The organism is Psychrobacillus sp. 05T411, assembly GCF_056396485.1.
The window spans coordinates 1-57,671 of record NZ_JBFTLO010000014.1 but is presented as its reverse complement, the minus strand read 5'-3'; the positions used below and the strand labels follow the sequence as shown (position 1 = coordinate 57,671).

General features: G+C 37.5%; 51 protein-coding genes, 1 pseudogene, 1 riboswitch and 2 other annotated features (1 of these 55 running past the window's edge). Of the genes and pseudogenes, 36 read left to right on the top strand and 16 right to left on the bottom strand.

Annotation, left to right across the window (positions count from 1 at the left end; all coding sequences use genetic code 11):
• Positions 1-489 carry the 5' portion of a phosphoenolpyruvate carboxykinase (ATP) gene (gene pckA / locus AC1DFT_RS12815; protein WP_478159146.1) on the bottom strand. The gene continues 1,098 nt to the left of window position 1, outside the view, so only the first 489 of its 1,587 coding nucleotides appear in the window; its start codon is at positions 487-489; the stop codon falls past the left edge of the window.
• A gap of 194 nt (positions 490-683) precedes the next feature.
• Positions 684-798, top strand: a riboswitch (SAM riboswitch).
• Positions 799-999: 201 nt separating this feature from the next.
• On the opposite strand from pckA, the gene metK reads away from it, so the two are divergent.
• Positions 1,000-2,196, top strand: a complete 1,197-nt coding sequence (gene metK / locus AC1DFT_RS12810; RefSeq protein WP_478159145.1) for a methionine adenosyltransferase — start codon at positions 1,000-1,002, stop codon at positions 2,194-2,196.
• A 672-nt stretch (positions 2,197-2,868) separates the two neighbouring features.
• Here metK and AC1DFT_RS12805 read toward each other — a convergent pair.
• Positions 2,869-3,381 (bottom strand): gamma carbonic anhydrase, encoded by a 513-nt coding sequence (locus AC1DFT_RS12805; RefSeq protein ID WP_478159144.1) that lies wholly within the window; start codon positions 3,379-3,381, stop codon positions 2,869-2,871.
• Between the two features lie 88 nt (positions 3,382-3,469).
• Between AC1DFT_RS12805 and AC1DFT_RS12800 the strand changes: the two genes are divergently transcribed.
• The 3 genes from AC1DFT_RS12800 (at position 3,470) to AC1DFT_RS12790 (ending at position 6,404) form a co-directional block, all read left to right on the top strand.
• Positions 3,470-4,261 carry an alpha/beta hydrolase gene (locus AC1DFT_RS12800; protein ID WP_478159143.1) on the top strand — a complete coding sequence of 264 codons (792 nt, stop codon included), beginning with the start codon at positions 3,470-3,472 and terminating at the stop codon, positions 4,259-4,261.
• Between the two features lie 54 nt (positions 4,262-4,315).
• On the top strand, positions 4,316-4,999 hold the full coding sequence (locus tag AC1DFT_RS12795; RefSeq protein ID WP_478159142.1) for a phosphoribosylaminoimidazolesuccinocarboxamide synthase: 684 nt from the start codon (positions 4,316-4,318) through the stop codon (positions 4,997-4,999).
• Between the two features lie 91 nt (positions 5,000-5,090).
• A complete protein-coding gene (locus AC1DFT_RS12790) occupies positions 5,091-6,404 on the top strand; it encodes an NAD-dependent malic enzyme (RefSeq protein WP_478159141.1) in 1,314 nt (437 codons plus the stop codon).
• 25 nt (positions 6,405-6,429) lie between these two features.
• Here the strand turns inward: AC1DFT_RS12790 and AC1DFT_RS12785 are convergent, their stop codons facing one another.
• The 4 genes from AC1DFT_RS12785 to mnmL all read right to left on the bottom strand — a co-directional run bounded on the left by AC1DFT_RS12785 (position 6,430) and on the right by mnmL (position 9,650).
• The gene (locus AC1DFT_RS12785) at positions 6,430-6,972 is read right to left on the bottom strand and encodes an isoprenylcysteine carboxyl methyltransferase family protein (RefSeq protein WP_478159140.1); all 543 of its coding nucleotides are present in this window, start codon (positions 6,970-6,972) and stop codon (positions 6,430-6,432) included.
• Between the two features lies 1 nt (position 6,973).
• Positions 6,974-8,056 carry a type III polyketide synthase gene (locus AC1DFT_RS12780; protein WP_478159139.1) on the bottom strand — a complete coding sequence of 361 codons (1,083 nt, stop codon included), beginning with the start codon at positions 8,054-8,056 and terminating at the stop codon, positions 6,974-6,976.
• A gap of 68 nt (positions 8,057-8,124) precedes the next feature.
• A complete protein-coding gene (gene mnmM, locus AC1DFT_RS12775; protein WP_478159138.1) occupies positions 8,125-8,694 on the bottom strand; it encodes a tRNA 5-(aminomethyl)-2-thiouridylate-methyltransferase MnmM in 570 nt (189 codons plus the stop codon).
• On the bottom strand, positions 8,691-9,650 hold the full coding sequence (gene mnmL / locus AC1DFT_RS12770; protein WP_478159137.1) for a tRNA modification radical SAM protein MnmL/YtqA: 960 nt from the start codon (positions 9,648-9,650) through the stop codon (positions 8,691-8,693). Before mnmL ends, mnmM begins: the two co-directional genes overlap by 4 nt.
• Before the next feature lie 122 nt (positions 9,651-9,772).
• Here mnmL and AC1DFT_RS12765 point away from each other — a divergent pair, with 122 nt between their 5' ends.
• From AC1DFT_RS12765 to leuS, 7 genes are all read left to right on the top strand, one after another.
• A complete protein-coding gene (locus AC1DFT_RS12765) occupies positions 9,773-10,942 on the top strand; it encodes an MDR family MFS transporter (protein ID WP_478159136.1) in 1,170 nt (389 codons plus the stop codon).
• A 96-nt stretch (positions 10,943-11,038) separates the two neighbouring features.
• Positions 11,039-12,382, top strand: a complete 1,344-nt coding sequence (locus AC1DFT_RS12760) for a sigma-54 interaction domain-containing protein (protein WP_478159135.1) — start codon at positions 11,039-11,041, stop codon at positions 12,380-12,382.
• Positions 12,383-12,821: 439 nt separating this feature from the next.
• Positions 12,822-14,150, top strand: coding sequence for a GntP family permease (locus tag AC1DFT_RS12755; protein WP_478159134.1), 1,329 nt, complete (start codon positions 12,822-12,824; stop codon positions 14,148-14,150).
• A 39-nt stretch (positions 14,151-14,189) separates the two neighbouring features.
• Positions 14,190-14,957 (top strand): 3-hydroxybutyrate dehydrogenase, encoded by a 768-nt coding sequence (locus tag AC1DFT_RS12750; protein ID WP_478159133.1) that lies wholly within the window; start codon positions 14,190-14,192, stop codon positions 14,955-14,957.
• A 163-nt stretch (positions 14,958-15,120) separates the two neighbouring features.
• The gene (locus tag AC1DFT_RS12745; protein ID WP_478159132.1) at positions 15,121-15,810 is read left to right on the top strand and encodes a CoA transferase subunit A; all 690 of its coding nucleotides are present in this window, start codon (positions 15,121-15,123) and stop codon (positions 15,808-15,810) included.
• Positions 15,811-15,823: 13 nt separating this feature from the next.
• Entirely contained in the window at positions 15,824-16,477 is a 654-nt protein-coding gene (locus tag AC1DFT_RS12740) for a 3-oxoacid CoA-transferase subunit B (RefSeq protein WP_478159131.1), read from the top strand.
• Between the two features lie 47 nt (positions 16,478-16,524).
• Positions 16,525-16,737, top strand: a binding site (T-box leader).
• 41 nt (positions 16,738-16,778) lie between these two features.
• Positions 16,779-19,190, top strand: a complete 2,412-nt coding sequence (leuS, locus tag AC1DFT_RS12735; RefSeq protein ID WP_478159130.1) for a leucine--tRNA ligase — start codon at positions 16,779-16,781, stop codon at positions 19,188-19,190.
• A gap of 142 nt (positions 19,191-19,332) precedes the next feature.
• Here leuS and AC1DFT_RS12730 read toward each other — a convergent pair whose 3' ends face one another.
• Both AC1DFT_RS12730 and trpE read right to left on the bottom strand, forming a co-directional pair.
• Complete coding sequence (locus AC1DFT_RS12730; protein WP_478159129.1) at positions 19,333-19,905, bottom strand: anthranilate synthase component II; 573 nt, start codon at positions 19,903-19,905, stop codon at positions 19,333-19,335.
• A complete protein-coding gene (gene trpE, locus AC1DFT_RS12725) occupies positions 19,902-21,290 on the bottom strand; it encodes an anthranilate synthase component I (protein ID WP_478159128.1) in 1,389 nt (462 codons plus the stop codon). Before trpE ends, AC1DFT_RS12730 begins: the two co-directional genes overlap by 4 nt.
• A 52-nt stretch (positions 21,291-21,342) precedes the next feature.
• Positions 21,343-21,570 (bottom strand) — a binding site (T-box leader).
• A 167-nt stretch (positions 21,571-21,737) separates the two neighbouring features.
• Here trpE and AC1DFT_RS12720 point away from each other — a divergent pair.
• The 3 genes from AC1DFT_RS12720 to AC1DFT_RS12710 are packed head-to-tail and all read left to right on the top strand — an operon-like array spanning position 21,738 to position 23,132.
• Positions 21,738-22,214 carry a DUF2975 domain-containing protein gene (locus AC1DFT_RS12720; RefSeq protein WP_478159127.1) on the top strand — a complete coding sequence of 159 codons (477 nt, stop codon included), beginning with the start codon at positions 21,738-21,740 and terminating at the stop codon, positions 22,212-22,214.
• Positions 22,215-22,224: 10 nt separating this feature from the next.
• Positions 22,225-22,440, top strand: coding sequence for a helix-turn-helix domain-containing protein (locus AC1DFT_RS12715; RefSeq protein ID WP_478159126.1), 216 nt, complete (start codon positions 22,225-22,227; stop codon positions 22,438-22,440).
• A gap of 59 nt (positions 22,441-22,499) precedes the next feature.
• On the top strand, positions 22,500-23,132 hold the full coding sequence (locus tag AC1DFT_RS12710) for a hypothetical protein (protein ID WP_478159125.1): 633 nt from the start codon (positions 22,500-22,502) through the stop codon (positions 23,130-23,132).
• 122 nt (positions 23,133-23,254) lie between these two features.
• On the opposite strand, the gene AC1DFT_RS12705 is transcribed toward AC1DFT_RS12710, so the two are convergent.
• Complete coding sequence (locus AC1DFT_RS12705; RefSeq protein WP_478159124.1) at positions 23,255-24,514, bottom strand: BaiN/RdsA family NAD(P)/FAD-dependent oxidoreductase; 1,260 nt, start codon at positions 24,512-24,514, stop codon at positions 23,255-23,257.
• Positions 24,515-24,749: 235 nt separating this feature from the next.
• Here AC1DFT_RS12705 and AC1DFT_RS12700 point away from each other — a divergent pair, with 235 nt between their 5' ends.
• Both AC1DFT_RS12700 and AC1DFT_RS12695 read left to right on the top strand, forming a co-directional pair.
• Positions 24,750-26,366 carry a putative polysaccharide biosynthesis protein gene (locus AC1DFT_RS12700; protein WP_478159123.1) on the top strand — a complete coding sequence of 539 codons (1,617 nt, stop codon included), beginning with the start codon at positions 24,750-24,752 and terminating at the stop codon, positions 26,364-26,366.
• A gap of 9 nt (positions 26,367-26,375) precedes the next feature.
• Positions 26,376-27,077 carry a pseudouridine synthase gene (locus AC1DFT_RS12695; protein WP_478159122.1) on the top strand — a complete coding sequence of 234 codons (702 nt, stop codon included), beginning with the start codon at positions 26,376-26,378 and terminating at the stop codon, positions 27,075-27,077.
• A gap of 58 nt (positions 27,078-27,135) precedes the next feature.
• Here the strand turns inward: AC1DFT_RS12695 and AC1DFT_RS12690 are convergent, their stop codons facing one another.
• Positions 27,136-27,357, bottom strand: a complete 222-nt coding sequence (locus AC1DFT_RS12690) for a DeoR family transcriptional regulator (protein ID WP_313891525.1) — start codon at positions 27,355-27,357, stop codon at positions 27,136-27,138.
• Between the two features lie 300 nt (positions 27,358-27,657).
• Between AC1DFT_RS12690 and pepV the strand changes: the two genes are divergently transcribed.
• From pepV to AC1DFT_RS12655, 7 genes are read left to right on the top strand one after another with little or no spacing between them, the layout of a single operon-like run.
• The gene (gene pepV, locus AC1DFT_RS12685; RefSeq protein ID WP_478159121.1) at positions 27,658-29,067 is read left to right on the top strand and encodes a dipeptidase PepV; all 1,410 of its coding nucleotides are present in this window, start codon (positions 27,658-27,660) and stop codon (positions 29,065-29,067) included.
• A complete protein-coding gene (gene dat / locus AC1DFT_RS12680; RefSeq protein ID WP_478159120.1) occupies positions 29,067-29,918 on the top strand; it encodes a D-amino-acid transaminase in 852 nt (283 codons plus the stop codon). Before pepV ends, dat begins: the two co-directional genes overlap by 1 nt.
• Positions 29,915-30,457: an RNA 2',3'-cyclic phosphodiesterase gene (gene thpR / locus AC1DFT_RS12675; protein ID WP_478159119.1), complete on the top strand. Its 543-nt coding sequence runs from the start codon at positions 29,915-29,917 to the stop codon at positions 30,455-30,457. The genes dat and thpR overlap by 4 nt, the downstream gene beginning before the upstream one ends.
• 1 nt (position 30,458) lies before the next feature.
• A complete protein-coding gene (locus AC1DFT_RS12670; protein ID WP_478159118.1) occupies positions 30,459-31,442 on the top strand; it encodes a nuclease-related domain-containing protein in 984 nt (327 codons plus the stop codon).
• Positions 31,435-32,373 (top strand): diacylglycerol/lipid kinase family protein, encoded by a 939-nt coding sequence (locus AC1DFT_RS12665; protein ID WP_478159117.1) that lies wholly within the window; start codon positions 31,435-31,437, stop codon positions 32,371-32,373. Before AC1DFT_RS12670 ends, AC1DFT_RS12665 begins: the two co-directional genes overlap by 8 nt.
• A gap of 4 nt (positions 32,374-32,377) precedes the next feature.
• Positions 32,378-33,019, top strand: coding sequence for a tRNA (guanosine(46)-N7)-methyltransferase TrmB (trmB, locus tag AC1DFT_RS12660; protein WP_478159116.1), 642 nt, complete (start codon positions 32,378-32,380; stop codon positions 33,017-33,019).
• 15 nt (positions 33,020-33,034) lie between these two features.
• On the top strand, positions 33,035-33,901 hold the full coding sequence (locus tag AC1DFT_RS12655; protein WP_478159115.1) for a YtnP family quorum-quenching lactonase: 867 nt from the start codon (positions 33,035-33,037) through the stop codon (positions 33,899-33,901).
• 281 nt (positions 33,902-34,182) lie between these two features.
• Here the strand turns inward: AC1DFT_RS12655 and AC1DFT_RS12650 are convergent, their stop codons facing one another.
• Complete coding sequence (locus tag AC1DFT_RS12650) at positions 34,183-34,497, bottom strand: hypothetical protein (protein WP_478159114.1); 315 nt, start codon at positions 34,495-34,497, stop codon at positions 34,183-34,185.
• 164 nt (positions 34,498-34,661) lie between these two features.
• Between AC1DFT_RS12650 and AC1DFT_RS12645 the strand changes: the two genes are divergently transcribed.
• The 10 genes from AC1DFT_RS12645 to AC1DFT_RS12600 all read left to right on the top strand — a co-directional run bounded on the left by AC1DFT_RS12645 (position 34,662) and on the right by AC1DFT_RS12600 (position 44,278).
• On the top strand, positions 34,662-35,735 hold the full coding sequence (locus tag AC1DFT_RS12645) for a M42 family metallopeptidase (RefSeq protein ID WP_478159113.1): 1,074 nt from the start codon (positions 34,662-34,664) through the stop codon (positions 35,733-35,735).
• Positions 35,736-35,783: 48 nt separating this feature from the next.
• Positions 35,784-36,305: a DUF84 family protein gene (locus tag AC1DFT_RS12640; RefSeq protein ID WP_478159112.1), complete on the top strand. Its 522-nt coding sequence runs from the start codon at positions 35,784-35,786 to the stop codon at positions 36,303-36,305.
• Between the two features lie 63 nt (positions 36,306-36,368).
• Positions 36,369-36,881 (top strand): hypothetical protein, encoded by a 513-nt coding sequence (locus AC1DFT_RS12635; RefSeq protein WP_478159111.1) that lies wholly within the window; start codon positions 36,369-36,371, stop codon positions 36,879-36,881.
• A 12-nt stretch (positions 36,882-36,893) separates the two neighbouring features.
• Complete coding sequence (locus AC1DFT_RS12630; protein WP_478159110.1) at positions 36,894-37,205, top strand: thioredoxin family protein; 312 nt, start codon at positions 36,894-36,896, stop codon at positions 37,203-37,205.
• Positions 37,206-37,287: 82 nt separating this feature from the next.
• Complete coding sequence (locus AC1DFT_RS12625) at positions 37,288-38,103, top strand: DUF1444 family protein (RefSeq protein ID WP_478159109.1); 816 nt, start codon at positions 37,288-37,290, stop codon at positions 38,101-38,103.
• A complete protein-coding gene (ytpR, locus tag AC1DFT_RS12620; protein ID WP_478159108.1) occupies positions 38,100-38,705 on the top strand; it encodes a YtpR family tRNA-binding protein in 606 nt (201 codons plus the stop codon). Before AC1DFT_RS12625 ends, ytpR begins: the two co-directional genes overlap by 4 nt.
• A gap of 146 nt (positions 38,706-38,851) precedes the next feature.
• Positions 38,852-41,647, top strand: coding sequence for a DNA translocase FtsK (locus tag AC1DFT_RS12615; protein ID WP_478159107.1), 2,796 nt, complete (start codon positions 38,852-38,854; stop codon positions 41,645-41,647).
• Between the two features lie 122 nt (positions 41,648-41,769).
• Positions 41,770-43,071, top strand: a complete 1,302-nt coding sequence (murC, locus tag AC1DFT_RS12610; RefSeq protein WP_478159106.1) for a UDP-N-acetylmuramate--L-alanine ligase — start codon at positions 41,770-41,772, stop codon at positions 43,069-43,071.
• Positions 43,072-43,217: 146 nt separating this feature from the next.
• Positions 43,218-43,682 (top strand): DUF948 domain-containing protein, encoded by a 465-nt coding sequence (locus AC1DFT_RS12605; RefSeq protein ID WP_478159105.1) that lies wholly within the window; start codon positions 43,218-43,220, stop codon positions 43,680-43,682.
• Between the two features lie 14 nt (positions 43,683-43,696).
• The gene (locus tag AC1DFT_RS12600) at positions 43,697-44,278 is read left to right on the top strand and encodes a YtxH domain-containing protein (RefSeq protein WP_478159104.1); all 582 of its coding nucleotides are present in this window, start codon (positions 43,697-43,699) and stop codon (positions 44,276-44,278) included.
• A 1,280-nt stretch (positions 44,279-45,558) separates the two neighbouring features.
• Here the strand turns inward: AC1DFT_RS12600 and AC1DFT_RS12595 are convergent.
• Positions 45,559-47,694 (bottom strand): cell division protein FtsA, encoded by a 2,136-nt coding sequence (locus AC1DFT_RS12595; RefSeq protein ID WP_478159103.1) that lies wholly within the window; start codon positions 47,692-47,694, stop codon positions 45,559-45,561.
• Positions 47,695-47,859: 165 nt separating this feature from the next.
• Here AC1DFT_RS12595 and AC1DFT_RS12590 point away from each other — a divergent pair.
• Positions 47,860-48,945, top strand: a pseudogene (locus tag AC1DFT_RS12590) (bifunctional 3-deoxy-7-phosphoheptulonate synthase/chorismate mutase).
• Positions 48,946-49,074: 129 nt separating this feature from the next.
• Entirely contained in the window at positions 49,075-50,073 is a 999-nt protein-coding gene (gene ccpA / locus AC1DFT_RS12585) for a catabolite control protein A (RefSeq protein ID WP_478159102.1), read from the top strand.
• A gap of 23 nt (positions 50,074-50,096) precedes the next feature.
• Here ccpA and AC1DFT_RS12580 read toward each other — a convergent pair whose 3' ends face one another.
• Genes AC1DFT_RS12580 through AC1DFT_RS12570 form a run of 3 tightly spaced genes read right to left on the bottom strand, consistent with a single transcriptional unit; the run spans position 50,097 to position 52,586 of the window.
• Complete coding sequence (locus AC1DFT_RS12580) at positions 50,097-51,299, bottom strand: acetoin utilization protein AcuC (RefSeq protein WP_478159101.1); 1,203 nt, start codon at positions 51,297-51,299, stop codon at positions 50,097-50,099.
• Complete coding sequence (locus AC1DFT_RS12575) at positions 51,269-51,916, bottom strand: acetoin utilization AcuB family protein (RefSeq protein WP_478159100.1); 648 nt, start codon at positions 51,914-51,916, stop codon at positions 51,269-51,271. Before AC1DFT_RS12575 ends, AC1DFT_RS12580 begins: the two co-directional genes overlap by 31 nt.
• Before the next feature lie 37 nt (positions 51,917-51,953).
• The gene (locus AC1DFT_RS12570; RefSeq protein WP_478159099.1) at positions 51,954-52,586 is read right to left on the bottom strand and encodes a GNAT family N-acetyltransferase; all 633 of its coding nucleotides are present in this window, start codon (positions 52,584-52,586) and stop codon (positions 51,954-51,956) included.
• Positions 52,587-52,770: 184 nt separating this feature from the next.
• On the opposite strand from AC1DFT_RS12570, the gene acsA reads away from it, so the two are divergent.
• A complete protein-coding gene (acsA, locus tag AC1DFT_RS12565; protein WP_478159098.1) occupies positions 52,771-54,492 on the top strand; it encodes an acetate--CoA ligase in 1,722 nt (573 codons plus the stop codon).
• A gap of 52 nt (positions 54,493-54,544) precedes the next feature.
• Here acsA and AC1DFT_RS12560 read toward each other — a convergent pair whose 3' ends face one another.
• A complete protein-coding gene (locus AC1DFT_RS12560) occupies positions 54,545-57,460 on the bottom strand; it encodes a transglycosylase domain-containing protein (RefSeq protein WP_478159097.1) in 2,916 nt (971 codons plus the stop codon).
• Between the last annotated feature and the right edge of the window lie 211 nt (positions 57,461-57,671).

Genomic DNA, 57,671 nt, shown 5'->3' with positions numbered 1-57,671 from the left:
AGCTTTGAAGTTTGGTGCACTTACAATGGTGAAATCTGCTTGATGTGTTGACAGTTCTTCTTCCGTAGGGCGGATGAATAATTGATGTGCAAATAAATTATGCCATGCAAATTCATTAATCACTTGAATGCCAAGACGGGATTCTTTATCTGCTCCTGCGAATCCTTTAAAGACAAATAATTCTTCTTGTTCTTTTAAATAGTTCGTTACTTTTTTATATAGTGCGTCAAAAATTTCAGAAGAGATAGGTTGGTTTACGGAACCCCAATCGATTTTGTCTTTAGAGATAGGTTCTTCTACGATATATTTATCTTGTGGGGAACGGCCTGTATATTTACCTGTTTCTGCTTTTACAGCACCTGTAGAAGTTAAAATAGCTTCTCCTCTAGATGTTGCTTTTTCCACAAGTTGCGGCACTGATAATTGTACGCTAATATTGTTTCCAGCTAGCAATTCGTTCAGTTCACTCACCGTATCGATTGAATTCATATTGTATTTACCATCCTTTTTTCATTATTTCCTCAAGGGTGGAGGAATTTTTCGTTTATATGTGAATTAGTATAACACATTAAGTTAAATAGTCTACACTAATTAATGTATTATTTTTTTATCTTTTCTAATAGGCACTAAAAAATTATTGACTTTTGTACGGAGTTTCCGTATGATGTTTTATTGAACGGATACTCTTATCCCGAGCTGGTGGAGGGGTCAGGCCCTATGAAACCCGGCAACCTGTAATTTTTTTTATTACAAAGGTGCCCAACCTGAGACAAGGTGTGATTCCTTGATTGATAAGAGTGAAAGGTGCTTATGAAATTAATACCTTTCCTCATGTACATTTACGTGAGTGAAAGGTTTTTTTATATAACATCGCCCTTTATCCTTGTGTGCCAAGTCCGAAACGGCTTCAAGTTTAATCCATTTGAAATGGCTTGACATGGGAATGAGTACCGTATCAATTCTTGAGAGAAATCTCGCAGGATATAGGAGGAATATTCTATGACACAACGCCGATTATTTACGTCGGAATCAGTTACAGAAGGGCATCCAGACAAAATTTGCGATCAAATTTCGGATGCTATATTAGATGCTATTTTAACAGAAGATCCAAATGCACGTGTTGCTTGTGAAACAAGTGTAACAACAGGTCTTGTTTTAGTTGCAGGAGAAATTACAACGTCTACTTATGTAGATATCCCAAAAGTAGTACGTTCTACTATTAAAGAAATTGGTTACACTCGTGCTAAATATGGTTTTGACTCAGAAACATCTGCAGTATTGACTGCAATTGATGAGCAGTCTGTTGATATTGCTATGGGTGTTGACCAAGCGTTAGAAGCTCGTGAAGGATCTATGACGGATTCAGATATCGAAGCAATTGGAGCAGGGGACCAAGGTTTAATGTTTGGTTACGCATGTAATGAAACACCTGAACTTATGCCACTTCCAATTAGTTTAGCGCATAAGCTGTCACGTCGTTTAGCCCAAGTGCGTAAAGATGAAACATTAGACTACTTACGCCCAGATGGTAAAACACAAGTAACAGTGGAGTATGATGAGAATAATAATCCAGTTCGTATTGATACGATTGTTATTTCTACGCAACATCATCCAGAAATTACGCTAGAACAAATTCAAAAAGATTTAAAAGAAGTAGTGATCAAGCCGATTGTTCCTGCTCATTTAATCGATGAAAATACAAAATACTTTATCAACCCAACTGGCCGTTTTGTAATCGGTGGACCTCAAGGGGATGCAGGTTTAACAGGTCGTAAAATTATCGTAGATACTTACGGTGGTTACGCTCGTCATGGAGGCGGTGCTTTCTCTGGTAAAGATCCAACGAAAGTAGACCGTTCCGCTGCATATGCTGCTCGTTATGTAGCAAAAAACATTGTCGCTGCAGGACTTGCAGACCGTTGCGAAGTACAATTAGCTTATGCTATTGGAGTAGCTCAACCTGTATCGATCGCTGTTGATACATTTGGAACTGGAAAAGTAGAAGAGGCACAATTAGTAGCTTACATTCGTGAACTATTTGACCTTCGTCCAGCAGGCATTATTAAAATGCTAGACCTACGTCGTCCAATTTACAAACCAACTGCAGCTTATGGTCACTTCGGTCGTACAGACATCGACGCGCCATGGGAAAAAACAGATAAAGCAGACGCTTTAAAAGAAAAAGCAGGATTATAAGTAATAAGAAAAGCCATCACTTTTTAAAAGTGGTGGCTTTTTTTTTCTATAAAACTATAGTAGATAACTGTTTTCAGGTAACATAAGATAAGACATTTTTTATAATGTATATGAAATAGGTATAATGCTACTTAGTGAGTTCCTGCTAACCTTCGCGTTTGTCGCACCTCCCATGAACCTACTCGTGTTACACGCAAGTGGGTTCATGACTTTGGCTCATGTGGCACGACCAGCTACGGCAAAATGATTCCCACTATTTAGCTAGATAAGAATATAAGATCAAAAATGCGCAAAATCCTAGTCGTTACACGCAACATTGTAGGTCATTTGCGCAACGTTGCCATTCAAACGCGCAACATTTATAAATAATGCGTCACAGTCATGGGCGTCTCAATCCAAGTAAACTTGCTATTTTAAAAATTGGTTGCTTTCACTAGTGTTTTGGTTGCTCTCGTGCTGATTTAGTTGCTTTCAACATAGTACTAGTTGCTTTCAATGATCGGTTGGTTGCCCTAAGCCATTTCCTGGATTCGCATTAGAAAAAACTGTATAAAATTTTGTTTTTAGCGAGTCGATGCTGAGTAAGTAAGCAATTTTCATTGATTTTCGCTGCAGGTAGCGATTCCTGCCGGGGCCAACAGGATGTTGCCACACGAGTGGCGCTCTTAGCCTTTATCTCTGCAACGATTTATAATACTCGCCTTTTTCCACATACTTTCGAATAATGCGCTGCATATCTTCTTTATCAGCATCATTAAGCTCTCGTACTACTTTTGCGGGATTTCCAAATGCTAGTGAACCAGGCGGAATTTTCTTGCCAGGAGGTACAAGACTTCCTGCTCCGATAAATGCACCTTCTCCGATTTCGGCACCATCTAAAATAATGGAACCCATCCCAACTAATGCACCTTTTCGAACGATACAACTATGTAAAGTTGCTTGATGCCCAATCGTTACTTCGTCCTCGATAATGAGTGGCTTATTTGGACTTTGATGAAGGCAACTTAAATCTTGAATACTTACTTTACGACCAATAATCGTAGGAGCAACGTCCCCTCTAATTACCGTATTGAACCAAATTGTAGACTCCGGACCGATTGTCACATCGCCTGTTATTGTGACATAATCAGCTATAAAAGCAGATTCATCAATCGATGGAATTTTGTCTTTATAAGGATAAATCAATAAATACACACCCTTTATTAAAATAGAATATAATTAATCGTAACAAACAAACACAAAAAATGAAACAAAACAGGAAGGTGTGCTGTTCATGTGGAAATGGGAAGCAGAAGAAAAACCAAAGGCAGTAATCATCCTCGTACATAGTGCATATGAACACCATCGTAGATATGCTTGGCTAATTGAAAAATTAAGAAGCTCTAATTGCCATATCGTTATGGGGGATTTACCTGGTCATGGTGAACTAAAAAAAGCAAAAGGGCTACATGATGAGTCTTTTGAATTGTATAAAGAATATATAAAACAGGCACTCCAAGTTGCAGTAACATATGATTTACCAATTTTTTTAATGGGACATGGGCTAGGGGCAACATTATTAATAAGAGTGATGCGCAAACTAGAATTGGAATATGCAGGGGTAATTCTAACATCTCCATGGCTTCACCTAAAAAAAATGCCGTCTAAATGGACAAATGCACTAGCAAAATTATCCGTCCCGCAAAAGATTAACCATGAGATTGAGTTAAATGAATTAACAAGAAACTATGAAGTATTCCGCCAATTTGTCGAGGATCCAGCATATAGTACGCTCGTTACCAATGACTGGTATAAAGAATTGCAAACATTGATGAAAACGGTCGTACAGTCGGAAGAGTCTGTTCCCAATGTTCCGATTTTGTTAATGACGGGAGAACGAGATAAAATTACGGATACGAAGGCAACAATTAGTTGGTTAAAAAAACAAACACTTTCTGAGTATCAGTATAAAGAATGGAAAAATTGTTTTCATGATCTCCATCAAGAACCGGAACGAGAAGAAATTTTTGCCTACTCGCATTCATTTATAAATAATGTACTAAGATCTATCGGGTATATTGTTTGAATATGTCTTTTAGGTGTAAAATAAGGCGTAGTTAATTGAAGGAGGAAGTTGCAAATGAATCTTACCTATCAAGGTAAAACAAAAGACGTTTACAAGCTGGATAATGGGGATGTTTTATTAAAATTTAAAGATGATGTAACTGGTGAAAATGGTGTCTTTGATCCCGGTGCCAATACGGTCGGCTTAACAATAGAAGGCGCTGGAAAAGCAGGACTACGCATGACTACTTATTTCTTTCAAAAGTTAATGGAAAAAGAAATACCAACCCATTTTATCGATTCTAATATCGAAGAATCTACAATGACTGTAAAAGAAGCGAAAGTTTTTGGTAAAGGACTTGAAGTTATTTGCCGCTTTAAAGCTGTCGGAAGCTTTTTACGTAGATATGGAGCATATTGTGAAGAGGGACAACCTTTAGATGCATTTGTGGAAGTAACGATTAAAGACGACGAGCGTCAAGATCCGCCAATCTCGAAACAAGCCCTTTCCATGCTTTCTATTCTTTCAGAAGAGGAATATGAAATATTACAAACTTTAACCAAACAAATTTCTCAATTAGTGAAAGAGGATTTAGCAATAAAAGGGTTAGATTTATACGATATTAAACTGGAGTTCGGCCGTGATGCCAAAACAAATGAAATAATTCTAATCGATGAAATTTCAGGTGGGAATATGCGTGTATATAAAGATGGTCAATATATAGAACCTTTAGCATTAGAAAGACTTTTATTCTCTTAATATAAGAAAGATTCCTTCATTCCTTATGAATGAGGGGTTTTTTTATGTTATAATCGAGTGGTCGAAAAAGTGAGTTTAAAGGAGATATAACATGCAAAACCAACATATTATTCGAAATATTATTGTAGAAACTCCTTCGAAGCCAGGTAATTTTGCGAAAGTTGCAACGGCGATTGGACTAGGTGATGGAGATATTGGTGATATTACAACATTAAAAAGTGGTGCATTAATAACAGTTCGTGATATTACAATTACATGTAAATCTATTGAGCAATTAGATAAAGTAATCGCAAATATTGAAGCGATTGGTAATGGAGTAAAAATTCATGCGGTAACGGATGATGTTTTAAACGCGCATGAGGGTGGAAAAATTGCGATGAAGAGTAGGTTAGATGTACGCTCCCTTGGAGATTTACAACGAATCTACACGCCTGGAGTTGCAAGTGTATGTATGGAAATACTTCATCATCCAGAAAAAGCTAACTACTTTACTTCGATTGGAAACTCCGTTGCCATTGTAACTGATGGTACAGCAATATTAGGTCTAGGAAATATTGGTCCAGTTGCTGGAATGCCGGTTATGGAAGGAAAAGCTGTATTATTAGATCAATTTGTCGGCCTGAGCGGAATTCCAATTTTATTGAACACAAGTGATCCAGATGAAATAGTAGAAACGATTAAACATATACATAAAGGTTTCGGAGCTATCTTGTTAGAAGATATTGGCTCACCACATTGCTTTGAAATTGAAGAAAGACTGAAGGAAGAGCTACCTATCCCGGTTATGCATGATGATCAGCATGGAACGGCAGTAGTTGCATTGGCGGCTATATTATCTGCATGTAAGTCTACAAATGTTGATGTGAAAAAAGCAAAAATCGGTCAAATTGGCCTTGGTGCTGCGGGTCTTGCGATATGCCGCATGTTAATGGCTTATGGTGTAGAAGACGTTTATGGACTTGATCGCCAAGAAGTAGCGCAAAATCGTTTGATTAACTATGGTGGAAAAACAATTGGATCACTGGAAGAAATGATGGAAACATGTGATATTATTGTTGCGACAACTGGAGTATCTGGTCTGATCAAACCGGAAATGGTTCGACATGGTCAAATTATTTTAGCTCTTTCCAATCCAAATCCAGAAATACTTCCTTCCGAAGCAATCGCAGCAGGAGCAGCTTTTGCGGCAGATGGACGTTCTGTAAACAACGTAATCGGTTTCCCAGGTATATTCAAAGGGGCATTAGACGCTGGAGCATCGGCTATTACATACCCAATGCTAATAGCGGCAGCCCAAGCGATTGTCAGTCATACGAAACCTGGCGAGTTAATACCAAACCCACTAGATCCAACTGTGCATCATTTAGTGGCAAGAGCAGTAGAAGAAGCTGCAAATCAACAATAAAATCCATTATAAAAGAAGATTTCGGTTAAGAAGCCGAAATCTTCTTTTTAAATTCCTCCGTATAATCGGTTGCTTCCATCAACGCTTTTTCTTCCAGTGGAATACGAACCGATAGCATGGCTAGATTTAAAAGCGTAAAGCAAATCGCTGTAAAGTATGCTTGGAACATTAAAGGTAAGAGTGCTATTTCAATACAAACGACCACATAATTCGGATGTTTCATATACAAATAGGGACCGGTTTTTACAACTTGGGCACCAGGTAAAATCATAATCTTCGTGTTCCAAAATGTTCCTAGAGAAGTTAAACACCAAATGCGTAGTGCTTGAACAAATAAAAAAATAACTAAAAATAGTGGAAACAATGGAGAAATACGTTGGTTCATAAATACGACTTCTGCGATTAAACAAACAAAAAAACTCACATGAAGGGCAACCATATATGGATAATGGGAGCTACCCACTTCATAAGCACCACGTGCGAGCATCTTTTTTTCATTTCGTTTCGCGATAAAAACTTCCGTAATTCTTTGTGCAATAACTAGGAATATAAGGATGAAAAATAACATATTAATCCCCCCAATTTAGTAAAACTGCTTCTCCACAAAATCCAGGACCTAATGCAACAAGTAACCCGATATCTTCTTTTCTATTTTCTTGTTCCATGAATTGCTCCAATACATAAAGAACGGTAGGGGAAGACATATTACCATGGTTTTTTAATACTTCTCGAGAAATCGACGTTTTTCCTTCTGGGAGTTGAAGTGTTTCTTCGTAGGCTTCTAGTACTTTTTTGCCTCCAGGATGTGCGACAAAATGGTTGAGTTGTTCTTTTGTTATTTGTTGTTCCATGAAAAATTCATCGATGAACGGTCCAAGCCAACTAGAGATAATAGAAGGGATACTCTTCGAAAATACAACATGTAATCCACTATTTTTAATATCCCATCCCATCACATTTTCAGAGTCTGGCATCCATTTAGAAGCTGTATTTATAATGTGTGGAACGGGTCTTTTCGTTGAAACATTCGCTTCATCCCCACATACTAATACGCAAGCTGCACCGTCAGCGAAAAGAGAAGCTCCAATTAAATTACTTTTGGAAAAATCATTTGGTTGAAATGTAAGACTACAAAGCTCTACACAAACAACGAGTACTTTTTCCTTCGGATGGGCTTTGCAATAGTCAAAAGCTCTACTCACTCCCGCAGCTCCTCCAGCGCAACCTAGTCCCCATAATGGGATCCGTTTCATACGATCGGAAAAAGGGAGCTGGTTCATGACACGGGCATCGATACTTGGAGTGGAGATTCCAGTAGTACTAACGAAAATAATAGCTTCTATTTCTTTTGAATCAATCGTCTGTTGTAGGAAAGTTGTGTTTTGAAGGCAAGTTTGAATAACTTCTCCACTATATTTTGTCGCTAACTCTATATATATATCATTACGTTCCTCAAATGTATGATTTGTTTGATGCCATTCTAGAGGTACACAAAAATTGCGAGTTTCGATATCACCGTTCTCAAATACTTTTAATAATCGATCCAGTTGTGCAATCTTGTCTTTGAATAGTTCTTTTGTTAGTTGTTCAATATTTGTTTGGTTTAATGTATAGGGAGGTTTATATGTACTTATGGATGCAATTTTAGGCATGGAGATTCTCCTTTTTATAGGTAGTCTCTCCATGTATTCTCTGAATATGCAAAGAAGTGGATGAAGAGTTAATTGTCCTTCATTTTTTCAATTGCAATAATAAATGGTGGATCATTTTGTTGATTTAAAAATTGATAAGATAGCACATGAGCGTACGCTTGAGGTAATTGTTGTACGAAAGCCATAAGTGCTTCTTTTTCCTCTTTACCACCTTCATGTCCGTGATAAACTACTAAAACGATCAATCCTCCAACTTTTAGTAAATGCAAAAGTGATTCAATCGCCTGAACAGTAGAAGTTCCTCTTGTAACGATTTCATGGTTACTACCGGGCAAATATCCTAGATTAAAAATGGCTGCAGATACTTCTTCCGTAACATACTTCTTAACATATTCATGCCCATCATGAATTAACGAAACTTGTCCAAGCAAATTCGCTTGCGCAAGCTTATCCTCAGTTGCTTGAATGGCTTCTTTTTGCACATCAAAAGCATAGACATGCCCATTCTCTCCTACTAGATCCGCAAGATACAATGTATCATGCCCATTTCCTGCAGTTGCGTCTATTACTGAATCACCTTTTTCCACAACATTTGCTAGTAACTCTTTTGCAAATGGTAAAACTCTTTTTAATATCATCGTAAAACACCAGTCTTTTCATATAATTTCCCTTGATAACTATTTCGTTTGGCAAGCTCCGCATCTATCCCATTTAACACATCCCATTTGTTGACACTCCACATAGGTCCAATCATTAAATCAATCGGTCCATCGCCTGTAATACGTTGGACAACCATTTCAGGTGGAAGTACTTCTAATTGGTCGGCAACGAGCTGAATATAGGCATCTCTTTCCATAAATTCTAGCTTCCCTTTTTCGTATTGTTTTACCATTGGAGTTCCTTTTAATAAATGAAGTAAATGAATTTTAATCCCTTGCACATCAAGCTTAGCCACTTCCCGGGTAGTTTCCATCATCATTTCACGGTCTTCTAAAGGGAGACCATTTATAATGTGTGTGCAAATTCGGATGCCGTGTTTGCGTAATTTGTTTACACCTTCTATATAAGTAGGATAATCATGTGCACGATTTACTAAATTTGCCGTTCTTTCATGCACTGTTTGAAGTCCTAGCTCGATCCATAAATAAGTTCGTTCGTTTAACTCGGCTAAATACTCAACTACATCATCAGGTAAGCAGTCGGGCCTAGTTGCAATGGAAATGCCGACGACACCTTCTAGTGCCAAAGCAGCTTCAAATTTATCTTTTAATATGGGAAGAGGGGCATGAGTATTTGTATACGCTTGAAAATAGGCGATATATTTTCCTTTTTTCCATTTTTCATGCATTTTGACTTTTATTTTTTCAAACTGCATTGGAATTGGATCTACTTTATCTCCCGCGAAATCACCACTCCCTGCGACGCTGCAAAATGTGCAACCACCGAATGCGACCGTACCATCTCGATTAGGGCAGTCAAAGCCAGCGTCTAGCGCGACTTTGAAAATTTTCTGGTCAAATCTATCTCGTAAATATCGATTCCATGTATAATACCTTTTTCCATCTGATGGAAAAGGAAAGTTGTTTTCATTCATGCAATTTCACTCCTTAACATGCCTATTTTATCATGTCTTCGTAAAGTTTGTTGTATCCATCTTGAAGTACATTATAAAAAAGCATACAATAGTTTAGCGTACGAGGAAATGAGGTGTTTTGTATGCCAAAAGCTGTATGGCTTTTAATCATCGGAATGTTTATCAATACGATGGGGAATTCCTTCTTATGGCCTTTACATACTATCTACATGCATGATTATTTGGGACAGTCACTTTCGATGGCTGGGTTTGTTCTCATGATTAATGCTGGGACAGGTGTAATAGGTAATTTACTTGGAGGGTATTTGTTCGATCGGATTGGCGGGTATAAATCGATTTTGCTAGGAATTATTTTGTCGCTAATAGCTTTAGGCTTGTTAACAATTTGGCATGGTTGGCCTGAATATATATGGTTTGTTGCAATTTTAGGATTTAGCGGGGGAATTATTTTCCCGAGTATGTATGCGATGGTCGGCAGTGTTTGGCCAGAAGGTGGAAGAAGGGCCTTTAATGCGATTTATTTGGCGCAAAATGTTGGGGTTGCAATTGGTCCTGCGATTGCAGGGGTAGTGGCGGCCAATAATATTAATCACATATTCATGGCGAATCTATTGACCTATGTATTATTTTTAGCTGTTGTTTGGATTTTTTATCGGAAATTAGTTGTGACGACGAATAGACATAGCTCGGTGTTGAATGAGAAAAAGGAAATAAAACAAAAAGCACCTTTCTATGCCATGATGATTGTAACAGTTGGGTATATGTTGACATGGATCGTATATGTGCAGTGGACTTCGACTATTTCTACGCATGTGTTAGATTTAGGCATATCGTTAAAGCAATATAGTTTGCTATGGACGATCAATGGCTTACTAATTATTACGGCTCAACCGCTCATTAAACCGATCATAAATCGATTAGAGCATAAAATTAAAACGCAGCTTATCATCGGGATTGTTATTTTCATGGGATCTTTTGTTGTCGTTGCGTTTGCAGAGAGCTATTCGATGTTTATCACAGCAATGGTCATTCTGACGATTGGTGAAATGTTCGTATGGCCAGCTGTTCCGACGCTTGCTGATAAGTTGGCGCCAAAAGGGAGAGAAGGATTCTATCAAGGCATTGTCAATAGTATGGCAACTGTTGGACGAATGATTGGACCTTTTATAGGTGGTTTACTGGTAGAAGCTTATGGCACGCCGATGATGATATTGATTTTAACGAGTTTGATGATTTTTGCGATTATTACGAGTTTGCTTTATGATTTACCACTTAAAAAACGCACCGTTTGATGAAAATCAAACGGTTTTTTGCTGAAATGAAATTGATTATTATGCCAATCTTTGAGAATATGAAAGATAAGCTGTTTCTAAAGGGGGGGAATTGGTATGGAAACTTTTTTGAAAAACTTATCCGCATCAGTGCTTGCGGAAATACTGGAGAATGCGTTCCAATGGTTTGTAGTTGTGGACGAGCATTCTAATATTCTTTACATTAATGAAGAATATTGCCGTTTCTTAGAAGTAAAAAGGGATGATGCGATTGGAAAGCCAGTCGCTGAAGTTATTGAAAACACAAAAATGCATGAAGTTATTAAGTCGGGCAACACACATATAGCCTCTCCTCATTATATTAAAGGGACATATATGCTTGCGAATCGTGTGCCTCTTGTTGTCGATGGAAAAATTGTTGGTGCTTTTGGAAGCGTTATATTTAGAGACATGTCTGATTGGAAAAAGCTAAGTTCTCATGTTAGAACAACTATGGAACATATTCAATTGAATATGGAAGATAATAGCTATAAGGAGTACCATCTAGGGGATATTAAAGGAACTTCGGCTGCAGTTCGAAAAATAAAAGAGACGATCGGAATAATTGCTCCAAGCGATATACCCGTTCTAATAGAAGGGGAAAGTGGAACTGGAAAAGAAATTTTTGCACACAGTATACATCAGCTTTCAGAACGCTCAAATGAGCCTTTTGTTAAAGTAAATTGTGCAGAAGTTCCACCAGAATTACTGGAGGAAGAATTATTTGGAAAGTATGACTTAGCAACCGGTAAATCTAGTAGAGGTAGATACAAGCAAGCTGACAAAGGAACATTATTCATAGATGAAATTAGTGCACTCCCTCTGACACTACAGGCCAAGCTTCTGCGTACCTTGCAAGATGGAGCGGTTTTTACAATGCAGGCGGAGAAAGAGGAACAGGTAAATGTTCGAATATTAGCATCTTCGAATGTGTCCTTAGCAAATCTTGTAGATGAGAAGAAATTTAGGGAAGATTTATTCTATCGAATTCAAGCTGTAACTTTACGAATTCCTCCTCTTAGGGATCGTATAGAAGACCTAGATGAGCTGTTAAATTATTTTCTCCAAAAGTTTGTTGTGCAGGCTGGCCGACGGAAAATTGTATTGGCAACAAAAACGAGAGAAATACTTCAATCTTATCATTGGCCAGGAAATGTCCGTGAATTGCAAAATGTATTACAAGCGGCGATATATTTAGCTGAAAATGACGTTATAGTACCTTCAGCATTACCAATACAAGTAAAGAAACAAAATGCTCTGTCGTTTCAAAAAAATGGAAAACTGGAGGATATTTTAATTGAAGTCGAAAAACGCGTCATTCAAGATTTACTTGAAAATCAATCCAATAAAGCGCTGATTGCCAAACAATTAGGGATAAGTAGATCTACGCTTTATGAAAAAATTAAAAAATATAACTTTTGAACTAAATCCGATTTTTTGGACATAAATCCAGAAATTCGGATTTTTTAGCTTGAAGCAATCCTTCATACAATTTATTTTAGTGTTAGAATTATCCGGAAAATCGGATTAATGGGAAATATAGAGGAAACAATATCACCATAATTACCATTGATTGAAAATTTCGATTATGTTTTAATGACATATGAAAGCGCTTTTATGTATATCGTTATGCAAAATACTCCTAGTAAAGAAATCTGTTCTTCTGCAGGGAATTAGATTGTAGGATGTTAAAATACTTAAAAATGTTGTGGTAACTAAAATTTATTGAAGAGGATGATTTCTGCACTAACAATATTTATTACTAGATTCTTTTATATATTTTGATCACTTTAATAAACTCTTTCCACAAAAAGAAAGCTTGCTATTTTACCACGATTTTAAATAATAGGGGGATTTATATATGGGAGCATTAAGTATGGTCGGTCTTATAGGCGGCTTAGCTTTATTGATTGTCTTGACCATGAAAGGTGTAAATATTTTAATGGCTGGTCCAATATCGGCATTAGTAGTTGCACTGACGAGTGGTATGCCATTATTTTCACAGTTGGCGGCTGAAGGGGAAGCCAATTTTGTAACAAGTTATATGACAGGATTTACCGGGTTTATTATGTCCTGGTATTTAATGTTCTTACTTGGTGCAGTCTTTGGTAAGGTAATGGAGGATAGTGGTGCAGCAGATTCTGTATCCAAATGGATTGTCGATAAACTAGGAATGAAATATGCGGTACTTGCCATCGTTATTGCTTGTGCAGTTCTTACATATGGAGGCGTGAGTTTGTTCGTAGTTGCGTTCTCTGTATATCCAATGGCCATTTCATTGTTTAAGCAAGCCGACTTACCTCGTCGTTTTATTCCAGCAACATTAGGGTTAGGTTCCGTTACATTTACAATGACATCTGCAGGGTCTCCTGAAATACAAAACTGGATTCCAATTGAGTTTTTAGGAACAAATGCATATGCAGGATGGGAAGTAAGTATTATCGTAGCTGCATTTATGGCGATTTTTGGATATTGGTGGTTGAGCCGTATTATTAAGAAAGCGGTAAATAAAGGAGAAAAATTTGTAGACCGTGAATCCGATCCAACATTCGATACGAAACGAAATTTACCTAATCCATTTTTAGCAATGCTTCCATTAGCAGTTGTATTAGTTATCTCATTTATCTTCCATGATAAATTAGCGCAATCCGCATTAATAATTGCCTTACTTGGTGGAGTAATTGCAACTTATATAGTTGGAAGAAAGTATTCTAAAAATTTCTGGGAAGCATTCTCTGCTGGTACTGTTGGTGCACTTATTGCAATCGGTAATACAGCTGCAGTTGTTGGTTTTGGAGGGGTTGCAAAAAATGTACCTGCATTTACAACCGCTGTGGAGGCAATGACTAACATTCCAGGTTCGCCTTTAATAGGAGCTGCTATTGCGGTATCCGTAATTGCCGGTATGACTGGTTCTTCGTCTGGTGGTCAATCAATCGCTTTACCATTATTAGCACCACATTATATGGATATGGGTGTAAATCCAGAAGCCTTGCACAGAGTAGTCGCTATTTCATCTGGTGCGCTGGATTCATTGCCGCATAATGGATATGTAGTAACTACTATTCAATCAATCTGTGGAGAAAAACATAGTGCGGCATATTGGCCAGTTGCTGCGACAACTGTGGTAGTACCAATACTTGGTGTAGTAATTGCAATTATTCTCTTCTCTTTAGGATTAGGAATTTAATCTTCCTGATGGGTAGATAACATTTTGGGAGGTATATAAATGGTAAAAGATAAAGTACTGTTTATCACGGGAGCAGCCCAAGGAATTGGTCTTGAGATTGCTCAAGAATTTTATAAAGCTGGCGCGATTGTAGTATTAACAGATATCAATGAAGAGAAAGTAAAAGAAGCTGCTAACCTATTAGGCGAGGATGTATTAGGTCTTGAATGTGACGTGACAAAGGAAGAAGATATAATTAATTGCTTTAATGTCACGATAGAAAAGTACGGGCGTATTGATATTCTTATTAATAATGCAGGAATGCAGCATGTAGCTATGTTAGAAGATTTCCCTACTGAACGCTTTGAACTATTGATAAAAATAATGTTAACAGCACCATTTATAGCAACCAAACACGTTCTTCCACATATGCGGAAGAACGGATTCGGTAGAATTATTAATATGGCTTCTATTAATGGTTTGGTCGGCTTTGCTGGTAAAGCAGCCTATAACTCAGCTAAACATGGCGTCATTGGACTTACAAAAGTTGCAGCTCTTGAAACAGCTACTGATGGAATTACAGTGAATGCTATTTGTCCAGGATATGCGGACACCCCGCTTGTTCGAAACCAATTTAAGGATTTAGCGAAAGTGCGTAATGTACCGGTTGAATCTGTTTTAGAAGAAGTGTTATATCCTTTAGTTCCACAGAAGCGATTGTTAGATGTCAAAGAGATTGCAGATTTGACTTTGTTTTTAGCTAGTGATGCTGCTAAAGGAATGACGGGGCAAGCAGTTATTTTGGACGGTGGTTACACGAGCCAATAAATTATAAACACCCGATTTGACAATCGGGGCGTTTTATTAATATTCATGGTCAGGAATAAATAATCTATCTCGGGAACTGATCTAGTTAAATAGATTGCTAATTTATCGGATATTTGAGAATATTAGATTGTAGTATCTTTACATAAGAAAGGGGAATTGTCTCATGAAACCAATTTACAGTTCAGCAAGTGAAGCTGTAGCAAATATTGAAGATGGAATGACGTTAATGGTAGGAGGCTTTGGCCTTGTTGGTATACCTGAACAGCTCATTTTAGCTTTAGTTGAAAAAGGGGTAAAAGATTTAACCGTTATTTCGAATAACTGTGGAGTAGATGAGTGGGGTCTTGGACTTCTACTAAAAAATAAACAAATTAAAAAAATGATTGGCTCATATGTAGGAGAAAATAAAGAATTTGAACGTCAAGTGCTTTCCGGAGAAATAGAAGTAGAGCTAACACCTCAAGGGACATTAGCAGAAAAAATTCGTGCAGGTGGAGCAGGAATCCCTGCATTCTTTACGCCAGCGGGTGTTGGTACAGCCGTTGCGGAAGGAAAAGAAGTGCGCGTTTACGATGGCAAAGAGTATGTACTAGAGGAATCTCTTCGTGCGGATTTTGCTTTAATTCGTGCAGCTAAAGCAGATAAATTTGGTAACTTAATCTATAACAAAACGGCACAAAACTTCAATCCGATGATGGCAGCTGCAGGGAAAATAACGATTGCAGAAGTAGAAGAAATTGTAGAAACAGGCGACTTAGATCCAGCACAAATACATACACCAAGTATTTATGTACAAGGGTTATTCCAAGCGGCACAAGAAAAAAGAATCGAACGTCTTACAACACGTTCATAAGGGGGAGACTAAGTTGAATACACGTGAGAAAATTGCGAGAAGAGCAGAAAAAGAAATCAAACATGGTAACTATGTCAATTTAGGGATTGGAATTCCAACATTAGTGGCGAATTTTATATCTCCTGATAAGACGGTCGTTCTCCAATCGGAAAATGGATTACTTGGTATCGGACCATATCCGACGGAGCAGGAAGTAGATCCAGATCTTATTAATGCCGGAAAAGAAACGGTAACGACGATTCCCGGATCTTCCTTTTTCACTAGCGCCGAATCATTTGCGATGATTCGCGGTGGGCATGTGGATGTAGCGATTTTAGGAGCAATGGAAGTTTCCGAAACAGGTGATTTAGCGAACTGGATGATTCCTGGGAAAATGATCAAAGGTATGGGTGGTGCCATGGATTTAGTACATGGTGCCAAGAAAATCATCGTTATTATGGACCACTGTGCAAAAGACGGCTCTGCAAAAATTAAAAAAGAATGTGAATTACCGTTAACAGGTAAAGCAGTTGTGAATAAAATAATAACAGAACGGGCAATGATAGAAGTAACTTCAGATGGTCTTGAATTGAAAGAGGTATTTGAAGGGTATACGATTCAAGATATTATAGATGCAACGGAAGCAACGCTTATTGTTAAAGATGTAAAAGAAAACGTAGCGATATAAGTACAGGTTGTATTTTATATGAATATCCATTAGAATAAATGCTAATAGTAGTGACTGTGAAAAGGATTAGTAAATAATCGACGTTTCTAAAGAGAGCTAACGGTTGGTGTGAGTTAGCGTAACGAATTATTGAACTCGCCTTTGAGTCAGTATAAGTGAAATTAGAGTAGCTTATACCGTTATCCGCGTTAAGGAAACAAGTTGAGTGGATTTCCACTAATTTGGGTGGTACCGCGTGAGTATATACTCTCGTCCCTTAGTTTTTTAAGGGACGAGTTTTTTTATTGGAGGAGGAAACTAAATGAGCTTTAATCATGAAGCAATCGAAAAAAAATGGCAAAAGTATTGGAAAGAAAACAAAACGTATAAAATGGTGGATGATCCTTCGAAACCAAAATTTTATGCATTAGATATGTTCCCATATCCTTCAGGAGTTGGACTCCATGTAGGGCATCCACTTGGGTATATTGCAACGGACATTTTAAGTGCCTTTAAACGTAAACAAGGTTATAACGTGCTTCATCCAATGGGCTGGGATGCTTTTGGACTTCCTGCAGAGCAATATGCAATTGATACAGGTAATGATCCTGCAGAATTTACTGCCAAGAATATTGCTACATTTAAACGTCAAATGAATGATCTTGGTTTTTCATATGATTGGGATAGAGAAGTAAATACAACAGATCCATCTTATTACAAATGGACACAATGGATCTTCATCCAACTTTACAAAAAAGGCTTGGCTTATGTAGATGAAGTACCTGTAAACTGGTGTCCTGCATTAGGTACAGTGCTTGCAAATGAAGAAGTAATCGATGGACTATCAGAACGTGGGGGACATCCGGTAGAACGACGTCCGATGCGTCAATGGGTTCTTCGTATAACTGCTTATGCAGATAGACTTTTGGAAGATTTGGATGAACTAGATTGGCCAGAAAGCTTAAAAGAGATGCAACGTAACTGGATTGGACGTTCGGAAGGTGCAGAGCTTACGTTTGAAATCGACGGTACGAATGAATCATTCCGCGCATTTACGACGCGTCCGGATACTATTTTCGGTGCAACGTATGCTGTATTAGCTCCAGAGCATAAACTGGTTGAAAAAATAACAACAGCTGAGCAAACAGAAGCAGTGCAAGCATATCAAGATCAAGTAAAGCTAAAAAGCGATTTAGAGCGTACAGACCTTGCCAAACATAAAACAGGTGTATTTACAGGTGCTTATGCAATCAACCCTGTTAGTGGCGAGAAAATGCCGATATGGATTGCGGATTATGTTTTAGCAACATACGGAACAGGTGCAATTATGGCGGTTCCAGCGCATGATGAAAGAGATTATGAGTTTGCAAAACAATTTGATCTACCGATTGTAGAAGTAGTTTCTGGCGGAAATGTCGAAGAAGAAGCGTATACAGAAGATGGAATGCTAGTGAACTCAGACTTCTTAAATGGTTTGAACAAACAACAAGCGATTGCTAAAGCAATTGAATGGTTTGAAGCAAACGGTAAAGGTGAGAAGAAAATTACCTATCGTTTGCGCGATTGGTTATTTAGCCGCCAACGTTATTGGGGTGAGCCAATTCCAGTTATCCATTGGGAAGATGGTACTTCAACAACTGTAGATGAATCCGAGTTGCCTCTAATGTTACCTGTAACAACGGATATTAAACCAAGTGGAACTGGTGAATCGCCACTTGCCAATATTACAGAATGGGTAAATGTAGTAGACCCTGTAACAGGGAAAAAAGGGCGTCGTGAAACAAATACTATGCCACAATGGGCAGGTAGCTGCTGGTACTACTTACGCTATATCGATCCAAACAATGATGAAGCACTTATTGATCCGGAATTAGCAAAACGTTGGTTACCAGTCGATATTTATGTTGGTGGAGCAGAGCACGCCGTATTGCATTTATTGTACGCACGCTTCTGGCATAAATTCCTTTATGATATTGGTGTTGTTGCGACGAAAGAGCCATTCCAAAAATTATTTAACCAAGGAATGATCCTAGGTGAAAATAACGAGAAAATGTCTAAGTCAAAAGGAAATGTAGTAAATCCAGATGATATCGTGAAAACACATGGTGCCGATTCACTTCGTTTATATGAAATGTTTATGGGACCATTAGATTCTTCAAAGGCATGGTCAACGAATGGATTGGACGGTTCAAGAAGATTCTTAGACCGAATTTGGCGTTTGTTTGTCGATGAAAATGGAAAACTAAGCGAAAAAGTAAGTGATACTTCTTCCGAAAATATGGAGAAAGTGTATCACCAAACAGTTAAGAAAGTAACAGATGACTATGAATCCATGCATTATAATACAGCCATTTCACAAATGATGGTATTTATCAATGAAGGTTATAAAGCAGAACATATATCTAAAGAATACGTAGAAGGATTTGTTAAACTAATTTCTCCAATTGTTCCACATATTGCAGAAGAGCTTTGGAGCATTTTAGGGCATGAAGATACAATGACATACGAAGCGTGGCCAACATTTGATGAATCGAAATTAGTAGACAATGTAGTGGAAATTCCTGTTCAAATTAAAGGGAAAGTGCGCGCGAAACTTCTAGTTGCAAAAGATGCTACGAAAGAAGAGTTAGAAGCATCAGCAATAGCTTCCGAACAAGTTCAACAATGGTTGGAAGGGCAAGAAGTGAAGAAAATTATTGCAATACCAGGTAAGATGGTTAATATCGTCATTTAACAATCCAAAAAGCTGCTTATTCCCCTCGAGGGATAAGCAGCTTTTTTAACTTTTTTTGGCTATTCCAACTAAATCACTTCTTTCCCTTTTAACAATGATAAAAGCCCCTAGAAAAATTCTAGGAGCCTCCGATTTTATATCTTTATTGTAGTGTTTCTATAAATGACCTCATTAACTGATCGCCTTGTACTGTACCTATCGATTCCGGATGAAATTGAAGCCCGTATAAGGGGAAGTCTCGATGCTTAATCGCCATAATTTCATTGTCATCTCCAGCTCTTGCAAGCACTTCTAATTCATCATTCAATGTGTGTTCATCAATGACAAGCGAATGGTAACGCATGACGGAAATTGGTTCAGTGAAAGCGGCAAAAATGGATGACTGTGTATGTTCGACTTCCGAAATCTTCCCGTGCATGATCGTTTTTGCTTGTATAATATCAGCTCCAAACGCAGCGCCGATCGATTGGTGACCGAGACAAATTCCGAGTATTGGATACTTTTGATACAACTTCTGAATAACATCGATTGAAATTCCAGCTTCAGATGGAGTACCAGGGCCCGGAGAAATAATAATCGCTTCCGGATTTAACCGCTCAATTTCCTCCATTGTTATCGCATCATTTCGCACAACTTGCACATCTTTCCCAAGAATGCTTACTTGTTGATACAAATTATAGGTAAAGGAATCATAATTATCGATCAATAAAATCATCGTTGCACCTCCAAAAGTGCTTTCGCTTTATTGAGCGTTTCCTCGAATTCACTCGTCGGAACAGAATCATGAACGATACCGGCACCGGCTTGAACATATGCTTTATTATCCTTTACAACCATCGTACGTATAGCTAGTGCCAAATCCATATTACCAGTGACGGAAATATAACCGACCGCCCCAGCATACACTCCGCGTTTCGTCGTTTCCAGCCCATTAATGATTTGCATCGCACGAATTTTCGGTGCGCCTGATACAGTTCCAGCAGGTAAACAAGCGGTTAAAACGTCCAGTATATGCAAATCTTCCTTAAGTCGGCCGGTCACTTCCGAGACAATATGCATGACATATTTATAGTATTCAATCGTCATATACTTTTCGATTTGCACGGAACCAATTTGGGAGATTCTTCCCATATCATTACGTCCTAGGTCCACAAGCATTCGATGCTCGGCAATTTCTTTTTCATCATTTAGTAAATCTTTTGCAATTTGCATATCCTCTTCTACGGTTTTCCCTCGTGGCTTTGTTCCAGCAATTGGATTCGTTGTGACAATTCCATTATTTACTTTCACTAAGCTTTCCGGGGAAGTCCCGAGTATTGTATAGCTACCAAAGTCCATATAAAACATATAGGGAGAAGGATTTGCTGTACGAAGTTGTCGATATAGCGAAAAAGGATTCCCTGCAAAAGGAGAGGTAAATCGCTGCGATAAAACAACTTGAAAAATATCGCCTTTGACAATATGTTCTTTTGCTTTTTCTACCATCTCAATGAAAGCAGATTCTTCTATCATGGATTGAAAAGCTAGTTTTGTTTCTGTATCTTCTTGAAGCTTTGTATTCTGTAGTAAATCAGTATATATTGTTTCAATTGCATCTGTCATTTCTTGTTGGGTGCGTCCATTTTGGAATAAATCAATTGCAGCAATGGTCACGGTTTGTTTTAGATGGTCAAAAATAATAAAGGTGTCATAAAACATTAGATGAAGATCGGGCATTTCTAATTCATCTGGCAATAGCTCCCCGATTTTCTCATGGTAAAATGCCGTTTCATATCCAAAATAACCAATAGCTCCGCCGAAAAATGAAAAGGGGTATTCTACAGTATGAATAGGTATCAATTTTTTCAGCTTTTCTATAACAGACGTCGACCCTTTCTCCATTTCCCCGTGGCTATACGATAATGTAAAACTAGATTGGTCCCCGATTAGTTCAGCAATCGGATTTAGTGCGATAAAAGAATAGCGTCCGCTTTCTTCATGTTTTGCGGATGATTCAAATAGCATTTTCTTATTTCCATTTAAAGAATGATAAATGGAAATAGGTGTCATCATGTCTCCTTGGATCTCTTTCATCTCATAACTTCTCGTCTCAACTGTCATTGCTCATCTCTCCTTTTCTCTGCTCGACTAAACACAAAAAGGCCCTCCATCTAAAAAGGACGGAGAGCCGTGGTGCCACCTTTATTGATTACTTTTGTAATCCTCTTAATCACAACCAAACAGTTGTGCATCTTATAACGTAGACATACGCCAAAACCTACTATTACTTTCAGCCTTGGAGCTCAGAAGCCCATTCACTCTATGTCCGCTACTGACTCGCACCAACCGTCAGCTCTCTAAAGCATTCCACAAAGCTACTATTCTTCTTCATTGCTTGTTAAAGACCATTGTAATATAAAGATTTCAAAAATTCAATTTCAATTTAGTTTGTTTCAAATTAGTTTTATTGCAACAATAAATATATAACTAAAATAAATAAAAATTTATTGTAAAACGATAAATAATATGTTAAATTAAAATGGACAATAAATAAGTGAGGTGCTTTTTATGAAACAAGGATCGACGCTCTTTCTAAAGATAGTTGTGATTCTTATTGGAATGCCAATTTTTGCATTGGGCATATTCGGCGCGTATTGGTTACCTAGTAATCCAGTAAATCCAGATTATGCTTATATACTATATCCCATATTAATAGGTTTGTATGTATCAGTAATACCGTTTTTTGCTGCATTGTATCAGACTTTTAAGCTTTTAAGTTATATTGATAAGAACCAAGCATTTTCTGAGCTGTCTGTTAAAGCTCTCAAGAAAATCAAATTCTGTGCATTGACGATTAGTGGTTTGTATGTGGTCATTCTCCCATTTGTGTTTCTCGTAGCAGAGCTAGATGATGCACCGGGTCTCGTCATAGTCGGAATGGTTCCTGTTTTTGCTTCAATGGTAATAGCGGTGTTTGCTGCAGTTCTACAAAAGCTTTTAAAAGAGGCGATTGATATAAAATCGGAAAATGACTTAATAGTCTGAGGTGAAAAATATGGCAATAATAATCAATATTGATGTGATGTTGGCTAAAAGGAAAATGAGTGTTACAGAACTTTCTGAGAGAGTTGGAATCACAATGGCAAATCTTTCGATACTGAAAAATGGAAAGGCAAAAGCCATTAGATTATCCACATTAGAAGCAATATGTAAGTCATTAGATTGCCAACCGGGGGATATTCTAGAATATAAAGGTGACAAAGAAGATTAAGAAAGATAGAGTAGGGGGAGATCAATCGCAAGTAAGGGAAAAGGACAGGAGTAACAATGATGGATAAGGAACAAAAAACGGTTTATGTTTTATTGACCGATACAGGTACATTATTAAATAAAACAATCAAAAATTTTACAAATGCACCTTACAATCATGTTTCCATCGTTTTTGACGAAAAACTTGATGAAATCTATAGTTTTGGAAGAAAATACCCAAAAAATCCGCTGATTGCTGGTTTTATAAAAGAGGATATTTATTTTGGTACTTACCGATATTTTGATAACACAAGATGTGTGTTATCAAAAATTGATGTTTCACCAAAAGAGTATAATCGTATCCGAGATGTTATCCAAAGCTTTAATAATAATAAAGAGATATATTCGTATAACTTCCTGGGTCTGGTTGGTGTTGCTATCCGACGTCCAATTAACCAAAGGAATAAATACTTTTGCTCTCAATTTATTGCAGAGGTTTTTGAAAAAAGTGGCCTGGATTTATGGAATCTTCCACCTACGCTTGTCACGCCCCATGACTTTTTAATGCATCCGCATTTCGAATTAATTYACGAAGGAAGATTGTATGATTATCCATTGTTGGATCATGTTATGCTGTCCTTGCCAGAGACCGATTTTAAATATGCGTTCATGCAACCCATTGAGCTTATAAAAAAGAAACTACCACTACAATAATTCTTAGGATATTTGTTATAAAAAATAAAAAGGACCTTAAATGGTCCTTTTTATTTTTCATTACAATATTAATAATATGGCTTCATACAAGTATATATCTGATATCTAGTTCTCCAAAATAATTACCCGATAAAACGAGCTGCACTCATGCCAGCAATTTTCCCAGTTACAAGGGCAGATGTAATATTATAACCACCTGTGTACCCATGAATATCCAAAATTTCACCGCAGAAATAGAGTCCGGCTTTTTTCTTCGATGCCATTGTTTTTGGTTCAATTTCTTTAATGGATACACCTCCACCAGTTACAAATGCTTTGTCCAAAGGTTGTGTGCCATAAACATTTACTGTAAATTGTTTCAACTGATGTGCAAGTTCTCTTATTTTATCGTGGGCTAAATTTTGACCATCTTCACTTTCCAGGATACTTGCACGTTGAAGCAAGAATAAAAGCCATCTTTCCGGCACGATTCCTTTCCAAACGTTTTTCACCGCTTTTTTTGGATCTTCTTTGATTGCAGAAAGGAGGATTTGAAAAGTTTGCTCTTCGTTTTGATCAGGTAAACTATCGATACGGACCTGAACAGGCAGTCCACCGTTTTTCTTCTGCTCTTTCACTACAAATTGACTACAGCGCAAAATGGCTGGACCACTTAAACCGAAATGGGTAAAAAGCATGTCCATTTGATGTGTAATAATTGGTTTTCCATTTTTTTTGAGTACGGAAACTGCAACATCTCGTAATGCAAGTCCTTGAAGTTCTTTTGATTTGATAAAAGGCTCGCTTGATAATAAAGGAACTTCCGTTGGGTAAAGATCCGTAACCGTGTGTCCCGCTTTTTCTGCCCAAGGATACCCGTCTCCTGTAGAACCTGTTTGCGGAACAGCTTTTCCTCCAACAGCCACGACAATGCTACCTGCAATAATTTCTTCCCCGTCTGCTAGGCGAACGCCAATTATCTTTTCATCATTCATTAACAGTTTAGCAACGGGTGCATTTAATTTAATTTCGACATTTAATCTTTTTAACTCATCCAGTAATGCATTTACAACATCCATCGCCTTGTTTGAGACAGGGAACATTCTTCCGTGATCTTCTTCTTTTAAAGGGACACCTAGATTTTCGAAAAACGCAATAATATCCTCGTTGTTAAACACAGAGAAGGGACTGAACAAAAAACGTCCGTTTCCAGGAATGTTTTGGACGATTTCTTCTTGAGGAAGTCTATTGGTTACGTTACAACGTCCACCACCAGATATAGCGAGTTTTTTTCCAAGCTTCGAACCTTTTTCAATAAGTAATACTTTTTTCTTTTCTGCTCCAGCAGCAGCTGCGGCCATTAATCCAGATGGACCCCCGCCAATTACAATAACGTCATACATAAATAGTTCACACTTTCACTTTTTTCTTTATTATACACGATTGTGGTTTTCATGAGACAGATGTAAACTGTAATGTAGGCATTTTAACTTCATTCAGCAAATATTTTACTGCTGAATGAAATTAAAGCCTCCGGCGGATGCTGTAGATTTTTAGAGGGATTTCTCAAGCGAGCTAGAGAAAAATCTTGGCGCAGTAAATACGCCGAGGCGAATTTGATATGATTGGGCGGGTTTTATGGCTTCGAATTTATTAAAAGGGACAATGATTTTGACTGTTGGTCTCTTATTATCAAGGATTTTAGGTGTACTTTATATTATTCCTTTTTATCAACTAGTTGGGGAGGAGTATATCGGCCTCTATCAATATGCGTATGTTCCATATTCGATCGTGCTTGCTATTGCTGTTTCAGGTATTCCGATAGCAGTTTCAAAGTTTGTTTCCAAGCACAACACATTAGGTGATTATGCAACTGGGAGAAAACTAGTAAAATCCAGCATGTTACTGATGGTAATAACAGGTTTGTTAGGGTTTCTCGTCTTATATTTATTAGCTGAACCTATTGCACACTTAGTTATTAAAGATAAGGATACATTGATAACTGTACAGGATGTTGCGATTGTTATAAAGTATGTTAGTTTTGCAGTGATCGTTGTACCAGTGATGAGTTTAATAAGAGGGTTTTTCCAGGGATATCAACATATGACCCCTACTGCTATATCACAATTGATAGAACAAATAGTCCGTATACTTTTTGTATTAACAGGGGCATTTTTGGTTATGAAAGTCTTTAATGGTACGGAAAAAACAGCGGTATCATTCGCGGTTTTTGCTGCATTTCTAGGAGCAATAGCAAGTTTATTCGTATTATATTGGTACTGGAAAAAATTAAAACCAGAATTTAATGATTTACTGGAAAGCAGCGGTAATACAACTTCTAATGTTTCTTTGAAAAATATTTATAAAGAAATATTGGTTTATACAGTTCCGTTTGCATTAGTTGGCGTTATAAATCCTTTATTCCAATTTGTTGATATGATTACATTTAATCGTGCTATGACGATGATAGGCTTTAGTGGAAAAGAATCAGGTATTTTTCTCGGGATGTTAAATTTAACGACACACAAACTTGTAATGATTCCGGTTATGCTTGCAACTGGTTTTTCTATGGCATTAATACCGTATATAACTAGCTATTACGCAAAACAAGATTTTGCTCAAGTAAGAAAATCTTTGGATCAAACGTTCCAAATATTATTATTTTTAACCGTGCCTGCTGCAATGGGCATTTCCGTTTTAGCAAATGAATTTTATCTTGTCTTTTACGAGCAAAGCGAAACAGGGTCAATGGTTCTTGCACATTATGCTCCAGTAGCAATTTTGTTTGCACTATATCCCGTGACAACAGCGATTTTACAAGGAATAGATCGACAAAAACTTATTATCTTAAATTTGTTACTCGGTATTTTAACGAAACTCGTATTAAATACACCATTGATAAAGGCATTTGAGACAGATGGGGCTATTTTGGCGACTTCTGCAGGATATATTGTAGCTATAGGATTAAATATGTTTGCTATTCGAAAAACATTGCATTACAAATCGACGATGGTTTTTAGAAGAATTCTATTAATCGTGATGGTAAATGTAGCTATGTTAATACTTGTATTCCTTTCTAAATGGGGCATCGAGAAAATGTTCGTGATTGACCATAAGTTGGAAGCCTTAGTAGTTATCGGCGTTTGTGCTGCTATTGGAGCAGCTTTTTACGGGTACGTCACATTGCGACTTGGTCTTGCGCAAAAGCTTTTTGGAGAAAGACTGACAAAGTATACGAAAAAAATTGGTTTTTAGGAGAACAATATGCGATTAGATAAATTTCTAGCTCATACGGGATTTGGGACAAGAAGAGAAGTAAAAATGTTAATCAAATCAAAGGCAATTCAAGTAAATGAAGTCACTGTTAAAGACAGTTCCATACATGTGAATGAGCATGAGGACCGAGTATCTGTTTACGGAGAAGTTATTCAATATAAACAATTCATCTATTTAATGTTAAATAAACCAGCAGGTGTAGTTTCTGCAACGGAAGATACAAGAGATAAAACCGTCATCGATTTATTGAATGATGATGTAAGGCATTTCGATCCTTATCCAGTCGGGCGGCTGGATAAGGATACGGTGGGCTTACTATTACTTACAAACGATGGCGCTTTAACACATCGATTATTATCGCCAAACAAAGATGTACCAAAAGTATATTTTGCCAAAATAGAAGGGATTGTAAATGAGTCAGATGTAGAGACTTTCAAAAATGGTATTACCTTAGATGATGGCTATCATACAAAACCCGGAATACTGCATATTATGAAAAGTGGATCCATTTCTGAAATTGAATTGACAATTACGGAAGGGAAATTTCATCAAGTGAAAAGAATGTTTGAAGGGGTAGGAAAAAAGGTAGTCTACTTAAAAAGACTTTCAATGGGGACGCTTAAGTTAGATTCTTCACTTGCTGAAGGTACTTACAGAGAATTGACAGCGGAAGAATTGGAGCAGCTATAGCAAAAGAATGACCTTGCTTAAATTTTGAGCATGGTCATTCTTTTCATATTGTTCGTATCTAAGATGTCATTTTAACGCGTTTGTTCGTCGTGGTCCATTTGCCTCTTGTTGGACTAATAACTAAGTCATTAAAAGCAAGCACATTTAAATCTCGTTGAATAGTACGAGGAGTGATGCCAAATTCATCGACCAAGTCTTGTGTAGTAACAGTTCCGTTGTCTCGGATGAACATGTACATGTCTTTAATTCGATTGAGCATCCGATCAGTAGTAGGTTTCATAATTCAACCACTCCTTCATCATCATATCTCTTGGCTAGACTAGCGGACGACATGGGTGAAAAGCAACTAAATAATTGCAATTTACAGCCCCTTTACTATATTGGTAGTCAATTGTATTATCTGACAATTTAATTATAGTAGATTTTCTCCCAAATTTCTATTAAAATCAATTAATTTACAAATGTTTTACATAAAAATCTGAATGTACAGGCATTTTTCATGTGAAAATTTTTTTCAAAGACGTTCGATCAAAATAAGTGTAAAATAGCTATATATATGAATAGTGAAGGAGATTATGTAATGAACTGGTTAAAACTTGCAGAAGATAAGAAACAAGCTATAATTTCGGAATTACAAAAGTTAATTCAAATTCCTAGCGTCCTACAAAAAGACCTAGCAACAGAAGAAATGCCTTTCGGTCCAAAACCTTTAGAAGCATTACAATATATGCTAGAAGAAGGAGAAAAAGAAGGATTTACAACAAAAAATATAGATAATATGGCTGGTCATATTGAAATGGGTGATGGAGAAGAAATTCTCGGAATTCTTTGTCATGTAGATGTCGTGCCGGAAGGATCGGGCTGGACATATCCTCCTTTTGAAGGTGTTGTGGCAGAGAGCAGAGTGTACGGTCGGGGAGCAATTGACGATAAAGGACCAACAATTGCTGCGTGGATGGCGATGAAATTAGTAAAGGCTTCTGGAATTGAACTTTCCAAAAAAGTGCGCATGATCATTGGAACGGACGAAGAAAGTGGCTTCCGTTGCGTGGACCGTTATTTTCAAAAAGAACAAATGCCGACAATTGGGTTTGCACCAGATGCAGATTTCCCCATCATTAATGCTGAAAAAGGAATTGCCAGTTTAATATTTACACAAACAGGCTCACCAGAAACAGAAACAATCCAGTTTTTCCAAGCTGGAAAGCGAACAAATATGGTGCCAGATGAAGCATTTGCATTTGTTTTCGGAGGGCTTATCACGATTAAAGAAAAATTCGATGCTTTTGCTAGTAGTCATGGAATAACAGGTGAAGTTGCTCCGCAAGGACCTATGGTAAAAGTGTTAGTTCACGGAAAATCTGCACATGCTATGGAGCCGGATGAAGGGGTAAATGCAGCAATTTTCCTTGCGAAATTTTTGCAAACGATTCATTTAACTGCCCATTCCAAAGCTTTTGTAGATTTTTTAGTGGAAGGCTTTGGAGAAGATAGTAGAGGTCATAAACTAGGGTTAAACTTTACGGATGAAGTTTCGGGCGACACTACGCTGAATCCTGGAGTTATTCATTACGCACCAGAACAAGGATCTTGCACGCAAGTAAGTATGCGCTACTCTGTTTCCTACCCTTTTGAAGAAAAGCTTGCTGTCTGTCGGGAAGTGCTTAAGGAAATGGGTATTACATTGGACTTGGGTTCTAATTCTGCTCCTCACTATGTCGACGAAAAGGATGAGCTCATTCAAACATTGCAAAAAGTGTATGAAAGAAACACTGGGGAAGAAGCAAAACTTCTATCCATTGGTGGTGGGACATATGCGCGCGTACTCGATAAAGGGGTTGCATTCGGTATGCTTTTCCCGGGTAGAAAAGATGTTGCACACCAAGTAGATGAATACGTGGATATCGAAGATTTAGTAAAGGCAACTGCCATTTATGCAGATGCAATTGTAGAACTAGCAGGTAAAACTTCAGAAGCAGGTGGACAATAATGGCTAAAATATTATGGAATAGTGAAATCGTAAATGAAGAAGAAGTGCAAATTGGGTATGAAGATCGTGGCTATCAATTCGGTGATGGCATTTATGAAGTGATCAAAATTTATAATGGCAACGTATTTACTGCTACAGAACATATAGACCGTTTATATGCCAGCGCAGATAAAATCCAGTTAGTCATACCGTATACAAAAGACCTTATGCATAAAATGATGCACGATTTAATCGAGACAAATGAAGTAGAAAATGGTCAAATTTACTTACAAGTTACTCGTGGTACGAGCCCAAGACAACATAATTTCCCGACCCCTGCAGTAGAATCTGTCCTAACAGCCTATACAAAAGAAACATCTCGACCATTAACACAATTGGAAAACGGAGTAAAAGCTTGTTTTGTAGAAGATATCCGCTGGCTTCGTTGTGATATTAAGTCCTTAAACTTACTTGGTAACGTTCTTGCAAAACAAGAGGCAATTAGTAAAGACTGCTATGAAGCAATCCAGCATCGCGGCGAAATTATTACAGAAGGTTCATCTTCGAATGTATATGGTATTAAAGATGGCGTGCTATATACACATCCTGTAAGTAACTTAATATTGAATGGAATTACAAGAAAAGTAATTTTAGATTGCTGCCATGAAATCGGATTAAAAGTAGTTGAAGAGGCTTTTACAAAAGAACAGGCACTAGCAATGGACGAAATGATTATGTCATCTACAAATGTAGAAGTAATGCCGATCATTTCCATAGACGGTCAACTAATTGGAAGTGGTAGACGTGGGAAATGGACAGAAAACTTGCAACAAGCATTTGAACAAAAAATCCCAACGTCTATTGGTGTATGAAACAACATTATTTTATCGGTATAAAAGTTCCAATGCCTATCGCAAAGGCTATTGTAAAAGAGCGTGAAAATACAAATGTGCATGAAACACATAAAATATTGCCAGTTGCTGACGACTTGCATATCACGCTCTTTTACTTAGGGCATGTGGAACAGGCTACTTTAGCAACTATTGTGCAACATTTACGAGACATTCAGTGGGAAGCGTTCGAACTAAGGACAAGTGGCTTATCCCATTTTGGAAATGAGCAAACACCCAGAGTTATCTACACAGCGGTAGAAAAAAGTAATCCTTTACATGACTTGCAACATGAGATTACMGAGCAATTATCTAAAGTAATGGATATAACTAACACAAAAGATTTCCACCCTCATATTACGATTGCTAAAAAGTGGGCAGCAACCAATGAATTGCATGCAAAAGATTTTMATTTACAAAAGATGAGTTTTGATGTCTCTCATTTTTCTGTTTTTCAAATAAATAATAATCGTTCCCCCCATTATGAGGGGATTGAATATATACAAAGTAGGAGGGTGTAGCATGGCACAACTAGTGAAACTACAAGATTATGTTTCACGTTATGAAAAAGACTTGAAAAGATACCCAACTCAATTTATTCGTTTGAAAAAACAACAATGGGAACGCACGAAAGAAGAGTTTGAAAAAGGGACTCTCCACAATACTTGGGAGGAAACAGAAGAGGTAATAATAGAAGAACCAGAAAAAAAATCTATTTTTTCTAAACTGTTTCATCGAAAAAAAGATGAAAACCCAGATGAGGTAACGTGGGAAACAAACGAAATAGACGATATAGATACTATTTCGGAGGAACCCACTCCTCTTTTCTTCGAACCTAAAATAGTGTATGAACCACAAACAAAAGAAGATTTAAAGAGAATGTATTTAGATCAGCTTTTCCATTTTCAATTAAAATGGGCAAGTTCCACTTTGCGCGAAAAATCGTATGTGGATCCCAAATTTATGCGTGATACGTTGTTGAGAACATTTATGCAAAGTTTACCGGATAATTATTTTTTATTTTATTATCCGATATTAAAGTTAAAAAAGGCGCCGATTGAGTTAGATATAATGCTTGTTTTACCAACTGAAATCGTCTGTATCGTCATGTTAGAAGCAGAAAATTTAGATGCATTTATCGGTAGTAGCGATCGTTTTTGGCTAAGAAAAAGTGGAAAAGAAGAGAAAAAAGTATTAAGTCCTATGATTAATATTAATCGGATGGAATCTATCTTATTGCAAGTTTTTAAAAAAGAAGAAATAGAATTGCCTATTCGAAAGGTAATCCTTTCAAGGAATGGGTACATCGACTATCCTGGTTCTGCTTATAATGTCCAGTTTATCGATAGCAGGACGTATGCCGATTGGTTTTCATCATTAAAAAGCTCTCCGTCTCCTATGAAACATATGCAATTTAAAGCTGCACAGGCAGTTTTAGATTTAGTGCAAACTACTTCCTATTCGAGGTCTTCTTGGGATTTAGATAGCGAGGAGAAAGATGAATAAGGTAGTTTTTATCGTAAATGAGCATGCAGGTAATGGACGGGGGAAAAAGGTTTGGAAGAAATGGAAAGAAACCATTACTTTTCCCTATACGTTTATGATAACGGAACGAATTGGGCACGCGATAGAGATTGCAAGAAATTATGCAATCTCAACGGATGACGACTTGTTAATCGTCGCTGTTGGAGGCGATGGTACGGTTCACGAAATAATTGTAGGTGTTACCGGATATAATCATGTTCGTGTTGGTGTTATTTCTGCTGGTAGCGGAAATGATTTCGGCCGAACATTTTCTGTTTTTCAAACGAATGAGCAATTAGACAGTTATGTACATAGCACTTATGCATCTGTAAAAATGGATTTAGCTTTGTTAGATACTGGTCAACATCAGTATAAGGTTGTCAATAATGCGGGTTTTGGATTTGACGCGAAAGTAGCTTATTCCGTCAATCATTCTAAGTGGAAAAAGCGATTAAATACATTTGGTCTAGGAAAGTTAACATACATTTTGTACCTGATCAAAGAATTATTTACTTTTCAGCGATTTTCTTTCACTTTACATAAAGAGGAGGAAGTGGTAACGTATGACGATGTTTGGTTCTTCGTTGTGTGTAATCAGCCTTACTTTGGTGGGGGCATGAAAATATCCCCTTCTTCCAAACCAGATGATCAACTTATTGAAATGACAGTAGTACACCATTTAGCTCGTTGGAAATTATTATTTATATTTGGTACAGTGTTTTTTGGAAAACATACAAAGTATAAAGAGGTCGTACAATTTCAAGATAAAAACTATATAATAACGATGCATGATGAAGTTTACGGACATGTAGACGGGGAATTTTCTTGTATAACAGATGAAAATCACGCGTATTCATTTTCCGTCATACCAAAAACTTGGAACTTAGCAAAACACATAGAAAAAGGAGTTTAACGTAATGAGGTTAAGACATAAACCATGGGCAGAGGAATTTATAAATAGCCACCCTGAAATCGTCATTCCAAATCCGGAAGCACTGAAAGGGAATTGGGAGTGCGAGTTTAAAAATAATCATCCTCTTCATATTGAAGTAGGTACAGGCAAAGGTCAGTTTATAACGGGAATGGCAAAACAAAATCCGGATATTAACTATATTGGAATAGAGCTATATGATAGCGTAATTGTTTCTGCAGTTGAAAATGCAATTGCTGCAGGTTCTCCACCAAATTTACGCCTATTAAAAGTAGATGGTGCAGATTTGGCAAAGTATTTTGAGAAAAACGATGTAGACCGCGTTTATTTGAATTTCTCTGATCCATGGCCAAAAATTAGACATGCAAAAAGACGTTTAACCCATGAAGGGTTTTTGAAACTATATGAATCTATTTTAATAGACAATGCAGAAATCCATTTCAAAACGGATAACCGCGGATTGTTTGAATATTCTTTAATTAGTATGTCCACTTATGGTATGTTAATAAAAGATGTTTCGCTCGATTTACACGTAAATATGCCCGAAGATAATATTATGACAGAGTATGAAGAGAAWTTTTCAGCAAAAGGACAGCCAATTTATCGAGTAGAAGCAAAATTCGTATAAAAGGGGACTGGGAGAATGGATACGTTTCAATTTCACGACATGTCATTAACTTGGCTAAAAGGTGGGACCACACATATGGACGGGGGTGCTATGTTTGGGGTTGTACCAAAACCTTTATGGGAAAAGAAATATCCAGTTAATGAAAAAAATCAAATCGAATTGCCATCAGATCCACTGTTCATCCAATATAAAGGACAAAATATTTTACTAGAAGCGGGCCTTGGTGACGGTAAGTTTACAGAGAAGCAACTACGAAACTATGGGATATCTGATCAATCTCAAGTGGAAGATAATTTAGCACAACTCGGTGTTCACCCAGAAGAAATCGATATAGTGATCATGACACATTTACATTTTGATCACGCTTGCGGTTTAACAAAATGGGTAGATGGTAAGCTAATATCCAGTTTTCCAAATGCTAAAATTTATGTATCGGACGTCGAATGGAATGAAATGAAAAATCCAAATATGCGTTCACAAAATACATATTGGAAAGAAAATTGGGAGCCAATTGTAGAGCAAGTAGCGACATTCTCCGGTTCCATAGAAGTGGTGGATGGGATTGAAATGATTCACACAGGTGGTCATAGCGATGGACATAGTATTGTTTTGTTTAAGCAAAACGACGAGACGATTATTCATATGGCGGATATAATGCCGACTAATGCACATCAAAATCCATTATGGGTGTTAGCGTACGACGACTACCCAATGACTTCTGTTTATGCGAAAGAGAAGTGGGTAAACGAAGCCTTACAATCTAATTATTGGTTCAGTTTTTACCATGATGCTTTTTATCGTTTAGTGAAGTGGTCTGAAGATGGAAGAGAAATAGTAGATAAAGTAGATAGAACACAATTTTCCCTTAGTGATACGAAATAGAGTTGTGACGCTTTTTAGGGATAATGCGTCTTAGAGATTCAATAGAGTTACCACTGGGATTTCCACTTCTGGGCGGAAAGCGTCCAACTGCAGCGAAAATCACAGCGGACAATAAGACGCATTATCCCTGTAATATGTCGAATTATATGCCTTCTTATTACAAGAAGACTTGCCATTTAATGGATCCATTGCGAGTGCGTTTGAAGCTTTATTCCTTGTGTAAAAACCTATTTAAAAAGACGAAAACAGCCAAATTCTATCTTTGGCTGCTTTCGTCTTTTCTACATTCTTACTAAATCCACTACCGTACCTGTTTTTGCATCTGCTGCGAATTCGAATTGTTCTAGCTCCCCATTTTTCATTCGGGAAATGCCACCTTTATATACATTTGTATGAATGGCTTCTTTAGTAAATGGTTCTGGATTCATCAAAATCCATGACCCATCAATTGGTCCCTCTTCTTTAAACGCCGTTTTTATATCTCTTAGAACTAGCTCAGCAGATCGATTCAAATTCACTTTGTTAGCTGCTTGACTTGCGATAACGCCAATTGCAATTCCAGTTCCTAGACCTAACATATAATCTTTTAATTTCATCGTTATCCTCCTTAGTCTTTTTTTCAGTGTATCATACATCCCGTTTCGTTTAAATTTTTCGATATACGAAGTTTAATTGTAGTAAAGTAATGCTTCTTTTATTACAATGGAAGTGGAATCTTTTTTAAAATAAGTTTTTACATAGCTTTAGGAGGCTTTTTTATATGAATGAAGAAACGCGCTCACTATTTAAAACGTTAACAGAGCTACCAGGAGCACCTGGTAATGAACATGCAGTTCGTGCATTTATGCGGAGCGAACTATCAAAATATTCGGATGAAATTGTGCAAGATAATTTAGGTGGTATTTTCGGTTTAAAAAAAGGGGATGCCAATGGACCGAAAATATTAGTTGCTGGTCATATGGACGAAGTTGGTTTCATGGTATCTGGTATTACGGACAACGGAATGATTCGTTTTCAACCACTAGGAGGCTGGTGGAATCAAGTTCTACTTGCACAGCGTGTAGATGTCGTAACGAAGGAAAAAACTATTCCTGGTGTGATCGGTTCTATTCCTCCTCATCTACTTAGTGATGAGATGCGCAATAAACCGATGGATATTAAAAATATGCTGATCGATGTTGGAGCGGACGATAAAGAAGATGTAGCTCGCATGGGGATTAAGCCAGGAGATCAAATTGTTCCTGTTTGTCCATTCACACCAATGGCTAATGATAAAAAGATTATGGCAAAAGCTTGGGATAACCGTTATGGCTGTGGACTTTCAATCGAACTGTTAAAAGAAGTACAAAACGAGCAATTACCAAATATGCTCTACTCAGGTGCAAATGTAATGGAAGAAGTTGGTTTGCGCGGTGCACAGGCTTCAGCGAATATGATTCAGCCAGACTTATTCTTCGCATTAGATGCAAGCCCTGCGAATGATGCGTCTGGCAATAAAAATGAATTCGGTCAACTCGGAAAAGGAACACTTCTACGTATTTTCGACCGTACAATGGTGACGCACCGTGGCATGAGAGAATTCGTATTGGATACAGCAGAAACACATAAAATACCATACCAATACTTCATCTCTCAAGGCGGAACGGATGCAGGTCGGGTACACACATCCAATGAAGGAATTCCAAGCGCTGTAATTGGTATATGCTCACGTTATATTCATACTTCATCATCGATTATCCATACAGATGATTATGCAGCAGCAAAAGAATTACTCGTAAAACTAGTAAAAGCATGTGACCGTACAACATTAGAAACGATCAAAGCAAACGTATAAAAAAGGTGCCCTCGAGGCATCTTTTTTTCGGAAATGGAGAATAAATGGATGAAAATAATCATAGGAACTACTAATAAAGCAAAAACAAAAGCGGTTGAAACAATCTCACTTATGTATTATCCAGATGTTAGTTTCGTAAACAAGGAAGTGGATTCTTTCGTATCTGCACAGCCAATGAGCAATGAAGAAACGAGACAAGGGGCGATTAATCGAGCAAAACAGCTAATAGGGCAGCCTGACACTTTATTTGGTATTGGATTAGAAGGAGGCGTACAAGAAGTAGACGGTGACTTGTACTTATGTAATTGGGGAGCGCTTGTGGCAAATAATGGAGACATATTTACCGCAACAGGAGCAGGTATACCTTTACCGAACGAGATTGCAGAACAGTTACGATCTGGAGCGGAACTTGGTCCAGTAATGGACGTCTATACAAATAGGAAAGGGATTCGTCACGAAGAAGGAGCCATTGGAGTATTTACGGACGGGCTTATTACAAGAAGTATGATGTTCGAGCATATTATGTATCTTCTGATTGGACAATATGAACTTTCCAAGAAGTTGTTGTAGTTGCATGTGATGCAAATCATCGTTAAAATATATAGCAGTTATGCTTTGAATGGGGGAAAGTGAATGACTCGAAATTGGATGCGAGTGTTTTTCGCGTCACTAGCTGTCATTTTATTAGTTGGATGCTCTTCCATAGAAGAAGAAGTGGAAGATGGAATAGAAAATGCAAAGTTAGTTTTTCAAGGTGATGCCGAAAAACCGAATGAACAAGTGAATAATATGAAATTATTTATCCCTAGTGGTTTTTCCATAGAAGGGGAGCCTGATGAAACCAATATAATTCTTTCAAAAGGAAATGATTCTTATATACTATTTCTTAACCCGAACGAATTGCCAGGTAGTCGGCTATATTATGATTTAATGATGGCTGATACTAATTTAAATATAGTGGAAGAAAAGACTTTTGAACAAAATGGTCGATTTGGATTTGTAGCAATACTTGAAAATAGTGAAGAAAAATATGAACTAATTACTAGTATTGGTGGCATAAAGCTCACAACGATTTCTAACCAACAAAATATTGCAGGAAATTTGGATAAAATGATGACAATTGTGAGATCTATCAAGACAAATTAAAGGAGGATTCACATGCAAAATTTAACTTCAATAGAACAATTCGAACAGTTAAAACAAGAGGAAAAGGTTGTTTTCAAATTTACAGCGGATTGGTGTCCGGATTGCCATTTCATTGATCCATTTATGGAAGAAGTAGAGACCAAGTTTTCAAACTTTACATTTGTGTCTGTCGATCGAGATGAATTCATCGATTTATGTGGGCAATTAGATGTATTTGGCATTCCAAGTTTTATCGTTTTCGAAAACGGTGTGGAAAAGGGCAGATTCGTAAGTAAAGACCGAAAATCAAAAGATGAAATCGAATCATTTCTCCAATCGATGTAAAACATCCAAACGGTTCACTAATAGTGGGCCGTTTCACTATTTTTAAGCCAAGCCGGGATTGAATTGAAAGGAAAGATTTAATATGAAAGCACTAGAACTTATTAGACTTTTAAAAACAAAATTATCGGAAGAAATATATACCTATGATTATAATCGGGAAACGAATAAGCTTCGTTTAAACCATAAGGATATCGGAAAAGGAATTGATATTTCCATACCGCCTATTTTAGCCAAATACGAAACGAAGAAAGAACAAGCAATCGAAGAAGTGGTCTATACGATTCATCAAACATTTCAAGCGATGGAAAAGGAAATGGCGGGGGAAATTGATCCGACATCTTCCGTTTATCCAGTCATTCGTTCTACTTCATTCCCTTTAAAATCAAATGAGGGCAATAAATTTATCACAAAAGACCATACAGCAGAAACACGTATTTACTATGCAGTAGACTTGGGAAGCACTTATCGTCTACTCGACGAAAAAATGCTTGCTGCCTGGAATATACGAGAAACAGAAGTTCGTGAAAGAGCATTATTCCAAGTTAGAAACTTAGAATCAAATTACAAAAAAGATGTCGTTGCGGACAATACGTTTTATTTCTTCAATAATAACGACGGGTATGATGCGAGTCGTATGTTAAATGAATCGCTACTTCGTGACATGAAAAAAATAGTTGTTGGAGATATGACTGTTTCTGTACCCCATCAAGATGTTATGATAATTGGTGATATAAGAAATGAAACTGGATACGATGTTCTGGCTCAAATGACCATGCACTTCTTTACGGTTGGAACTGTACCAATTACTTCATTATCTTTTATATATGAAAATGGCGATTTAGAGCCGATCTTTATCATGGCAAAAAATCGAGTAACGAAGGAGAACGAAGACAAATGAATATTTTTTACAATGAAATTGGCGTAGGGGATGTACTTTTAGTACAACTAACACCTGAAAAAGTAGAAAAAGTAGTGACGGAAACAAAAGGTGAAGTAACGTTTGTAAAAGACGAGCAATCTAATAAAGTATTAGCTATCAATATTTTTAACTTTAGCAAATATGAAAAAATCGAAACAAAAGGCAATGTTGAGCTTACAGAAGCGTTCGTTGAAAAAGTACAACAAGCTTTAAATACAAATGGTGCAGACTTCCAATTAGAAGTGGATTTATCACCTAAATTTGTTGTTGGATACGTAGAATCATTAGAGCAACATCCAAATGCGGATAAATTAAAAGTTTGCCAAGTAATAGTTGGTGAATCGACTTTACAAATCGTATGTGGTGCTCCTAATGTGGATGCAGGTCAAAAAGTAGTAGTCGCAAAAGTTGGAGCAGTTATGCCTTCTGGTATGGTTATTAAAGACGCAGAACTTCGCGGCATTGCATCTAGTGGAATGCTATGCTCTGCAAAAGAATTAGCATTACCAAACGCTCCAGAAGCAAAAGGTATATTAGTTCTAGACGAAAATGCCGAAATAGGAACAGCCTTTGTATCCTAAGACATGTCTCTCCCTATCAGTAATTAGCTAATTTATATCAAAATACGAAAAAGYATGCCAATTAGGTATGCTTTTTTATTATATAAGGGGACTTATACCATTTTTATTGGTAAAATAAAAGGTATCTATTAGAAAGAGTGATGAAATTGAATTGGTTTAAAAAACTATTTGGATTAAATGAAGAAGAATATAGAGAAGACATCGAAGTAGAAGAGAAAACTGTTTCAACTACACGATCAAGGACACCATTTCGCTTTCCATTAATATCAGRTGAAGAAAAACAGGTAACGATGCACGAGCAACCAAGTGAAGATAAAATCATACAGGAGCCTTATATAGAAAAACCATTAGCAGACGAGCCATTATACAGGCCACTGTATACGCAAGATAAGTGGCAACAACGAAAGCAACCAACTATCATTCATCGATCAGAAAAAACAACTGTGGATGATACAGACACGCCTACAATCGTTAGAAAAAAGAGAGCATTTACACCAACGGAAGTACCTTCACCTGTATATGGTTTTTCAAAGGGTAGAGAAAGTTCAAATACGATAGAAAAACCAGGAGCGGACAATGCACCAATACGTACCATTCAAGAAACATGGCAACAGCGTAAAATACAGAAAGTAGAGCAACAAATAGATAAAAATACAACAAATGATATTATAACAACGCCTAGTAAAAAAAGAGCCTTTACGCCAACCGAAGTACCATCACCAGTTTATGGTTTTTCGAAAAATAGAGAAACGCAACTACCTATTGTAGACAAGATAGAACAAGAAACGAAAATAGAAGAACCTATCGTAGAGGAAGCGGTAGTTACTGCCACTTCAGAACTAATAGCAACAGAAGTGGTTCCATTAGTCTTGACCGAGACAGAAGAAGATGTACCTGTACAAGAACTAGTACAGGAAGAAAAGCTAGAAGTACAGGAAGAAAAGCCAGAAGTACAGGAAGAAAAGCTAGAAGTACAGGAAGAAAAGCTAGAAGAGCAGGAAGAAAAGCTAGAAGTGCAAGAAGAAAAGCTAGAAGTGCAAGAAGAAAAGTTAGAAGAGCAGGAAGAAAAGCTAGAAGTACAGGAAGAAAAGCTAGAAGAGCAGGAAGAAAAGCTAGAAGTGCAAGAAGAAAAATCAGAAGTACGAAAAGAAAATATTCGCCCATTTAATGTACTAATGTTGAAATCAGATAAACAAAATATAGAAAAGACAAATTTAACAAAGCAAGAGAAAATAGAAGAGCCAATCAAAGTAGAAGCTCCAATTGCTATAACTCCAACTGATGCTATTGCAGCAACACTCGTGGAGGAAACAGCACCTGTATTGGAACAAGCAGAAGAAAAGCAAGAAGTACAAAAAGAAAATATTCGTCCTTTTAATGTACTAATGCTGAAATCAGATAAGCAAAAGTTGAATAAACTAAATATAAATAATATACATGAACCAGTAATTCAAAAGCCTGAAGAACAAATCGAAGCAACTCAAGTAATACAAAACGAAATAGAAGAACAAGTGGAACAGGATTTTGTTCCATCGACTTATACAAGACCATCATTCAGTTACTTACTCCCTCCAGAAATGAAGGATGATGACAAAGAATGGATGGAAGAACAGGCATATACATTAGTAGAGGCATTATCCCATTTTCAAGTAACAGGTGAAATTGTTCAAATGGTTCAAGGACCAGCTGTCACACAATTTGAACTGACGGTAGGTCACGGCACGAAAGTAAGTAAAATCCGTAATTTAGCAGATGATTTAAAATTAGCGCTTGCTGCAAAAGATATTCGTATTCAAGCACCAATTCCAGGGAAAAGATCGATTGGTATTGAAATTCCTAATCGAACATCTAGAGCGGTTCGAATATCGGAAGTGCTTAATACAGACGTTTTTGTGCAGTCAGAATCACCACTCGAAGCAGCACTCGGGCTAGATCTTACTGGGAAACCTGTGACACTAGATTTACGAAAGATGCCTCATGGTTTAATTGCAGGAGCAACAGGATCTGGGAAATCCGTATTTATTAATTCATTATTAGTGAGTTTGTTGTATAAAGCGACTCCTGAAGAAGTAAAATTACTACTAATTGATCCTAAAATGGTTGAGCTTGCTCCTTTTAATCATATTCCGCATTTAGTAAGTCCTGTAATTACAGATGTTAAAGCTGCAACTGCTGCGCTCAAATGGGCAGTTGAAGAGATGGAGCGTCGCTATCAATTATTTGCGCATATTGGGGTACGTGACATTAGTAGGTACAACACACTTGCGACCGAGAAGCGACAATTTGCGCAAAAACTTCCGTACCTTGTGATTGTTATTGATGAGCTTGCGGATTTAATGATGATGGCTCCTGCTGAAGTGGAAGATGCTATATGTCGAATCGCTCAAAAAGCGAGAGCATGTGGTATTCATTTAGTTTTAGCTACGCAACGCCCGTCTGTAGATGTTATTACAGGGCTTATTAAAGCTAATATTCCTACGCGTATCGCATTTTCTGTTTCTTCTCAAATCGATTCACGTACAATTTTAGATCAACAAGGAGCAGAACGATTACTTGGAAAAGGAGATATGCTATATCAAGGCAATGGCATGTCTAGTCCTGTGCGCATTCAAGGAACTTATGTAACAGACGATGAAATTGAAGCGGTTATCGAGTATGCCAGAAGTCAAGGGACTCCAGACTATATATTCGAACAAGAGGAATTGCTGCAACGTGCAGAAACTTCTGAGCAAGATGAATTATTTGAAGAAGCATGTCGGTTTATTGTAGATCAAGGATCCGCCTCGACTTCATTATTACAGCGCAAATTCCACATTGGTTATAATCGGGCTGCCAGACTAATCGATGCTATGTATGAGAATGGTTATATAACAGAACAAAAAGGTAGTAAAGCAAGGGATGTATTACTTACTAACGATAGCTTGGAACAAATATTTAGTTAATTTTATTTATTAAAAGTATGGATGAATAAATGATATAATGGAGAGTACGTCTAAGTAGATAGCAAAAAACATAGATTGAATAATGTATTTAAGCGGGGATAGCCCCAGGAGGTTTACAACGTATGACAAAGTATCATTTTACAGGTATCAAAGGGTCAGGAATGAGCCCTTTGGCACAAATATTACATGATGTAGGAAATGAAGTACAAGGTTCTGATATTGAAAAGTATTTCTTTACAGAAAAACCTTTACATGAAAGAAATATAAAAGTGTTGTTATTTGATGAGGAAAATATTGAAGAAGGCATGACAATAATTGCGGGAAATGCTTTTCCTGATAGTCACCCTGAACTTGTCAGAGCAAAGGAATTGGGATTAGAAGTTATCCGTTATCACAATTTTCTAGGTGATTATATGAGTCAATTTACTTCTGTTGCAGTAACTGGAGCACATGGTAAAACTTCTACTACCGGTTTGCTTTCCCATGTATTGAGCGGTTATTCGCCAACTTCTTTTCTAATCGGTGATGGCACTGGAAAAGGGGAAGAGGATGCATCTAATTTTGTATTTGAAGCTTGCGAATATCGTAGACATTTTCTAGCGTACAGTCCGGATTATGCAATCATGACAAATATTGATTTTGATCATCCGGATTATTTCCAAGATATTGAGGACGTATTCCATGCATTTCAAACGATGGCGATGCAGGTGAAAAAAGGGATTATTGCTTGTGGGGACGATGTCTATCTACAAAAGATTAAAGCGCCTGTTCCAGTTGTCTACTACGGTTTTGGGGAGCATAATGATTTCGCAGCCCGGAATCTAGAGAAAACAACGGAAGGTACTTCTTTTGATGTGTTTGTACGAAATGAGTTTTATGAGCGTTTTACTATTCCATTGTTCGGCGATCATGCCGTATTAAATTCACTTGCTGTGATCTCTTTATGCCATTATGAAGAAGTTCCGGCGGATATTATCCAAAAAGGTTTAGAAACGTTTGGGGGCGTGAAAAGACGCTTTACAGAGACCGTTATCGGAGACCGTATTATTATTGATGACTATGCGCATCATCCAACAGAAATAAAAGCAACCATTCAATCGGCAAAGCAAAAATATCCAAATCGAAAAATTGTGGCTATATTTCAACCACATACTTTTACAAGAACGAAAACATTTTTGCATGAATTTAGTGAAAGTTTAAGTTTGGCAGACGAAGTCTATTTATGTGATATTTTTGGTTCAGCAAGAGAAAATGCTGGGGAATTATCCGTTCAAACACTTGCTGATTTAATCGAAAACAGCCATATTTTAGAGGAAAACACAGTAGATCAATTGCTTTCCTACGAAGAAGCGCTTTATTTATTCATGGGAGCTGGAGATGTCCAAAAATATCAACAAGCTTTTGAAGATAAACTAAATAGTTAAAAAAAATGCTTAATCCTTCTGTGATTAAGCATTTTTTTTAAAGGATATTTGAAGGAAACGTAGTATAGTAATAGAGAAAGAAGTTTAATTTTATTCTTTTAGGGTAAAAATGTTATAGGACAATGAAGAAAAGGGGAGAATACAAAATGGAAAATCTTTTATACATAGCTGCTATTATAGCTGCAATCGCATTTTTAGTACTTTGTATAAGTCTTGCCGTAACATTGTTTTCAGTTAAAAAGACTTTAAACCATGTTGCAGGCACATTGGAAGGGCTTGATACAAATCTACAAAATGTTACAAAAGAAACAGCGGAACTTCTTCATAAAACAAATGAACTGGCAGAAGATATACAAGAAAAATCGGAAAAACTAAATACTGTTGTCGATGCTGTAAAAAATGTAGGTACTTCTGTCAGTGGCTTTAATCATTCGATACAGCGCCTAACATCTTCCGTAACTACAGAGGTGGAAAAAAATGAAGAAAAAATAGCACAAGTTGTCCAATGGAGCAATGTAGTGTTAGGAATCCGAGATAAATGGAAAGAGCGAAAAGCAATAGAAGAAGCAGGCTATTACGCATACGAACAAAATAAAAAAACAAACCTATAATTGGAGGAATTTAAATGAGCAATTACGAACCAAAAAAGCCAAATTATAATGAAGCAACATATAATCATGAATATTATGCAAACCAAACATCGTATGATAGACAAGCTGCTCCAAGTTATCCACCTGTTCCTTATTATAACGAACCGAGAGATAGTGTTTACCGTGAGGAAGAAGTAAGCGGAAAAGATTTTATCCTTGGGGTATTCATCGGCGGCATTATTGGTGCAGCGACTGCATTATTACTAGCTCCAAAAACAGGCTCAGAGCTTCGAGGAAATCTTTCTACACAAGCAGGCCAATTAAAAGATAAAACAATCGATTTTTCTTCGACTGCCAAGGAAAAAACGACACAAATTTCAAAGCAGTTACAAGAGCAATCTGGTCAATTAGTAGATAAAGTGAAGTCAATTAAGGGACAACCAACTTCTCCTTTAGATGATGGCACTGCTTCATATGAAGGCGAAGAGTCAATGGATTATATGGAAACTATTTCACATACAACAGAAGAAGTTGCAGCAGAGCAAGAAGAAGATACTACAGCGATTGCAGAAGCGATTAAAGAAGCGGTAGTAGATGCTAATAACCCCAATAAATAAGAAAACACGAAACGGTATTTTGCCGTTTCGTGTTTTTTTATTGCTTGGGAACTCCAAAAGTTTAGTGGTATGGATAACTTTCTTCAAGCAACTTAAGGTATGGCGATTTTTATCTTGTACGTGATATAGGGATACTGCGTCATAAGGTATCCGCTGTGATTTTCGCTGCAGGACAGACGCTTTCCACGGGGGGGAGCGATGAGCGTTCACCGCCGCTTGCGCGTACGTTGTGAAGTCTCATCTTACTCAGCAGAGGAACAAAGGCTAAGAACGCCACATCGTGTGGCAACGCCTTCGTGACCAACGTCCTGTTGGCCTCCACTGGAGTCGCCGCCCTGCAGCGAAAATCAATGGAAATTGCTAAATTATTGAGATCCCATATTAACAATAAATGGTTGAACCAGACAATAACCACTGCGAACGCGACAATAAGATAGCTGAACACGACAAACTACTCAAGTAGATGCCGGCCAGGCGTGTTCGACGGGATTTAAGACATATAATTCCTATAATAGGTCGGAATTATAGTTGTCTCACATCAAGTAAAGAGCCTTTTTGAGAATTGGTTGCTTTCACGAGTAATTTGGTTGCTCTCATGCTGATTTAGTTGATTTCGTAGTAGAACTGGTTGCTCCCAGTCATCGGTTGGTTGCCCTAAGCCATTTACTGGATGCATGCAATGGAAAAACTGGTTAAAATTTCGTTTTTTCAACTGGTCTGCACTGATAAGTATGCAGATTCTATTAATTTCCACTTCATCCGGTGGAAGTCGTCCTCCCGGCAGTGAAATTCCTAGCGGTTAATAAGATACGCTATCCCAATAACACGTCTCAATCCTAGTACACTTGCTATTTTGAGAATTGGTTGCTTTCAAAGTTAATTTGGTTGCTCTCATGCTGATTTAGTTGCTTTCGTAGTAGAACTGGTTGCTCCCAGTCATCGGTTGGTTGCCCTAAGCCACTTATTGGATGAATCCAATGGAAAAACTGGTTGTAATTTTGTTTTTTAAAGGGATGGTATGGATAATTGGGCAATTTCCATTGATTTTCGCTGCAGCCGTCGACTCCTGCCGGATGAGTGGGCTAATGAGACGTCCCAACGTACGCCAAAGGGCGGCGGGGATGGCTCATCGCTCACCCGGCGGAAAGCGTACGACTGCAGCGAAAATCACAGCGGACACTTTATTCAGCTCACTACGACGCATTATCCCTATTAAGTGAGTCATTCCATTCATCGTTCCTATTTAATAAATTTGACAGACATAGGCGCTTGCGCTTTTCTTATGTAAAGACAATTTCTAACTGATCGCCGCCAAAGATTTCTTCGTCAAATCGAGAAGGTTGTCCATTTCGAATAATTTGAAACGAACCGGCTCCTTCTGGCATATTCCACTCTGTAAAACGGAAAACATCTTGGAAAATCCAAGGGGTATGTTTTACATGCTTCCACTGTAAGATAGTTCCACTAGAAATATGATCCGATGAGTTTAACTCTTTTTCCCCAATTAGTACGACTGCACAATCTCTTGTAAGCTCGATTGCTTTTCCTTGAAAAGTAAGTGTGATGCGTTCTGCCAATTTCTTCTCCAATTGATCTGCAAGTTGTTGTAATGTTGGAGAGCTTGCTATGTTTATTTCTAATGCATCATTATCCTGTACTGGATAGGAAAGCTTTACGATGTTTCCATTTAACCATATTTTCGACGAAAGTGCAGGAATATAATGGTTTTTACCATCTATTGTAATCGAGTACGGATTCAACTGTGTTATATAATGTTCTTTTCGAATGGCATGTAAAACCTGTTCCACTGTTTGAGGTGTTTCAACCGTAATTTTATCTCTTTCTTTTAATGGGGTATCAAGTGAAATCGTCTCTCCATTAACTTTAACTTTTGGTTCAACTGTATGTAAAGCACCTTGAAAAGTAATCATTTTGACAGCAGCGTCGTCGATTAAATCACGTAAAGAAGCGGAACCTTCATTCCCATTCTCGCCTTCTAATAATTCAATCCTATCTTTATTTTTAATCGTTGCTTTTGTATTTGCTTTCTGTCCATTTAACATTATTACAGCTGGTTTCCCGTGCTGTCCTGGAATATGTATCGTTTGTCCATTCACTTCGACTGAAAGTGCTGCTCCTGGCTTGCCATATAACTTTCGCGTAGGAATATTTGCCGCAAGCAGTGCATCCCCTACAGTCATTTCTTTTAGCTCAAATAGGCGAACGACTTGGTTATTCACTTCTATAGACATATATTGTATTGGTGCCCGTTTGGCTGCAATGGCGATTCCAATCGGTGTAACCAGTTCTGGTGATACTGGAATATGTGTTTCTTTCGTTAAGTTTTGAATAGCGTCGATTCCTCGTACTGCAACCCGATTCGCTGGTAAATTTAGTTTTTCTGCTAAAATCATCGTCAGAGAAGGAGTTAAGCTACCCCCGCCAACGAGCATGACGGCTTTTGGAGGATGGTTATTATTCAATTTAAGAATTTCATTTGAAATGGATGTGGCAAGTTCCAATGTTGCGGGTCTAATAGCTGCTATCATCTCTTCTTTTGAAATATTTTGTTCTAATCCTAAAATATCTTGTATAGAGATAAATTCGTTTGTATTAATCGCTCTTTTTGCATCTTCCGCAAGTGGGAAATCGAGTAAGTAGTAATCACTTAATGCTTCTGTAATTTCATCCCCTGCATTTGGTACCATCCCATATGCGACAACTGTTCCATAATCTGTAATAGCGATATCGGAAGTCCCAGCACCAATGTCTACAAGTGCCACATTTAAACGTCGCATTGTAGGGGGAATTAGTACATTAATGGCTGCAATCGGTTCTAATGTTAAAGCTTCCATTTCTAAATTAGCCCTTTTTAATGCGGAAAGTAATGATTCGACAACTACCCTTGGTAAAAAGGTTGCTATTACTTCGATGGATGCCTCATGTCCTTGTTGGTCAACCAAACTACCAATTTCTTCTCCATCCAATCGGTAGTATAAAACGCTATAACCGACGCAATAATAATGACTAGATTCTTTCCCTGCATCATTTTGCACCAAATTGTTTTGTGCCTGTTGTACGGCAGTAAGTTCTAACCGGCTTACATCATCTTCCGAAAAAATAGGTCTGTTTTTAATATCCATTTTAATCTCTGCTTGTTCTGTTTTTAAAGCTCGTCCAGCAGCAGCTACACTTACTTTTTCAAGTGGTCCATGTTTTTCCTCTAATTGTTTTTTAATCGACTGGATCACTTCTGCCACTTTTAGTACGTTATGTATTTGTCCGTCGACCATTGCTCGTTCTTTATGTTCCTCCACTAGTATATCAACAACATGAAAATTCGCATCGCGTTCTTCCAATATAATTCCTACTACAGATCTTGTTCCAATATCTAATGCAAACAACTTAGCTGCCAATTTCCCACGTCCTTTTTTATCCGATTACTTTAGCGAGTTGAATCGCTAAAATAAAATGCGTGACATTTTCACATACATTGATTATAATATGACTTATACTTAAAAATGTATCATAATTTTCAGTCGATATAAAGTATCGGTGGAAAGAAGAGAGGAGAAATATCTATGAGTCATGTCGATTTAGAAGCTTTACGCAGTCGTGTAGATGAGATTAACGTAGAAATTTTACAGTTAATCAATGAAAGAGCTGGTGTTGTAAAAGAAATAGGAAGAGTGAAAGAAAAGCAAGGTGTAAATAGATATGATCCTCTTCGCGAAAGACATATGTTAGATCACTTGAAAGAAAATAATGCTGGTCCACTTCCACAATCTACAGTGGAGCATATTTTTAAAGAAATATTTAAAACTGCATTGGAATTACAAGTGGATGACCAAAAGAAAGCATTATTAGTATCTCGTAAAAAGAAATCAGAAGATACAGTTGTTGAAATAAACGGAGAAAAAATCGGTACAGGAACGCCTACTTTCATATTTGGACCATGTGCAGTAGAATCATATACACAAGTAGCGGAAGTAGCGGCTGCAATCCAAGGAAAAGGCTTAAAATTAATCCGAGGTGGGGCATATAAGCCACGTACATCCCCTTATGATTTCCAAGGTCTTGGATTAGAAGGCTTAAAAATCTTAAAACAAATTTCTCAAGAGTTTGGTTTAGCGGTTGTTTCCGAAATTGTAACACCTAGCCATTTAGACGAAGCGCTTGACTATGTAGACGTAGTACAAGTGGGTGCTCGTAATATGCAAAACTTCGAGTTATTAAAAGCAGTAGGATCAATCAACAAACCAGTACTATTAAAACGTGGTATAGCCGCTACATTAGATTAATTCATTCATGCAGCAGAATATATTATGTCGCAAGGAAATGACCAAATCATTTTATGTGAACGTGGTATTCGCACATACGAACGTGCTACTCGAAATACATTAGATATTTCAGCAGTGCCAATATTAAAACAAGAAACACATTTACCAGTATTTGTAGACGTTACACATTCAACTGGACGTCGTGATATTCTTTTACCTGCAGCTAAAGCTGCTATCGCAATTGGGGCAGATGGAGTGATGGCAGAAGTTCATCCAGATCCAGCAGTTGCGTTGTCAGATGCGGCACAACAAATGAATTTACAACAATTTGACGAGTTCTACAATTCATTACAAAACTTCATGAAAACACATGAAGTGCATGCATAAGTAGAAAAATTTCACAAAACCGACTCTTCTTGTAGAGTCGGTTTTACTATTTGATTGAAAACTATAGCGTATATCAAGTATTATTTATATATAAAATAAATAGTACAAGATGTGAAGGAGGGATATGCGTTGACTATTACCATTTATGATGTGGCTAGAGAAGCAAATGTGTCGATGGCAACTGTTTCACGTGTAGTTAATGGAAACCAAAACGTCAAGCCAGCAACTCGTCAAAAAGTGTTGGCTGTTATTGAACGATTGGACTATCGACCAAATGCAGTCGCAAGAGGACTAGCTAGTAAGAAAACAAAAACTGTAGGGGTTATTATACCGGATATTTCGAACGTATTTTATGCGGAACTAGTACGAGGCATAGAAGATATTGCGACGATGTATCGCTATAATATTATTTTAACGAATTCTGACCAACAGGCTGATAAAGAGGTGCAACTACTATCTACATTATTTAGTAAACAAGTAGATGGCATTGTGATGATGAGCGACGAAGTAACAAAGGATATGCTAACCGAAATGGAAAGATCGAGCGTCCCAATTGTTTTAGCCGGTACAGTAGAAACATCCGAAAAGTTTCCTTCTGTTAATATCGAATATCACGAAGCAGCAGTTGACGCTGTAAATCGTTTAATCCGAAATGGTCATAAACGTATTGCATTTGTCTCCGGAAATATGGAATCTACCATCGACCGGGTATATAAATTATCTGGTTATGAAAAAGCATTAAAAGAGGCAAACATTGAAATTGATAATGATTTGATAGTTGGTGTGGATAACACATACGATGATGGACATACTGCATGGGAAGAGTTATGTAAGCTTTCGGATCCGCCTACAGCATTTTTTGTAGGCAATGACGAGATTGCCATTGGTTTGATACATGGAGTTCAGGATAGCGGATTGAATGTCCCGAACGATATCGAAGTCATCAGCTTTGAAAACTCTAAGTTAGCAAGAATGGTACGTCCGCAGCTGACAAGTGTCGTATTACCTTTATATGATATTGGAGCCGTTTCCATGCGTTTATTAACGAAATTTATGAACAAAGAGAAAATTGACGAACAAATTGTCGTGTTACCTTATCGAATTGAGGAGAGGGACTCCGTCAAATAAAAAATCACCAGTAGCCAAAGAGGTTACTGGTGATTTTTGTATGATTGCTGCTTGCGAAGTGCATATAGTGCTTTATCTAGCATTTGTTTATTTTTCTCCGTTATTTCCGCTTTACGTGGAATTGGTTCGTATAATGGACTTGGATCCATCCATGTTGGGATAAAGGGAACTGGTGACTCTTTGGACCAACGCTCGAGCCAAGCTTTTGGTAAGTTCCCTACTGGTGTTTTTACATCATTCATTTCCATCCAAAGAAGGGACCAGGCACGCGGCACTACTCGCCAAATATCATAGCCACCACCACCAACAGCAATCCATTTACCACCGCAATACTGATGCGCAAGTTCATGTGCTAGTTTAGGGATCTCTCGATAAATATTCATCGTTCCATATAAATGGGTTAGTGGATCAAAATAATGAGCATCCGCACCATTTTGGCTTAAAATAACGTCGGGTTTGAAAGCCTCTACGATTTCCCTAAGTGCTATGCGATAAATTTCCAAGAAAGATTCATCTTCGGTAAAAGCGTCAATTGGAAAGTTAAAAGAAGTGCCATACCCTTCTCCAGTTCCTCGTTCCGTAATATTACCAGTGCCAGGAAATAAATATCTACCCGTTTCATGTATGGAGACCGTACATACATTTGGCTCATCATAAAAGCTCCACTGCACGCCATCCCCATGATGTGCATCTGTGTCGATATAAAGAACCCGCGCATTGTATTTTTGCTGCATATATTTAATAGCTACGGAACTATCATTATATATACAAAATCCAGAAGCTCGTCCTTTAAATCCGTGGTGGAGACCTCCACCTAAATTAAGTGCATGTAATGATTTTCCTTCCATCACATAATCTACTGCAGTTAGCGTACCTCCGACAAGACTTGCACTAGCTTCATGCATATGGGGGAAGATAGGTGTGTCTTCTGTCCCAATTCCATAGCTTTCATATATGGAAGTATCGGTTGTTTCCAAGCTCGCTTTTTTGACAATTTCAATATATTGGGGGTCATGTACTAAACTCAATTCTTCATCTGTTGCAATTCGAGGTACTATGATATCCGATGGGGATAAGGCGTTCATTTCTTCCAATAAATCGACCGTTAAAGTTAGTCGTTTTTGGTTGAATGGATGTGTATCTGAAAATTTATAGCCTAACAGATCTTCTGAAAAGACAAATACGGCATTTTTTTTCATAACATCATTCCTGGATGATTCGGCCATAATACTTCGAAGCCATCCGCACGTATTGCTTCGATTAACTTAAGTGGATTCATCGTTTTCACACGAAGCACTAAAATTTTATAATCGACATTCGTTTTATCAGGATATACGAGCACGCTTAATACATTTACTTTTTGTGCATAAAAAACTTTAGAAACTTCAAATAATATGCCAGGTTTATTTGGGACACGAACTTCAATTTGGGAGCCCGGTTGATGAGCGCCAGTAAGTTCTATAAATTTATACAATAAGTCAGATTCTGTAATCATACCAACTAGTTTTCCTTGAGACACTATAGGTAAGCATCCTATTCGGTTATCATAGAAAATGGTGGCGGTCTCTTCTAAAAAATCTAATGGATGACCGACGATTGGATTTTTAGACATAACTTTTTCCAATGGCAACTCATACACTTCGAGATTTTTATAGGTCAATAAGGTAGATGGCGTTGCTTCTTTTAAATCGCGATCCGTTACAACTCCTAATACTTCTTTGTCTACATTAACGATTGGAATATGGCGAATTCGTTTTTCTTTTAATATTAATAACGCATCATTGATTGTATGCGTTGGTGTTAAAGTCGGTACTGAAGTATTCATAATTTCCTCTACTAGCAATTACATACACCCCTTTAGAAAAATATAGATTTTCTATCTAGTACATGAATCGGTTCATAAATCGTAACTGATCGAATTGTTGAATAGACTTATTGTTTACGCGACTTCCAATTTTAGCCATTAAACAGTTAGCAGGATGTGAACTAATCTCCGGATCATCCGTTGCAAAATATTCAAGTCCACCAGCTTGCATCATTTTTTCCATCACTTTGCGGTACTCCCAAACATTTAAACCAGTACCTTTTAAATCCCAATGCCAATAATATTCTGTTGTAATCGTTATATAATCTTCCATCGCATCATCCATCATTGAAACACGTAAAAGTGTTTTGCCAACACCTGTTCCACGAAACTTTGGAATTACTTCAATTGCCCCTAATTCTATTAAATTTTCCATCTTCCCTTGCGACCATCTTTCCAAAGGATCTGGATAGAGAAATGTACAGTAGCCAACGATAGTCTGTTGATCTCGTACAATAATAATCCTTCCTTCCGGCAATTTGGCGATTTCAATAATTGCTTTATGCTGCTTGGCGGGTGCCCGAAAAGCTACTAAGTCTTCATGGAACGCTAAACTTGCTATTTTTTCTGTAGGAATTGGCCCTTCGATAATGACTACACCATGTTTTGTTTCTACTTCTAACGAATTAAATGTCTTTTCGTGTATCACAAGTTCACCACCTATAAAAATAAACACATCTAAAACTATTATACATGATTTCTACGAAAAGAAGATGGATGTATAAAACACAACGCAAAACATTCTAAAAAATAAAAAGATTGGCAAAAATGTGAGCGTGTATTGTAGAATAGAAGTGTATAGTTTTTGTATAGTTATAGAAAGGGTGAAAAGGATGAAAGTAGTAGAGATGTTACCAGTGGTACAAGGGGATTATCAGTTAAAGGATTATGAAGAAACGGCAAGAACATTTAAGTGGGAAGATGCTGAGAAAAATTTTTCTTGGTATAAAACAGGAAAAGTAAATATGGCATATGAAGCCATTGATAGACACGCAGAATCCGATAAGAAAAACAAAGTAGCACTTCATTATCAAGACGCAGATAGAAAAGAATCCTATACGTATGCTGATATGAAAGATTGGACAAACAAAGCTGCCAACGTATACAAAGCGCATTCTAACTTAACAAAAGGGGATCGTCTATTCATTTTTATGCCTAGATCTCCAGAATTATATTTCTCTCTTTTAGGTGCTGTGAAGATGGGAGTTATTGTAGGACCCCTTTTTGAAGCATTCATGGAGGGGGCAGTATATGATCGATTATTGGATAGTGATGCAAAAGCTATTGTAACAACTCCAGATTTATTGGGAAGAATTCCTTTAGATAAATTACCACATTTAGAGTCGGTATTTTTAGTAGGAGATAACATAGAGGAAACAGAAAAGATTATCGACTTCAATAAAGCATTACATAATGCTTCGGAAGCGTTTGATATTGAATGGGTAGATAAAGAAGATGGGCTGATTTTACACTATACATCAGGTTCCACAGGGAAACCGAAAGGAATTTTGCATGTACATTACGCAATGGTTCAACAATATCAATCGATGAAATGGGTTATGGACATCCGCGATGAAGACGTATATTGGTGTACAGCTGACCCTGGCTGGGTAACGGGTACTTCTTACGGGATATTCGGGCCTTGGTTAACTGGAGCGACGTCACTTGTTCTTGGTGGACGTTTTTCACCTGATGCTTGGTATAATGCAATTGAAGCATATAAAGTAACAGTATGGTACAGTGCACCAACTGCATTCCGAATGCTAATGGGAGCAGGGGATGCTGTCGTAGAGAAACATAATTTATCCTCTCTTCGACATATTCTATCTGTTGGGGAACCATTAAACCCAGAAGTAGTAAAATGGGGAATGCAAGTGTTCCATTTACGCATTCATGATACTTGGTGGATGACGGAAACAGGGGCGCAAATGATTTGTAACTTCGGTTGTCTGCCGATTAAACCTGGATCTATGGGTAAACCACTTCCAGGGTTAGAAGCTGCAATTATTGACAACCAAGGAAATGTTGTTCCACCATTCACAATGGGGAATTTGGCGATTAAAAAAGGTTGGCCATCAATGATGCGTCAAATTTGGAATAATAAAGAAAAATATGAGTCTAGTTTTATGAATGATGAATGGTATTTTTCAGGGGATTCTGCCTATATGGATGATGAAGGATATTTCTGGTTCCAAGGAAGAGTAGATGATGTCATCATGACTTCCGGTGAACGAGTAGGTCCATTTGAAGTGGAGAGTAAGCTAATCGAGCATCCTGCTATTCTAGAAGCAGGAGTAATTGGCAAACCGGATCCTGTGCGTGGAGAAATTATTAAAGCCTTTGTTGCGCTAAATGAGGGGTATGAGCCTTCGGAAGAACTAATCGCGGATATTCAGCAATTCGTGAAAAAAGGATTAGCTGCGCATGCAGCACCAAGAGAAATTGAATTCAAAGATAAGTTACCAAAAACGAGAAGTGGTAAAATTATGCGCCGCGTTTTGAAAGCTTGGGAGTTAAAACTACCAACGGGCGACTTATCTACAATGGAAGACTAATTGAAAAGCCACAGCAACCTGAATTAGGTAGCTGTGGCTTTTGCTTTTATCTTTATCTTCTCGCTGATGATGTGTTTACTTCTCCGGATGGTTCTTCTTCAACTGGTGGAGTAGTTATGATTTCGTCATCTATAATATCAACATCTTCCTCTTCCGGAGTTGTTGGAGGTGTAACAGGTTCAACTGGCGTTTCCGGAGGTGGAGCTTCTAGCGACACGATATTGGAAGCGCCTGATTGTAAACCAGTTATGTCTACAGATACAATAATATATTGACCAGGGCCATTAATTGTATAACTTGGGGACTCTGCTTCCGCCTTTGTTGCTACAAGTACCCTTTGTCCATTCACAACTTGGAACACACGGTAACCAACAACATCAGATGATGCTGATTTGGACCATGTGATGTTGTTACCTGATAGCGTAGCATTTACTGCAGAAGGTGGACTACCATCAGCTTTAAATGATTCTTCAGACACAACATTGCCACCGAAACTAGAATTCTCTGGGAACAGCTTGCTTGCATTTCCTCCGAATCTACCGAGCATTCGTTTAATAAAGTCTTCGTTCACCCCGTACCCACCTTGAATGACAAATTCACTAGGTGTAGAATCTAAGGCGCGGTATCTATTTCCGTTTATCACGACATACGATGAAGAGATTAAACTATCATCCGCAGCGGTCGGTAACATAGCTGCAGCGTTAAATAAATCAGATTTAACTAAGCCTGCTTTTGCACAAGCATCGGAAGGAGCTAGTCCTGAAATTCCGCAGAAAGATCTGGTTACGACACCTTCAGGAGCTTGGAAAGCATTCGGTGCATCAATTAATTCTGGTGAAACATCGTACATGGCATTCATCATATTAGACCACAACATATTAACACGTACACTTGGGTGGTTATACCGATTATTCATATAAAATAACGATTTTGTATTATCATCATATCCAAGCCAAACACCTAAAGAGACATTTGGATTGTATCCAACGAGCCATGAGTCATTATGATTTTGGGTTGTACCAGTTTTAGCGGCGAAATCAGATTGGAATTTAAGTCGAGAGTTCGCTAACTTTGCTGTTCCTTCTGATAATACGTCTCGCATCATATCGGTAATAATATAAGCTGTTGCAGGACTGAAAACTTGTACTGGAACAGTTTCATGTTCAAAAATAATATTTCCGTCCACGTCTTCAATCTTTTCAATCATATAGGCATCGATAAATTGACCGTTATTTGCAAAGGTGCCAAACGCATTTGTATTTTCTTCTACGGTAGCACCATTCGTCATTCCACCGATAGAAAGGGCATGGTTTGCATATTCATTTTCTTCAATATGCTTAAATCCCATTTTCATTAAAAAATCAGTAGGTTTACGATCCATGATTAAATCATATAAGCGAATGGTTGATAAGTTTTGGGAAGTCGCAAGTGAACTACGTGCAGAAATAATTCCTTTTTCTTGTGCAATTGTATAGTTGGCTGGTGATTTAGCCCAAGTTGTTCCTTTTAAATTATCCAATTTAATATCCACTACTGGGCTTCCAGCACCGATGACACCATATTCGATTGCAGGTGCATATACAAGTAAAGGTTTCATCGTTGACCCAATTGGTCGAACTGCTTGTGTAGCGTGATTATATTGTTCTAAATTATAATCTCGTCCACCGAGAAAGGTTAATATTTTTCCAGTGCCATTTTCGATAAGCATACTTCCAACTTGAACCGGAAAGTCTTTTGTAATGATCTCGCCGGTATTTGGATCCTTTACTTCTTTCACATACGTATGTCCGTAATATTCAAATTCATCTTTTACTTTTAACATTGCTTCGAACATTTCTTTATTAATCGTAGTATGAATTCGGTATCCACCTGTTCGAATAGAGCGCTCGGCTACAATATCATATTTCTCGAATAATTTCGGTTCTTTTGCTAATCTTTCAGGATCGATTCCATCCGCACTAGCTAGTTGACCTCTTAAGATTTCCTTCACACGGTTTTCTACTTCAAACGTTAACCAAGGATATTTGTCTTCAGCCACGGCTTCCGGCTCTCTAAAATCTTGTGTAATATCGTATTTTACTGCAGAATCATATTCTTCTTGTGTGATATAACCAGTTTCTTTCATACGATATAAGACTGTTTGCATTCGTTCAATACCGGGCTTTAATGCTTCCCCTTCTTTTTTTTCTCCACCTTGTCTAAAAGGGGTGTAAGCAAAGGGAGCTTGTGGAATCCCAGCGATATAAGCTGCTTGTGGTAATGTAAGATCCTTCGCTTTTACATTAAAGATACCGTTTGCAGCTGTTTCAATTCCTGCAATATTTCTTCCATTTGCATTTCGTCCGTATGGAATGATATTTAAATAAGCTTCTAATACTTCTTCTTTTGTCATGAAATGTTCCAAGCGCATTGCTAATAAAATTTCTTTCGCTTTTCGTTCATATGAAACTTCATTTGTTAAAATTTGATTTTTAATTAATTGCTGCGTTAAAGTAGATCCACCAGTTTGTGTATCTGAGTTTGTAAAATCTTGAAGTAAACCGCGAAAAATGGCTTTTGGTACGATTCCATTATGTACTTCAAAATATTCATCTTCTGTCGCAAGTACCGCGTCAATAACATATGGTGAAACGGAAGCAAGTTTTGTTTCCGTCCGTTCCAGATCGGTTCTTAGTTTTCCTAAATAGACATTCTCTGCGAAATAGATTTCAGACGTTTCTTCATAATTAAAAACATTTGCTCTCATTTCTTCTTTATCTCGAAGCGGCTCCTCTTTTACAAGTGATGCGAAATAACCGGCACCAACAGAAGCAGCAAATACTCCGAACGCAAGGAATATTACAAGGAATAATAAGCATAGGTTCCATATTACACCAGATGAAATTCGCAAACCTTTCGCCCATTTAGTAGACTGCCATTCATTCATTTTCTCTGTATAAAATTGGATTTTCTCGATCCACTTTTTCATTGATTACTCGACCCCCAAATCAAGAATTATTATACCATAATCGTCTATAAGTAGACGATAGTTATTGACATACGTTTCAGATTAGGTAAAATAGGTATATATTTTCACTTTATTTAGCTGGGGTTCAAGCCCCAGCTAAATAAAGTGAAAAGCCTGCGGTGGATGGTCAAGATTTTGAATTGAGCTAGCTCAATTCAAAATAATTCAAAAT

Excerpts from the sequence above, each read along its gene's own strand:
- ytpR (WP_478159108.1), top strand. The coding sequence starts at position 38,100 with ATGAATATTTTTTACAATGAAATTGGCGTAGGGGATGTACTTTTAGTA.
- AC1DFT_RS12790 (WP_478159141.1), top strand. The coding sequence starts at position 5,091 with ATGCAAAACCAACATATTATTCGAAATATTATTGTAGAAACTCCTTCG.
- AC1DFT_RS12800 (WP_478159143.1), top strand. The coding sequence starts at position 3,470 with ATGTGGAAATGGGAAGCAGAAGAAAAACCAAAGGCAGTAATCATCCTC.
- AC1DFT_RS12695 (WP_478159122.1), top strand. The coding sequence starts at position 26,376 with ATGCGATTAGATAAATTTCTAGCTCATACGGGATTTGGGACAAGAAGA.
- mnmL (WP_478159137.1), bottom strand. The coding sequence starts at position 9,650 with ATGAATGAAAACAACTTTCCTTTTCCATCAGATGGAAAAAGGTATTAT.
- AC1DFT_RS12655 (WP_478159115.1), top strand. The coding sequence starts at position 33,035 with ATGGATACGTTTCAATTTCACGACATGTCATTAACTTGGCTAAAAGGT.
- dat (WP_478159120.1), top strand. The coding sequence starts at position 29,067 with ATGGCTAAAATATTATGGAATAGTGAAATCGTAAATGAAGAAGAAGTG.
- AC1DFT_RS12600 (WP_478159104.1), top strand. The coding sequence starts at position 43,697 with ATGAGCAATTACGAACCAAAAAAGCCAAATTATAATGAAGCAACATAT.
- AC1DFT_RS12705 (WP_478159124.1), bottom strand. The coding sequence starts at position 24,514 with ATGTATGACGTTATTGTAATTGGCGGGGGTCCATCTGGATTAATGGCC.
- AC1DFT_RS12665 (WP_478159117.1), top strand. The coding sequence starts at position 31,435 with ATGAATAAGGTAGTTTTTATCGTAAATGAGCATGCAGGTAATGGACGG.
- acsA (WP_478159098.1), top strand. The coding sequence starts at position 52,771 with ATGAAAGTAGTAGAGATGTTACCAGTGGTACAAGGGGATTATCAGTTA.
- AC1DFT_RS12625 (WP_478159109.1), top strand. The coding sequence starts at position 37,288 with ATGAAAGCACTAGAACTTATTAGACTTTTAAAAACAAAATTATCGGAA.
- leuS (WP_478159130.1), top strand. The coding sequence starts at position 16,779 with ATGAGCTTTAATCATGAAGCAATCGAAAAAAAATGGCAAAAGTATTGG.
- AC1DFT_RS12700 (WP_478159123.1), top strand. The coding sequence starts at position 24,750 with ATGGCTTCGAATTTATTAAAAGGGACAATGATTTTGACTGTTGGTCTC.
- AC1DFT_RS12765 (WP_478159136.1), top strand. The coding sequence starts at position 9,773 with ATGCCAAAAGCTGTATGGCTTTTAATCATCGGAATGTTTATCAATACG.
- AC1DFT_RS12630 (WP_478159110.1), top strand. The coding sequence starts at position 36,894 with ATGCAAAATTTAACTTCAATAGAACAATTCGAACAGTTAAAACAAGAG.
- AC1DFT_RS12785 (WP_478159140.1), bottom strand. The coding sequence starts at position 6,972 with ATGTTATTTTTCATCCTTATATTCCTAGTTATTGCACAAAGAATTACG.
- trpE (WP_478159128.1), bottom strand. The coding sequence starts at position 21,290 with ATGACAGTTGAGACGAGAAGTTATGAGATGAAAGAGATCCAAGGAGAC.
- AC1DFT_RS12670 (WP_478159118.1), top strand. The coding sequence starts at position 30,459 with ATGGCACAACTAGTGAAACTACAAGATTATGTTTCACGTTATGAAAAA.
- AC1DFT_RS12645 (WP_478159113.1), top strand. The coding sequence starts at position 34,662 with ATGAATGAAGAAACGCGCTCACTATTTAAAACGTTAACAGAGCTACCA.
- AC1DFT_RS12715 (WP_478159126.1), top strand. The coding sequence starts at position 22,225 with ATGGCAATAATAATCAATATTGATGTGATGTTGGCTAAAAGGAAAATG.
- AC1DFT_RS12730 (WP_478159129.1), bottom strand. The coding sequence starts at position 19,905 with ATGATTTTATTGATCGATAATTATGATTCCTTTACCTATAATTTGTAT.
- AC1DFT_RS12560 (WP_478159097.1), bottom strand. The coding sequence starts at position 57,460 with ATGAAAAAGTGGATCGAGAAAATCCAATTTTATACAGAGAAAATGAAT.
- AC1DFT_RS12755 (WP_478159134.1), top strand. The coding sequence starts at position 12,822 with ATGGGAGCATTAAGTATGGTCGGTCTTATAGGCGGCTTAGCTTTATTG.
- AC1DFT_RS12745 (WP_478159132.1), top strand. The coding sequence starts at position 15,121 with ATGAAACCAATTTACAGTTCAGCAAGTGAAGCTGTAGCAAATATTGAA.
- AC1DFT_RS12580 (WP_478159101.1), bottom strand. The coding sequence starts at position 51,299 with ATGGCCGAATCATCCAGGAATGATGTTATGAAAAAAAATGCCGTATTT.
- AC1DFT_RS12795 (WP_478159142.1), top strand. The coding sequence starts at position 4,316 with ATGAATCTTACCTATCAAGGTAAAACAAAAGACGTTTACAAGCTGGAT.
- AC1DFT_RS12750 (WP_478159133.1), top strand. The coding sequence starts at position 14,190 with ATGGTAAAAGATAAAGTACTGTTTATCACGGGAGCAGCCCAAGGAATT.
- metK (WP_478159145.1), top strand. The coding sequence starts at position 1,000 with ATGACACAACGCCGATTATTTACGTCGGAATCAGTTACAGAAGGGCAT.
- mnmM (WP_478159138.1), bottom strand. The coding sequence starts at position 8,694 with ATGATATTAAAAAGAGTTTTACCATTTGCAAAAGAGTTACTAGCAAAT.
- AC1DFT_RS12780 (WP_478159139.1), bottom strand. The coding sequence starts at position 8,056 with ATGCCTAAAATTGCATCCATAAGTACATATAAACCTCCCTATACATTA.
- AC1DFT_RS12760 (WP_478159135.1), top strand. The coding sequence starts at position 11,039 with ATGGAAACTTTTTTGAAAAACTTATCCGCATCAGTGCTTGCGGAAATA.
- AC1DFT_RS12690 (WP_313891525.1), bottom strand. The coding sequence starts at position 27,357 with ATGAAACCTACTACTGATCGGATGCTCAATCGAATTAAAGACATGTAC.
- AC1DFT_RS12635 (WP_478159111.1), top strand. The coding sequence starts at position 36,369 with ATGACTCGAAATTGGATGCGAGTGTTTTTCGCGTCACTAGCTGTCATT.
- AC1DFT_RS12720 (WP_478159127.1), top strand. The coding sequence starts at position 21,738 with ATGAAACAAGGATCGACGCTCTTTCTAAAGATAGTTGTGATTCTTATT.
- AC1DFT_RS12650 (WP_478159114.1), bottom strand. The coding sequence starts at position 34,497 with ATGAAATTAAAAGATTATATGTTAGGTCTAGGAACTGGAATTGCAATT.
- pepV (WP_478159121.1), top strand. The coding sequence starts at position 27,658 with ATGAACTGGTTAAAACTTGCAGAAGATAAGAAACAAGCTATAATTTCG.
- AC1DFT_RS12640 (WP_478159112.1), top strand. The coding sequence starts at position 35,784 with ATGAAAATAATCATAGGAACTACTAATAAAGCAAAAACAAAAGCGGTT.
- AC1DFT_RS12605 (WP_478159105.1), top strand. The coding sequence starts at position 43,218 with ATGGAAAATCTTTTATACATAGCTGCTATTATAGCTGCAATCGCATTT.
- murC (WP_478159106.1), top strand. The coding sequence starts at position 41,770 with ATGACAAAGTATCATTTTACAGGTATCAAAGGGTCAGGAATGAGCCCT.